The sequence below is a fragment of the Rhizobium sp. NXC24 genome (genome assembly GCF_002944315.1).
Lineage (GTDB): Bacteria > Pseudomonadota > Alphaproteobacteria > Rhizobiales > Rhizobiaceae > Rhizobium.
The window spans coordinates 3,444,249-3,501,042 of sequence record NZ_CP024311.1 but is presented as its reverse complement, the minus strand read 5'-3'; the positions used below and the strand labels follow the sequence as shown (position 1 = coordinate 3,501,042).

Annotated in this window: 57 protein-coding genes and 2 tRNA genes (1 of these 59 running past the window's edge); 40 read left to right on the top strand and 19 right to left on the bottom strand. The window is 60.1% G+C overall.

The annotated features are described in order from the left end of the window. Positions 1-168 precede the first annotated feature (168 nt). On the top strand, positions 169-600 hold the full coding sequence (locus NXC24_RS17225) for an OsmC family protein (RefSeq protein ID WP_104824404.1): 432 nt from the start codon (positions 169-171) through the stop codon (positions 598-600). 256 nt (positions 601-856) lie between these two features. Here the strand turns inward: NXC24_RS17225 and NXC24_RS17215 are convergent, their stop codons facing one another. Further along, entirely contained in the window at positions 857-1,207 is a 351-nt protein-coding gene (locus tag NXC24_RS17215) for a DoxX family protein (protein WP_104824403.1), read from the bottom strand. Positions 1,208-1,332: 125 nt separating this feature from the next. Between NXC24_RS17215 and NXC24_RS17210 the strand changes: the two genes are divergently transcribed. From NXC24_RS17210 to NXC24_RS17190, 5 genes are all read left to right on the top strand, one after another. Then, complete coding sequence (locus NXC24_RS17210) at positions 1,333-1,905, top strand: TetR/AcrR family transcriptional regulator (protein ID WP_104825221.1); 573 nt, start codon at positions 1,333-1,335, stop codon at positions 1,903-1,905. Positions 1,906-2,055: 150 nt separating this feature from the next. Further along, complete coding sequence (locus tag NXC24_RS17205; protein ID WP_104824402.1) at positions 2,056-2,535, top strand: hypothetical protein; 480 nt, start codon at positions 2,056-2,058, stop codon at positions 2,533-2,535. A gap of 132 nt (positions 2,536-2,667) precedes the next feature. Beyond that, the gene (locus NXC24_RS17200) at positions 2,668-3,276 is read left to right on the top strand and encodes a TetR family transcriptional regulator (RefSeq protein WP_104824401.1); all 609 of its coding nucleotides are present in this window, start codon (positions 2,668-2,670) and stop codon (positions 3,274-3,276) included. Between the two features lie 73 nt (positions 3,277-3,349). Next, on the top strand, positions 3,350-4,498 hold the full coding sequence (locus tag NXC24_RS17195; RefSeq protein WP_104824400.1) for an efflux RND transporter periplasmic adaptor subunit: 1,149 nt from the start codon (positions 3,350-3,352) through the stop codon (positions 4,496-4,498). Positions 4,499-4,518: 20 nt separating this feature from the next. After that, entirely contained in the window at positions 4,519-7,668 is a 3,150-nt protein-coding gene (locus tag NXC24_RS17190) for an efflux RND transporter permease subunit (RefSeq protein ID WP_199773489.1), read from the top strand. 57 nt (positions 7,669-7,725) lie between these two features. On the opposite strand, the gene NXC24_RS17185 is transcribed toward NXC24_RS17190, so the two are convergent. The 4 genes from NXC24_RS17185 to NXC24_RS17170 form a co-directional block, all read right to left on the bottom strand. Next, positions 7,726-8,529, bottom strand: coding sequence for a metallophosphoesterase family protein (locus NXC24_RS17185; protein ID WP_245463897.1), 804 nt, complete (start codon positions 8,527-8,529; stop codon positions 7,726-7,728). Between the two features lie 362 nt (positions 8,530-8,891). Further along, entirely contained in the window at positions 8,892-9,365 is a 474-nt protein-coding gene (locus tag NXC24_RS17180; protein ID WP_104824398.1) for a VOC family protein, read from the bottom strand. Positions 9,366-9,571: 206 nt separating this feature from the next. Continuing rightward, complete coding sequence (gene pdxA, locus NXC24_RS17175; RefSeq protein ID WP_104824397.1) at positions 9,572-10,588, bottom strand: 4-hydroxythreonine-4-phosphate dehydrogenase PdxA; 1,017 nt, start codon at positions 10,586-10,588, stop codon at positions 9,572-9,574. Next, the gene (locus NXC24_RS17170) at positions 10,585-11,778 is read right to left on the bottom strand and encodes a four-carbon acid sugar kinase family protein (protein WP_104824396.1); all 1,194 of its coding nucleotides are present in this window, start codon (positions 11,776-11,778) and stop codon (positions 10,585-10,587) included. Before NXC24_RS17170 ends, pdxA begins: the two co-directional genes overlap by 4 nt. A gap of 251 nt (positions 11,779-12,029) precedes the next feature. Between NXC24_RS17170 and NXC24_RS17165 the strand changes: the two genes are divergently transcribed. Then, positions 12,030-12,500 carry a cupin domain-containing protein gene (locus NXC24_RS17165; RefSeq protein WP_104824395.1) on the top strand — a complete coding sequence of 157 codons (471 nt, stop codon included), beginning with the start codon at positions 12,030-12,032 and terminating at the stop codon, positions 12,498-12,500. A gap of 268 nt (positions 12,501-12,768) precedes the next feature. Next, complete coding sequence (locus tag NXC24_RS17160; RefSeq protein ID WP_104824394.1) at positions 12,769-13,113, top strand: CAP-Gly domain protein; 345 nt, start codon at positions 12,769-12,771, stop codon at positions 13,111-13,113. A gap of 53 nt (positions 13,114-13,166) precedes the next feature. On the opposite strand, the gene NXC24_RS17155 is transcribed toward NXC24_RS17160, so the two are convergent. Both NXC24_RS17155 and NXC24_RS17150 read right to left on the bottom strand, forming a co-directional pair. After that, complete coding sequence (locus NXC24_RS17155; RefSeq protein ID WP_158704494.1) at positions 13,167-14,093, bottom strand: DUF2971 domain-containing protein; 927 nt, start codon at positions 14,091-14,093, stop codon at positions 13,167-13,169. 135 nt (positions 14,094-14,228) lie between these two features. After that, positions 14,229-14,303 (bottom strand) — tRNA-Thr (locus NXC24_RS17150). 154 nt (positions 14,304-14,457) lie between these two features. Between NXC24_RS17150 and NXC24_RS17145 the strand changes: the two genes are divergently transcribed. From NXC24_RS17145 to NXC24_RS17080, 13 genes are all read left to right on the top strand, one after another. Beyond that, on the top strand, positions 14,458-14,727 hold the full coding sequence (locus NXC24_RS17145; protein ID WP_245463896.1) for a hypothetical protein: 270 nt from the start codon (positions 14,458-14,460) through the stop codon (positions 14,725-14,727). 141 nt (positions 14,728-14,868) lie between these two features. Then, entirely contained in the window at positions 14,869-16,161 is a 1,293-nt protein-coding gene (gene murA / locus NXC24_RS17140; RefSeq protein ID WP_104824392.1) for a UDP-N-acetylglucosamine 1-carboxyvinyltransferase, read from the top strand. Between the two features lie 131 nt (positions 16,162-16,292). Continuing rightward, positions 16,293-16,736, top strand: coding sequence for a DUF2948 family protein (locus NXC24_RS17135; RefSeq protein ID WP_104824391.1), 444 nt, complete (start codon positions 16,293-16,295; stop codon positions 16,734-16,736). A 53-nt stretch (positions 16,737-16,789) separates the two neighbouring features. Continuing rightward, positions 16,790-18,088 (top strand): histidinol dehydrogenase, encoded by a 1,299-nt coding sequence (gene hisD / locus NXC24_RS17130; RefSeq protein ID WP_104824390.1) that lies wholly within the window; start codon positions 16,790-16,792, stop codon positions 18,086-18,088. 3 nt (positions 18,089-18,091) lie between these two features. Next, positions 18,092-18,565, top strand: a complete 474-nt coding sequence (locus tag NXC24_RS17125) for a UPF0262 family protein (RefSeq protein WP_104824389.1) — start codon at positions 18,092-18,094, stop codon at positions 18,563-18,565. A 5-nt stretch (positions 18,566-18,570) separates the two neighbouring features. After that, positions 18,571-19,038 carry a low molecular weight phosphatase family protein gene (locus NXC24_RS17120; RefSeq protein WP_104824388.1) on the top strand — a complete coding sequence of 156 codons (468 nt, stop codon included), beginning with the start codon at positions 18,571-18,573 and terminating at the stop codon, positions 19,036-19,038. A gap of 142 nt (positions 19,039-19,180) precedes the next feature. Beyond that, positions 19,181-19,399, top strand: a complete 219-nt coding sequence (infA, locus tag NXC24_RS17115; RefSeq protein ID WP_004117876.1) for a translation initiation factor IF-1 — start codon at positions 19,181-19,183, stop codon at positions 19,397-19,399. A 58-nt stretch (positions 19,400-19,457) separates the two neighbouring features. Beyond that, entirely contained in the window at positions 19,458-20,078 is a 621-nt protein-coding gene (locus NXC24_RS17110) for a Maf-like protein (protein ID WP_104824387.1), read from the top strand. A gap of 5 nt (positions 20,079-20,083) precedes the next feature. Then, a complete protein-coding gene (yacG, locus tag NXC24_RS17105) occupies positions 20,084-20,293 on the top strand; it encodes a DNA gyrase inhibitor YacG (RefSeq protein ID WP_104825218.1) in 210 nt (69 codons plus the stop codon). Positions 20,294-20,477: 184 nt separating this feature from the next. Continuing rightward, positions 20,478-20,553 (top strand) — tRNA-Phe (locus NXC24_RS17095). Between the two features lie 468 nt (positions 20,554-21,021). Continuing rightward, complete coding sequence (locus tag NXC24_RS17090; protein ID WP_104824385.1) at positions 21,022-22,968, top strand: PrkA family serine protein kinase; 1,947 nt, start codon at positions 21,022-21,024, stop codon at positions 22,966-22,968. An 18-nt stretch (positions 22,969-22,986) separates the two neighbouring features. Continuing rightward, positions 22,987-24,258: a YeaH/YhbH family protein gene (locus NXC24_RS17085; RefSeq protein WP_104824384.1), complete on the top strand. Its 1,272-nt coding sequence runs from the start codon at positions 22,987-22,989 to the stop codon at positions 24,256-24,258. Further along, a complete protein-coding gene (locus NXC24_RS17080) occupies positions 24,258-25,805 on the top strand; it encodes a SpoVR family protein (protein ID WP_104824383.1) in 1,548 nt (515 codons plus the stop codon). The genes NXC24_RS17085 and NXC24_RS17080 overlap by 1 nt, the downstream gene beginning before the upstream one ends. A 73-nt stretch (positions 25,806-25,878) precedes the next feature. Here NXC24_RS17080 and NXC24_RS17075 read toward each other — a convergent pair whose 3' ends face one another. From NXC24_RS17075 to NXC24_RS17055, 5 genes are all read right to left on the bottom strand, one after another. Next, on the bottom strand, positions 25,879-26,826 hold the full coding sequence (locus NXC24_RS17075; protein ID WP_104824382.1) for a DUF6030 family protein: 948 nt from the start codon (positions 26,824-26,826) through the stop codon (positions 25,879-25,881). A 135-nt stretch (positions 26,827-26,961) separates the two neighbouring features. Then, complete coding sequence (locus NXC24_RS17070) at positions 26,962-27,672, bottom strand: copper homeostasis protein CutC (protein WP_104824381.1); 711 nt, start codon at positions 27,670-27,672, stop codon at positions 26,962-26,964. After that, positions 27,662-28,588, bottom strand: a complete 927-nt coding sequence (locus NXC24_RS17065; protein WP_104824380.1) for an ROK family protein — start codon at positions 28,586-28,588, stop codon at positions 27,662-27,664. Before NXC24_RS17065 ends, NXC24_RS17070 begins: the two co-directional genes overlap by 11 nt. Before the next feature lie 93 nt (positions 28,589-28,681). Further along, on the bottom strand, positions 28,682-30,037 hold the full coding sequence (locus NXC24_RS17060; protein WP_104824379.1) for an ATP-binding protein: 1,356 nt from the start codon (positions 30,035-30,037) through the stop codon (positions 28,682-28,684). Next, positions 30,034-30,693, bottom strand: a complete 660-nt coding sequence (locus NXC24_RS17055) for a response regulator transcription factor (RefSeq protein ID WP_104824378.1) — start codon at positions 30,691-30,693, stop codon at positions 30,034-30,036. Before NXC24_RS17055 ends, NXC24_RS17060 begins: the two co-directional genes overlap by 4 nt. Positions 30,694-30,920: 227 nt before the next feature. Here NXC24_RS17055 and NXC24_RS17050 point away from each other — a divergent pair, with 227 nt between their 5' ends. The 9 genes from NXC24_RS17050 (at position 30,921) to NXC24_RS17010 (ending at position 40,725) form a co-directional block, all read left to right on the top strand. After that, on the top strand, positions 30,921-31,376 hold the full coding sequence (locus tag NXC24_RS17050) for an RbsD/FucU family protein (RefSeq protein ID WP_104824377.1): 456 nt from the start codon (positions 30,921-30,923) through the stop codon (positions 31,374-31,376). A 55-nt stretch (positions 31,377-31,431) separates the two neighbouring features. Then, entirely contained in the window at positions 31,432-32,385 is a 954-nt protein-coding gene (locus tag NXC24_RS17045; protein WP_104824376.1) for a sugar-binding transcriptional regulator, read from the top strand. Positions 32,386-32,530: 145 nt separating this feature from the next. After that, positions 32,531-33,847, top strand: coding sequence for a sugar ABC transporter substrate-binding protein (locus tag NXC24_RS17040; RefSeq protein WP_104824375.1), 1,317 nt, complete (start codon positions 32,531-32,533; stop codon positions 33,845-33,847). A gap of 146 nt (positions 33,848-33,993) precedes the next feature. Then, positions 33,994-34,866, top strand: a complete 873-nt coding sequence (locus NXC24_RS17035) for a sugar ABC transporter permease (RefSeq protein ID WP_104824374.1) — start codon at positions 33,994-33,996, stop codon at positions 34,864-34,866. A 1-nt stretch (position 34,867) separates the two neighbouring features. Continuing rightward, entirely contained in the window at positions 34,868-35,710 is an 843-nt protein-coding gene (locus tag NXC24_RS17030; protein WP_104824373.1) for a carbohydrate ABC transporter permease, read from the top strand. Between the two features lie 11 nt (positions 35,711-35,721). Then, positions 35,722-36,720, top strand: coding sequence for an ABC transporter ATP-binding protein (locus NXC24_RS17025; protein WP_104824372.1), 999 nt, complete (start codon positions 35,722-35,724; stop codon positions 36,718-36,720). Positions 36,721-36,866: 146 nt separating this feature from the next. Beyond that, positions 36,867-38,348, top strand: a complete 1,482-nt coding sequence (locus NXC24_RS17020) for a mannitol dehydrogenase family protein (protein WP_104824371.1) — start codon at positions 36,867-36,869, stop codon at positions 38,346-38,348. 98 nt (positions 38,349-38,446) lie between these two features. Further along, on the top strand, positions 38,447-39,121 hold the full coding sequence (locus tag NXC24_RS17015) for an HAD family hydrolase (RefSeq protein ID WP_104824370.1): 675 nt from the start codon (positions 38,447-38,449) through the stop codon (positions 39,119-39,121). A 20-nt stretch (positions 39,122-39,141) separates the two neighbouring features. After that, the gene (locus NXC24_RS17010) at positions 39,142-40,725 is read left to right on the top strand and encodes an FGGY-family carbohydrate kinase (RefSeq protein ID WP_104824369.1); all 1,584 of its coding nucleotides are present in this window, start codon (positions 39,142-39,144) and stop codon (positions 40,723-40,725) included. 48 nt (positions 40,726-40,773) lie between these two features. Here NXC24_RS17010 and NXC24_RS17005 read toward each other — a convergent pair whose 3' ends face one another. Next, the gene (locus tag NXC24_RS17005) at positions 40,774-41,625 is read right to left on the bottom strand and encodes a MurR/RpiR family transcriptional regulator (RefSeq protein WP_104824368.1); all 852 of its coding nucleotides are present in this window, start codon (positions 41,623-41,625) and stop codon (positions 40,774-40,776) included. A 255-nt stretch (positions 41,626-41,880) separates the two neighbouring features. Here NXC24_RS17005 and NXC24_RS17000 point away from each other — a divergent pair, with 255 nt between their 5' ends. Further along, a complete protein-coding gene (locus tag NXC24_RS17000; RefSeq protein WP_104824367.1) occupies positions 41,881-42,594 on the top strand; it encodes a sulfate transporter family protein in 714 nt (237 codons plus the stop codon). 28 nt (positions 42,595-42,622) lie between these two features. Here the strand turns inward: NXC24_RS17000 and nth are convergent, their stop codons facing one another. Then, positions 42,623-43,420 (bottom strand): endonuclease III, encoded by a 798-nt coding sequence (nth, locus tag NXC24_RS16995; protein ID WP_104825217.1) that lies wholly within the window; start codon positions 43,418-43,420, stop codon positions 42,623-42,625. Here nth and NXC24_RS16990 point away from each other — a divergent pair. Beyond that, positions 43,419-43,922, top strand: a complete 504-nt coding sequence (locus NXC24_RS16990) for a DUF2244 domain-containing protein (protein WP_104824366.1) — start codon at positions 43,419-43,421, stop codon at positions 43,920-43,922. The genes nth and NXC24_RS16990 overlap by 2 nt on opposite strands. A gap of 69 nt (positions 43,923-43,991) precedes the next feature. Further along, the gene (locus NXC24_RS16985) at positions 43,992-44,864 is read left to right on the top strand and encodes a bifunctional helix-turn-helix domain-containing protein/methylated-DNA--[protein]-cysteine S-methyltransferase (protein WP_104824365.1); all 873 of its coding nucleotides are present in this window, start codon (positions 43,992-43,994) and stop codon (positions 44,862-44,864) included. A gap of 37 nt (positions 44,865-44,901) precedes the next feature. Here the strand turns inward: NXC24_RS16985 and NXC24_RS16980 are convergent, their stop codons facing one another. Continuing rightward, positions 44,902-45,891: a sugar-binding transcriptional regulator gene (locus NXC24_RS16980; protein ID WP_104824364.1), complete on the bottom strand. Its 990-nt coding sequence runs from the start codon at positions 45,889-45,891 to the stop codon at positions 44,902-44,904. A 500-nt stretch (positions 45,892-46,391) separates the two neighbouring features. On the opposite strand from NXC24_RS16980, the gene tal reads away from it, so the two are divergent. Then, positions 46,392-47,357: a transaldolase gene (gene tal / locus NXC24_RS16970; protein WP_104824362.1), complete on the top strand. Its 966-nt coding sequence runs from the start codon at positions 46,392-46,394 to the stop codon at positions 47,355-47,357. Between the two features lie 98 nt (positions 47,358-47,455). Here tal and NXC24_RS16965 read toward each other — a convergent pair whose 3' ends face one another. From NXC24_RS16965 to NXC24_RS16950, 4 genes are all read right to left on the bottom strand, one after another. Further along, entirely contained in the window at positions 47,456-48,613 is a 1,158-nt protein-coding gene (locus NXC24_RS16965; RefSeq protein ID WP_104824361.1) for a CaiB/BaiF CoA-transferase family protein, read from the bottom strand. Position 48,614: 1 nt separating this feature from the next. Further along, complete coding sequence (locus NXC24_RS16960) at positions 48,615-49,160, bottom strand: MaoC family dehydratase (RefSeq protein WP_104824360.1); 546 nt, start codon at positions 49,158-49,160, stop codon at positions 48,615-48,617. 31 nt (positions 49,161-49,191) lie between these two features. Then, positions 49,192-50,028: an amidohydrolase gene (locus tag NXC24_RS16955; protein WP_104824359.1), complete on the bottom strand. Its 837-nt coding sequence runs from the start codon at positions 50,026-50,028 to the stop codon at positions 49,192-49,194. A 65-nt stretch (positions 50,029-50,093) separates the two neighbouring features. Continuing rightward, positions 50,094-50,885: an IclR family transcriptional regulator gene (locus NXC24_RS16950; protein ID WP_104824358.1), complete on the bottom strand. Its 792-nt coding sequence runs from the start codon at positions 50,883-50,885 to the stop codon at positions 50,094-50,096. A 176-nt stretch (positions 50,886-51,061) separates the two neighbouring features. On the opposite strand from NXC24_RS16950, the gene NXC24_RS16945 reads away from it, so the two are divergent. The 6 genes from NXC24_RS16945 to NXC24_RS16920 all read left to right on the top strand — a co-directional run. After that, a complete protein-coding gene (locus NXC24_RS16945; RefSeq protein WP_104824357.1) occupies positions 51,062-52,378 on the top strand; it encodes a sugar ABC transporter substrate-binding protein in 1,317 nt (438 codons plus the stop codon). Between the two features lie 180 nt (positions 52,379-52,558). Then, positions 52,559-53,452 carry a sugar ABC transporter permease gene (locus tag NXC24_RS16940; RefSeq protein WP_104824356.1) on the top strand — a complete coding sequence of 298 codons (894 nt, stop codon included), beginning with the start codon at positions 52,559-52,561 and terminating at the stop codon, positions 53,450-53,452. A gap of 2 nt (positions 53,453-53,454) precedes the next feature. After that, positions 53,455-54,321 carry a carbohydrate ABC transporter permease gene (locus NXC24_RS16935; RefSeq protein ID WP_104824355.1) on the top strand — a complete coding sequence of 289 codons (867 nt, stop codon included), beginning with the start codon at positions 53,455-53,457 and terminating at the stop codon, positions 54,319-54,321. A 5-nt stretch (positions 54,322-54,326) separates the two neighbouring features. Beyond that, on the top strand, positions 54,327-55,424 hold the full coding sequence (ugpC, locus tag NXC24_RS16930; protein WP_104824354.1) for a sn-glycerol-3-phosphate ABC transporter ATP-binding protein UgpC: 1,098 nt from the start codon (positions 54,327-54,329) through the stop codon (positions 55,422-55,424). A gap of 17 nt (positions 55,425-55,441) precedes the next feature. After that, complete coding sequence (locus tag NXC24_RS16925; protein WP_104824353.1) at positions 55,442-56,554, top strand: mandelate racemase/muconate lactonizing enzyme family protein; 1,113 nt, start codon at positions 55,442-55,444, stop codon at positions 56,552-56,554. 14 nt (positions 56,555-56,568) lie between these two features. After that, a protein-coding gene (locus NXC24_RS16920; protein WP_104824352.1) for an L-rhamnose mutarotase crosses the window boundary here: on the top strand, positions 56,569-56,794 show its 5' portion. Its footprint extends 104 nt past the window's final position; only the first 226 of its 330 coding nucleotides appear in the window; the start codon lies at positions 56,569-56,571; its stop codon lies beyond the right edge, outside the window.

The following is a 56,794-nucleotide window of genomic DNA, read 5'->3' as shown; positions in this document are numbered from 1 at the left end:
TCGGCGGATAGAGCATTATATTGTCGATTGAGGCAGCCCAGAGCATCCCGCTTTCAAGCGACTATGCGTTCCAGCGAACGCAGGTCGCTCTGGTGCTGCCTCCTACGGCCATTGCGGGGAGGGCAAGGGGCTCTTTCCCGGCGTTCAATCAACGACTAGGAGGACGGCATGCAGATCAATCGTACAGGTTCGGCCCAGTGGTCCGGCGGTCTGAAGGACGGCAAGGGTCAGATTTCGACCCAGAGCGGTGCGCTCAATCACTATCCCTACGGTTTTGCCAGCCGCTTCGAAGGCGTTCCCGGCACTAATCCGGAAGAGCTGATCGGTGCGGCCCATGCCGGCTGCTTCACCATGGCTCTGTCGCTGATCCTCAATGAAGCCGGTTTCACCGCCGAAAGCATGGAAACGACCGCCAAGGTCACGCTTGAAAGCGTCGAAGGCGGCTTTGCCATCACCGCCATTCACCTGACGCTGACCGGCAAAGTCCCCGGCGCCGACGAAGCCACATTCACCGAACTCGCCAACAAGGCCAAGGCCGGTTGCCCGGTTTCCAAGGCGCTTGCTTCCGTTCCGATCTCTCTGGAAGTGCACGCCGCCTGAGCAGTCCTTTCGATGGAGAGCGCCGTGCCGATGGTGCGGCGCTTTTTACATGCCAGGCGTTAGGGCACGGCATCGGACGGCATGAGCCGATGCGAACCGCAGCGCAACTCATGCTACGTACTCGCCGTGAGCGCGAGCAGTTTGCAGGTCGCCGATCGACATTTCGCCCTGGGCTGCGTCGGCATCGCTTTGCGCCATCGGCGCGATGTACGATCCCATCCTGTTTGCATCGTCAGGTTTCGTTGCAGCGAGATATTCAGACTTGACCGCTGACACTTGCCAGTGCCAGCAGCAACAGGAACACGAAAGGTGGCGGGAGCTCTCGATAGTTCCGGATACGGACAATGGCAGCGATCGCGGCGAGCATAATGCAAGCGCCCAACGCCGCCCCGATATATCGGGTGCCAGCTGTTATCAAGAGCACCGCCGTTGCAAGCTCGAAGGCGGCTGTGACCCAGCACCACCAGAAAGGAAATCCAAGTCGCACGAAACCCGCGCGGATTTTCGGATGTCCACTCGCATTGACGATAGCGCCGACGAGAAACGCCCCGGCGGCCAGCCAGACGAGGATTGTATCGAGCGATGTTGCGCCTGTGAAAATGTTCATTGGAACACCCGTTGATCTCTTCTGTATAGCGACGTCATTTAATCTAGCACTGCTAGTTTGTCAATCAATGTTCCTTTTGATAGTTTTGCATCAGGAAAATCGCGCGCATGAAGATTGAGGCACGGGTGGGTATCAGCGAACGCAAGACTCGAGAACGGGCCGAACGTGAACGGAGGATCGTCGTCGCTGCGAGGACGATCGCGGAACGCGACGGCTGGGCTTCCGTCACGATCCGGCGCCTCGCCGAGGAGATAGAATACAGTCAGCCAGTTCTCTATTCGCATTTTGAAAATCGCGACCAGATCGTCGGAGCGGTCGCGCTCGAAGGCTTCGGCGAATTGGCTGCGATGCTCGGCGCCGCGATCCGGCCATCATCCACATCAAAGGAGCGAGTGGAAGACATCGCAGTCGCCTATCTCGATTTCGCTTTCGCTCGCCCTGCGATGTACGAGGCGATGTTCGTTCTGCCGACTGGCCTCCGCTTCGCCAGATCCGACACGCCAGCTCAACTTCGCGATGGTTTCGGAGCCATGGCGACGGTGATCGCGCCGTTCTCCCGGGATGTGGATACGGCTACCGAAACTTTTTGGGCGGCACTTCACGGTCTGGCGGAGCTTGAACGTCACGGCAGGATAAGACCCGCTTTCCGGGCTCAACGTATCACGCTCATCATGCAGATGGTGACAAGTCAACTCTGAGAGCGGGCCCTGCGATTAATCTGATCCCGCATAAGAGGCTTGGAAAATGCGGGATAGTGCGCTCATATTCCGCCGTAAATGTACAATCCCGCATCCAGGGCCCGGACTATCCTTTTCACGGAAAATGCATTGCGAAAAGGGGATTGCAGAATGTCCGGACTCACGTTGATTCACGTCATTATCAGCCTGATCTCCATCGCTGCCGGCATCGTCGTCGCAGAGGGATTGATTTCCGTGAAGCGCCATGAGCGCTCCACGTTTGTCTACATGGTCACCATTCTGCTCACGAGTTTGACCGGATTCCTCTTTCCTTTCAACGGCATTACGCCCGGCATCGTATTCGGCATCATCACCGTTCTGCTTTTCATTCCGACGGCAATCGCCCGCTACAGGCAGCGGATGGCCGGTATCTGGCGGCTTGTTTTCATCGTCGGCAGCCTGCTGATGCTCTATCTCAATTGTGTTGTGCTGATCGTTCAGTCCTTCCAGAAAATTCCATTGCTCAATACGCTGGCACCCATGGGGAACGAGCCGCCGATCCTCGCCGTACAGACCGTATTGCTGCTCGCGTTCCTGATCGTCGGCTTCCTCAGCGTCCGCCGTTTCCAGCCGTCGCTTCTGCGTATCTAATTATCGCAATCTGACTCCATCGACAGCGTCTCAACCGCCTCGTTTCGCGGAGCGGCTTCTTGACATTTGAGCCTTGATGATTTACGAGTGACGAAAATTAAAAATCGTCACTCGTAAATCGGAAGCAACCCAATGCTCGATCCTTCTGCGGTTAGCGCCGATCTTGCACGTCAGGAGAACGTAACGCGGATTCTCGATTCCGCCGAAAAACTGTTTCGCCACTACGGCTACAGCAAGACGACGGTTGCCGATATCGCCCGTGATCTCGGTATGTCGACCGCGAATATCTATCGGTTCTTCGCGTCCAAGACGGAAATCCACCAGGCCCTGTGCGGCCGCATGCTCGCGCTGAGCTACAAGATGGCCTACGACATCCGTCACATGCCGATCAGCGCTTCCGAGCGGCTGCGCACTTATGTCCATGCCCAATACAAGTTGACGCTCGAGACGATGCTCGACGAACAGAAGGTGCATGAGATGGTCGTCGTCGCCATCGAGCGCGATTGGCATGTCATCGAAAAGCACATTGACCGGATCCATGACCTCATGGCTGAAATCATTGCCGAAGGCATCGCCGCCGGCGAGTTTTTCGAACAGGATCCAGTCGCCGCCTCGAAATGCTTCGGCGCGGCGACAATCATTTTGTGCCACCCGCAAATGGTCGCGCAATGTCTTGCGAAGACGAACCGGGCGGAACCGGACGATCTTATCGAATTTGCTATCAGAGCGCTAAAGAAATAGTAGTACGCGCATTGGATGATCCACGCGCCTTTGCATTGCATTTGACTAAAGCCGTTTGATCAAGGAGAGCGACATGGTTTCGCTGACGACCAACATACGATCCGCTGCCGGCGCTGCCGTCTTTGCTGCCGTTGCGCTCACGCTTTCGGGCTGCAACGAGAAGAAAGAAGAGACTGCGGAGGTGATCCGGCCGGTGAAAGTGGTCGAGATCGCCCAGGCGGATACGACGCGCAAGCTCGACTATTCCGGTGCGGTCAAGGCGCGGACGGATATGAACCTCGGCTTCCGGGTCAACGGCAAGATCGTCGAGCGCAAGGTGGATATCGGCGAGAAGGTCAAGCCCGGCGACGTGCTCGCCCGCATCGACTCCACCGATTACGCTTTAGCCGTGCGCCGCTCCCAGGCCGATCTCGATGCGGCCGAGAAGCAGGTGCAGACCACGGAGCTCGCCCGCAATCGCGCGCAGCAGCTCTTCGACAAGAACGTTTCGCCGAAATCGCAGCTCGAACAGGCCGAGCTTTCCTATGACCAGGCCGTATCGACGCGGGATTCAGCCGTGTCGGCCTTGGCGGAAGCGAAGAACCAGGTCGCCTATACCGATCTGACTTCGGACATGAACGGCATCGTGACGACCATCAATGCCGATGTCGGTCAGGTGGTCGGCTCCGGCACGCCCGTCATCACCGTTGCCGTCGACGGTGAGAAGGAAGCGCAGATCGCTGTCCCGGAAATGGATATTGCGCAATTCAAGGTCGGTAAGGACGTCAAGGCGCGCTTCTGGTCCGATGACGCGCTGGTGCTGGACGGCAAGGTGCGTGAGGTATCCGGAAGCGCCGACGCGCAGTCGCGTACCTTTGCGGTCCGCGTCAGCCTGCCCAACGATCCGCGCGTGCTGCTCGGCATGACCGCGACCATCGAGGCGCTGGCCGACAATACCCGGCCTTTCGTCTCCATTCCGCTGAGCGCGCTTGCGGAGAAGGACGGTCAGCAGATCGTCTGGTTGGTCGACCGCAGTGCCGGCACCGTGCACTCCCGCAGCGTCAAGGTTGCCGACTTTGCCGATGATGGCGTGCGTGTCGCCGATGGCCTCAAGGCCGGTGACGTCGTCGTTGCCGCCGGCACGCAATTCATGAGCGAGAACATGAAGGTCAAGGTGCCGACCGGGCAGCAGGCTTCGGCTGAGACACATGGCAGCGCCGCGGCTGCCGATATCGTGCGCTGAAAGGATCGAGGGGCGGGACAATGATTATCAACAGCACCTCCGACGAAAAGAAGCGCTTCAACCTGTCGCGTTGGGCGATCGGCCATCCGAGCATCGCGCGCTTCCTGTTCGCGCTGATCATCATCGCCGGCGCGCTTGGGCTCACGCACATGGGCCAGAAGGAAGATCCGGATTTCACCTTCCGCGTCATGGTCGTGCAGACCATCTGGCCTGGCGCCTCGCTGCAGGACATGGAAGACCAGGTGGTCAACAAGATCGAGCGCAAGCTGCAGGAAACCCCGCATCTCGATTGGGTCAAATCCTATACCCGCGCCGGCTTTGCCATCACCACCGTCCAGATCAAGGGCGACACGAACACCGAACAGGTGAAGGACGCCTTCTATCAGGTGCGCAAGAAGGTCGGCGATATCGCCAACACGCTGCCCTCCGGCCTGCTCGGCCCCTATTTCAACGATGAGTTCGGCGATACCTTCATCACCCTGCATTCGATCAGCGGTGCCGGCTACAGCTATCCTGAGTTGAAGAAATTCGCGATCCAAGCCCGTGATATGCTGCTCGAGACGCCCGGCGTCGAGAAGGCTGTGATCATCGGCGATCAGCCCGAGCAGATCTATATCGATGTCTCCTCCAAGGTGCTGGCCGAGCGCGGCCTGACGCTGACCGCCCTGCAGAACGCGATCGTCGGCCAGAACAATGTCGATCCGGCCGGCACCGTCGATACCAGCACGCGCTCGGTTCGCATCTCGGTCGAGGGGGACGTCAACAAGATCGAGGATATCAAGAATCTCCGGCTGACCGCCGGCGGCCAGGTGACGCGTCTCGGCGATATAGCGACGGTCAGCGCCGGGCTACAGGATCCTTACACGGCCAAGTTCCTCTATAACGGTCACGAGAGCGTCCAGCTCGGCGTCGTCATGGCCAATGGCAACAAGGTGACCGACGTCGGCAAGGCGGTGGAAGAGACCTACAAGCGTTTCGAGGCATCGCTGCCGGTCGGCGTGCAGGTCGACCAGATCTCCAACCAGCCGGAAGTGGTGACGGACGCCATCAGCGAGTTCATGCATGCGCTCGGCGAAGCGCTGGTGATCGTGCTGATCGTCTCCTTCCTGTCGATCGGCTGGCGCTCCGGCCTGGTGATCGCCATCGCCATTCCGCTGGTGCTGGCTGCGACCTTCGCGCTCATGTACGAGCTCGGCATCGACCTGCAGCGTATCTCGCTCGGCGCCCTCATCATCGCGCTCGGTCTCCTCGTCGACGACGCGATGATCGTGGTCGAATTGATGGAACGCAAGCTGGAGGAGGGGCTGGTCAAGCTCGATGCGGCAAGCTTTGCCTATTCCTCGACCGCCTTTCCGATGCTGACGGGTACGCTGATCACCACGGCGGGCTTCATCCCAGTCGGCTTCGCCGCGTCGACGGCCGGTGAATACGTTCGCACGCTCTTCTATGTCGTCGGTATCGCGCTGGTGATTTCCTGGTTCGTGGCGGTCTACTTCACGCCCTGGCTCGGCTATATGATCCTGAAGCAGCGGCATCATGCCGGCGAGCATCACGACGTCTTCGATACGCGCTTCTACCGCCGCCTGCGGTCGTCGGTGAGCTGGGCCGTGCGCCATCGCGTCATCGTGCTGCTTCTGACGCTCGCCGCTTTCGTCGGCAGCTTGTGGTCGTTCCAGTTCATTCCGCAGAACTTCTTCCCGCAGTCTTCGCGTCCGGAAATTCTGGTCGATCTCTGGCTGCCGGAAGGCACCAGCATCAAGGAAGTCGAACGCCAGGCGCAGAGGTTGCAGGCCCGCATGGCCGATGATCCCGACAAGCGGTTCATCGCCACCTATGTCGGCGAAGGTGCCCCGCGCTTCTTCCTGCCGCTCGATCAGCAGCTCACCAACCCGAACTATGCCCAGTTGCTGGTCATGGCCAAGGACGAGCCGGCGCGCGAGCGATTGATCGTCAAGCTGCGCAGCATGCTTGCCGCCGACTTCCCCTCGGTCCGCGCCAAGGTGGACCGCCTGTTCCTCGGTCCGCCGACCGGCTGGCCGGTGCAGTTGCGTGTCATGGGTCCGGACCGGCAGGAGGTTCGCCATATCGCCGATGATGTAAAAGCGCGCTTCGCGCAGAACCCGCTGCTCGGCGCTATCCATGACGACTGGCTGGAGCCGGTGCCGGCCATGAAGCTGGTGATCGATCAGGACCGCGCCCGTGCACTCGGCGTCACCTCGCAGCGTATCCGCCAGATGCTGCAGGCCTCGATGTCCGGCGTCACCCTCGACAATTATCGTGAGGGCGAGGAGACCGTCGGCATCGTTGCACGGGAGCCAGAGGCAAGCCGCCATCTGCTGACTTCGGTCAATTCCATCTATATCCCGACCGACTCCGGCGGTTTCGTGCCGTTGTCGCAGGTCGCAAAGGTCGTGCCCGTCATGGAGCAGAGCATCGAGTGGCGCCGCGACCGCCTGCCGACGATCACGGTTAGGGCGACGCTTCCCGACAATGTTCAGTCGAACGACGTGACGGCCAAACTCTACAACGACATGGCCGATCTCAGAAACAGCCTGCCGGCGGGCTACAAGATCGAGATTCAGGGCGGTGCCGAAGACAGCGCCGAAAGCCAGGCCTCGATCGCCGCCAAGGCACCGATCATGCTGGTCATCATCGTCGTGCTGCTGATGGCGCAGCTCCAGCACTTCGGCAAGGCGATGCTGGTGCTCTCCACCGGTCCGCTCGGCATCATCGGTGCAGCCGGTGCCCTGCTGATCAGCGGCGCGCCCTTCGGCTTCGTGGCGATCCTTGGCGTCATCGCGCTGCTTGGTATCATCATCCGCAATTCGATCATCCTCGTCGACCAGATCGATCAGGACATCGCGGCGGGCATGGACCGGAAGGAAGCGATCATTGGCTCGGCCGTCCGCCGTTTCCGGCCGATCATGCTGACGGCGTTGACGGCGGTTCTGGCGCTGATCCCGATCTCGCGCGGCGTTTTCTGGGGTCCACTTGCCTACGCCATGATGGGCGGCATCCTGGTTGCCACAGTGCTGACCATCTTCGTGCTGCCGGCGGGCTATGCGCTCTTTTTCGGCCGCGAGCCGAAGAAGAAAGGACAGCAGCCCGTCGAAGAGCAGGAGAGCAACGACGCCGTACATCATCTACCACCAGCTATGGCAGCGGAATAAAAAGCGCGGGCAGAGCGTGAAAGGGGCCCCGGCTTGTGCCGGGGCCCTTTTTTATTTTCAGCGGCGTGGCTCGAAGGTCTGTGTGAGGATCGAGCATTCGCCCGCCGCGATCTTGAGCACCGTCAGGCTTCCGCCCATGGCGGCGGCCGTGTCGATGCCAATGCGATGATTGCCAAAGTCGGGCCGCGCGGTCGGCGTATGGCCATGCACCACCAGCACCGGCAATTGCGGACCTTCGGAGAGGAAGGGGTCGCGGATCCAGATCAGGTCTTCGTCGGTCTGCTGTTCCAGCGGTATGGCAGGCCGGATGCCGGCATGGACGAAAAGGAGGGGACCGATGATGATGGCGATCGGCAGGGAGCGCAGCAATTCGACATGCGCCGGCGGCATGGCCTGAAGAACGGTTTCGCAGAGTTCTTCGATGCTCCTGCCTTCTTCGAGCAGCAGATATTCCACGTCGACGCCATAGGAGGCGAGTGTCTGTACGGCGCCGAACTCGAGCCAATGGCTGTTGGCGCGCGGATCGTCCAGGAATTTCAGGAAGACATCGTCGTGATTGCCGCAAAGGATATAGCGGTCAAAGCCCACAGGTGGCGGCTCGCACAGATGCTGCAGCACGTCGTTCGATCGCGGACCACGATCGACATAATCGCCGAGGAACATTAGGAGTTTCCGGCCGGGGATCGTGACGGCATCCGCAACGATATGCCTTTCCGCTTCGATCAACGCGTCGTAGCAGCCATGAATGTCGCTCAGCGCATAGATGGCGGTGTAGCCTTCCGCTGTCAGATCAATGCGGGATCGCGGTTCCATGGACTTCGCCGCTCTCCTGCCGAAAAGTTGATCGATTAGTCCGGTCATGGACATCCGCCTACACCAAACACGACGGCATAATCTTTTGAAAATATTTCAAGAATCCCGCCATTTTAGGGCGGTAGCGCAACGCTAGTCCAATGGATGGCCAGGTGCAAGACGCGCCGGAGGGCAGGACTTACGTCAAGGTTAAGAAAAACAAGGCGATACGAGTAGTCATGCCCTGGCGCGACCAACGCGATTCTTGGCGTTGGAGCGTTTTGCGACGGATGAATGTTTGTTCGCCGATGGCGCCATAGCGGTGCCGAACTGCATCCAGTTGCACGCCATCGAACGCCTGACGGCAGCCGATTTCTCCCGGGCGCAGCCATGGGCGGCGACCGGGAACTCCAAGTTGGAGACTTTGCCGACTAGCCCTCATAGGCCTTCTGCAGGCCGGCAATATCGAGCTTCACCATTTGCATCAATGCCTGCATGACGCGCGCGGCCTTGACGGGATCGGGATCGGACAGAAGTTTACTGAGCACGCTCGGCACGATCTGCCAGGAGACGCCATAGCGGTCCTTCAGCCAGCCGCATTGCTCGATTTCGCCGCCGTCGGCAAGACCGTCCCACAGCCAGTCGACCTCTGCCTGATCCTTGCAATCCACCGCCAGCGAGATCGCATGGGTATATTCGAAGCGTATGCCACCGTTCAGCGCCATGAAGCGCTGTCCCGCCAGCGTAAAGTCGACGACCAGCACGCTGTCGGCCTTGCCGGCCGGCGTATCGACTAGGTTCTTCTGCACGTGATCGATGCGTGAATCCGGAAATAGCGAGACATAGAATGTCGCGGCTTCCTCGGCCTCGCGCTCGAACCACAGGCATGGAGCAATCTTGGACAACGGCGTTTCTCCTCTTTCGGGTTGGGTTGACCAGAGGACGGATGGAAAGGGGAAATGCCGACAAGGGAGGAAAGATTTTTATGAGGGACTTTAATTTCCAGCGAGAGGCTAGCTGATTGTCATCCCCTCGCCCCGCTTGCGGGGATAGGGCTAGAGTGAGGGGCACAGGCACGACGTTGCGGCATCGGAGAGCGTGCCTGACAATCTCATCGATTGGCTGCCAACCGCTCCGCAAACTCGATCGCTTCGATCAGGCTGCGCTCATTGGCGATCCCCTTGCCGGCGATGTCGAAGGCCGTGCCGTGGTCGACGGAGGTGCGGACGATCGGCAAGCCGAGGGTGATGTTGACGCCGGAGAGGTCCATCCATTTCCCCGTCGCCGGGTCGATCTCGAAGCCCAGCAGCTTAACGGGGATATGCCCCTGATCGTGATACATGGCGACGACGGCGTCATATTGGCCGGCGCGCAGCTTGACGAAGACGGTATCGCCGGGGACCGGGCCGACGATATCCAGCCCATCTTCGACAGCCTTTGCGATCGTCGGCGCGGAAATGTCGATATCCTGCCGGCCGAAGAGGCCGCCTTCGCCGGCATGTGGATTGAGCGCCGCCACGGCAATTTTCGGCTTGGCGATGCCTAGCTGCTTGAGTGCCTTGTCGGTCAGGTCGATGACAAGGCGCAGCCGCTCGGGCGTCACGCGCTTCGGCACATCCTCCAGCGCGACATGGGTGGTGACGTGGCTGACGCGCATATTGCCATGGGCCAGCATCATCACTGAGCCGCGGGCGCCGGTGAGTTCGGCGAGCAGCTCGGTATGGCCGGCATAATGGAAGCCGGCCTTGTTCAGCGCTTCCTTGTTGAGCGGTGCAGTGACGATGCCGCCGACCTTGCCGGTCATGGCGAGCTGAACGCCCTTCTCGATCGCCTTGAAAGCCATGCGGCCGCCATCGGCAGAGAGCCGGCCCGGCAGAATCGGTTCGCCCTCCATATCGGCCTGAATGAAGCAGAGGTTCGGCCAGTCGTCTTCCATCCGGGCTTCCGGAATCTCTATATCGAGGCCGAGCTGCCGTTCGGCGAGCCGCAGGGCCGGGCCGCTGCCCATTATTGTAAGTTTAAGCTTACCTTCATCGAGCCTGCCTTTCAACCGGGCTGCGGCCTTGACGATAATTTCCGGGCCGATGCCGGCGGGGTCGCCCATGGTGATTGCCAGGTGCCGCCTCATGGTTCTTCTCCTCCGGCAATCAGCGCGTTTTCACTCAAGAGATCGCGCCATAGGGTGGGGCCTCCGAATGCGCCGGACTTGGAGATGACCGTGGTTCCCTGCCAAGGGCCGCCGACAATCGTGGAGCGGGGCAGGCCGGGTGCGGCCTGGCCGGTGATGCTGAGGGCGGTGACGTCGAGCGCCGCGCAAAGGTTCCGCAAGGTTTCGCCGCCGGCGACAATCAATGCGGCCGGCGCCGGCAATGCGTTGGCTATGCCGCCGAAAGTGGCCTCAATCCGCCTTGCCGCATCGTCGCGTTCGAGCCCGGTCGGCAGATCGAGACTGACCATGGCGACGCCGCTTTGCTGGATTTGTCTGTCGACCGCATCGGCGCTGGCGCCTTCCGCGAGCTTCAGCCAATTGGGGCCGCAGGCCTGGAGTTGCGCCAGCGTGATCGGCTGATCGGAGCCGAACAGGCCGAGCACCGGTCTTTGCAGCCTGCGCGAAACGGGGACAGTGGGCGCGGGCCGCTCTTCGCTCGCGTCCTTTTCGGGAGGAGGGCGGTGATGCGTTGCCAAATCGATATTGCGCGCCAGGGCGCGCGCCAGCCCACCGGTGCCGCTCCAAAGGACCGGTCCCTGTAGCTCAGATGATACCCATGCGATGACGGCGTCGAGGTCGTCATCCGAATGGGCGTCGAAAACATGGATGCCGTCCGGAATGGGGTCTCCGGCATCGACCTGGTGGTGACTGAGCGCCGTGTTGAAGGCCGGCAACCCCTCCGCTCTCAAATGAGCGACGAGATCGCCGCTGATATCGCGCCAGGCGTCCTTCCCGGCAAACAGCACCTGCCGCCCGCCGCGCGTGTGCCGCCCGTGATGCGGAAAGGCCGGCGCCAGAATGCAATGCCGCCAGTGGCCGAGCCGAAAGCAGGCCGCCAGTTCCGCCGCCCAAGGGCCGCGAAACAGGCTATCCACCTTCTTGAAGGCAAGATCGGCGCCCTCCAGCAGCGGCGCGATGCCGCCGACGATGGCCGCCGCTTCGGCCGCCGATTTCTCGCGCGTGCCGCTGTCGATCGCAAGGCAATCCGGCAGGCTTGCCGGAAGCGCATCTTCGCGCTGCACCTCGATCGGCCCATAGACGCCGACGAATTCCACAGCCGTGTCGAGCGCGCCGGTCAGATCGTCAGCGATGAGGCGGAGGGTGGGCATGAGCGATCATTGCCTCCGAAGGGCTCGGGATGCGGTGGAGATAAGCATGGAAATGACGTTCCAGTGTGCCGATTTGGGTGGGTGCAGTCTTTAAATTGTGGGGGAGTTGTCAAGTCGAAAGGGCCCGTAATCCGATTGGATGACCCGGGGAAACCTTGCTCGGAATGGTAGGCGGATTTATTCTGAACTGTTCGCGAGCCTGCCCCAGCGTGCAGCCGAGGCGGAAGGCCCGGCGACACAGGGAGGTTGTCATGAAAATCGCGTCGATACTTGCAATCGGCTGGATCGGATTTTGCGGAATCGCTTCCTTTGCCTGGGCAGAGCAGGCACACACACTGGTGGTTCCCAATGAAGTCAAGTGGGGCCCAGCCCCCAAAGTGCTTCCTGCCGGAGCACAAGCGGCGGTCTTGTTCGGCGATCCCATGAAGAAAGGCTTATTTGCCCTGCGGCTCAAAGTGCCAGCCGGCTATGCGATCCCACCGCACACGCATCCTGGCGATGAGGTTGTCACGATAATATCGGGGACGATCAATTTTGGAATGGGCAAGACCGCCGATCGGAGCGCCACCAAGCCACTGCCTGCGGGCAGTTTCTTCGCGTTGCCGCCCGGCACGGCGCATTTCGTTTACTTCAACGAGGAGACTGTCCTCCAGATCACTACCAATGGCCCCTGGGGGATCAAATATATCAATCCGGCGGACGATCCTCAAAAGTCGCAATAGCTGGTTGGAAGCTTGAAGGTTGCTGCCCTATCGCGGAGTAGGGCGGATGTCACACCAACGAATCGGTCCGCGCGCCGGTAGCCATTAGGCAATGAACGGCGCAATCTTCGGCCTTCACCGAGGCTTGTCGACGTTCGCTCCATCGCTGTTTGCGGCGCCGCAGATCCGGGTTGCGGCATTCGCCACGTTTACTCTCACGCTGATATGCGGCTATGCTGGCGTCCCGGCGATAGGGCACGGTGGTCCCTGTCGATCCAAGGAGAGCAGAGTGAGCTACGATTTCCATGTGGGCCAGAAGGTCGTCTGCATCAATGACACGTTCAAGCATGTCAGCATCGACCAGTTGATCCGCAAGGGAACGATCTACACGATCCGCTGGGTCGGCGAATACACCCATTATGTCGACGGCACCTTCATCGGCGTGAAGCTCGAAGAGATCCATCGCGGCAACGACGACGGCCCCGAAGGCTACGGCGCCGCCGACATGCCCTACCGCGCCACCCGCTTCCGCCCGCTGGTGAAGGACAAGATTGCCTCGCTCCGGAAACTGCTGGCGCCGACGCCGGATGCGCCGGTGGAGAAGGGGAGGGTTAAGAAGAGGGAGAAGGTTTGAGGGGGGCTTGCAATCCAACAGTGAGTTCGAAACCTGTTCATTTCGGGTTGGGGCTACCCAAGGTCCTCTGGTGCGCGAATGACCAACCCAAACGCATTTTCAGACCTGCTCGCAACCAGCAATTCCACATTGGGGTAGTTGGACGATAGGGCGGTAAGTTCTGCCCTATCGTCTGCGGACGTACGAAGACCAAATATTAGACCATCAAGTTCATTGCGGCCGAACGGAACATCCTCAAAAAGTTCTCCCGGACGTCTTCCCCCGCCGCTGTTTAAGCGCCACTCCTCCTCGTAAGCCCATTCGGTTGACTTCGTGTAGACCGCGCGATCAAGTATCCCAGCTCGATCTAGCGTTCCCACGCCTGCGAAAATATCTGCAAGTTGGATTTCGCTAACCAAGGGCGGTACCTGATCGACATATTCAATAGGCCGTGCCGCACCATATGGACTGTCAAACGCGGGTATTGATCTGAACCTGAGTATCACGCCCTTATGAGAGTCCGCGTAGTGCGCCCACATCAGGCTATTGTCTGGTCTGACCGTCAGGCAAAGGATTTTTAGGTCCTCTAGAAGCTTCGCGGCTTTGGCGTTCACCGTTGGTAACGCCTTTAGCATTCTCTCAAAACCCTCCTCAAAGGCGGGACCGAACTCACGAAACAGTTCATCCTTGCTCAATTTCACGCGAGGATCGCGAAGCAATTTAAAGAGCCTGCCAACCGGGTTTTGGGGATCAGGCTCCAATCGGCCTTGGTAGACATCCCATAGACGTTCTAAAGCCAACGGTTTTACGGACGCGAGGTCTGCCGTAATCTGCATGTTGAACTGAATGTCAAAGGGATCATTAAAAAGCGCAGGAGCAGACCAACGCAGCGTCCGGTTCCTGAGTACGATCTTTGCGGTGGTCGCCGTCATGTACTTGTAAAAGTACAAACGGTCATTGGTCCAGTTTTTAGAGATTACCAAAACTTTTTCGTAGTTCATCTCCAGCGTCAACCTAAGAATTTAAGAGAGGGTGCGACCGCTTACTTCCTGGAGGGCTTGACTCCAATTATGTAGATCACCAGTAATCTGGTCAGCCACGTCCCCAAATAGAGTGAGCATCTTCCTAGAAAAAACTGGTGCTGCTAGAGAGATTTGAACTCTCGGCCTCTCCCTTACCAAGGGAGTGCTCTACCCCTGAGCTATAGCAGCAAACCGTGGCGCGTTGTGTGCGCCGTATTGGGCGAGGCGGCTATTGCCATAGGTGAGAGGTAAGTGCAAGCCGCAAATTTCAAGTTCGGTGAAAGATCGCTGGAAAAATTATGTCGGTCTTTTGAAGCCGGGGGATTTCGGCTATGGGAAGGTCATGGGTGCGGATAAGACGAAAAGCGGTGATGAGCAGCTCTCGCAAGGCGGTTTGACGGCCGGCGGGGGGAAGGAAGGCGCAGGCGCGAAGCTTAACCTCGAGGCGGAGCGGCGGCGTGAGCGGGCGGCGCAGAAGCTGCGTGAAAATCTTGCCCGCCGCAAACAGCAGGTCCGGGCGCGCCGCGCCGGCCAGGCGGACGAGACGGATGGGCTTCCCGCCGCAAATTCGTCCGATGCAAAGGATGCCGCCGCAAAAATGGACGAATCGTAATGATTTGATGTTGGTCATCATCAAACAGCATCAAACGAATTGAAGCCTTAAACTATTTCGTCTAAACAGCGCTCTCTCCCCAAACGCGTGGAATTTGGCGCACGGAACTTCAGGAAAGGCGGGCCTCGCCCGTAGTCATATATGGATCGTATCAGGATTGTCGGCGGCAACGAGCTCAACGGTATCATTCCGATCTCCGGCGCCAAGAATGCGGCTCTGCCTCTGATGATCGCCTCGCTGCTGACAAGCGATACGCTGACGCTCGAAAACGTGCCGCATCTGGCCGATGTCGAGCTGCTGATGCGCATCCTCGGCAATCACGGCGTCGATGTCGCCGTCAACGGCCGACGCGAGCGCCAGGAAGACGGCTATTCCCGCACCATCCATTTCACCTGCCGCACCATCGCCGACACGACCGCTCCCTATGAGCTGGTCGCCAAGATGCGCGCCAGCTTCTGGGTCATCGGGCCGCTGCTTGCCCGCGAAGGCCAGGCGCGCGTGTCGCTGCCGGGCGGCTGCGCCATCGGCACGCGTCCGGTCGATCTCTTCATCGACGGCCTGACGGCGCTCGGCGCCACCATGGAAATCGACGGCGGTTACATCAACGCCACCGCGCCGAAGGGCGGCCTGATCGGCGCGCGCTATGTCTTCCCGAAGGTTTCGGTCGGCGCCACGCATGTGATGATGATGGCGGCGACGCTTGCCCGCGGCACGACGGTCATCGGCAATGCGGCCCGCGAGCCGGAAGTCGCCGATCTTGCCAATTGCCTCATCGCCATGGGCGCCAAGATTTCCGGTGCCGGCACCAGCACGATCACCATCGAAGGCGTCACCTCGCTCTCCGGCGCGCGCCATCGCGTCCTGCCGGATCGTATCGAGACCGGCACCTATGCCATGGCCGTCGCCATGGCCGGCGGCGATGTCCGCCTGGAAAACACCGACATGGCGCTGCTCGACACCGCGCTGGAAAGCCTGCGCCGCGCCGGCGCCGTTATCTCGGCGACCGAAAGCGGCATCCGCGTTCAGCGCAATGGCGGCGGCATCAAGCCGGTCGATATCGTCACCGATCCCTTCCCGGGTTTCCCGACCGACCTGCAGGCGCAGTTCATGGCGCTGATGACGCGCTCGACGGGCACCTCGCACATCACCGAGACGATCTTCGAAAACCGCTTCATGCATGTGCAGGAGCTCGCGCGCCTCGGCGCGAAGATCTCGCTCTCCGGCCAGACCGCCAAGATCGAAGGCGTCGAGCGTCTGAAGGGCGCGCCGGTCATGGCGACGGACCTGCGCGCCTCCGTCTCCCTCGTCATCGCCGGCCTTGCCGCCGAGGGCGAAACGCTGGTCTCGCGCATCTATCATCTCGATCGCGGCTTCGAGCGGCTGGAAGACAAGCTGACGCGCTGCGGTGCCATTGTCGAGCGCATCAGCGACTAATTCCGGCGGCCCATAGAAAGAGACAGGAGAAGCCTGTTTCTCCGGTTGCGTCTTGCCCGCCCGCATCCTATTTCCATCACTTGAGAAATGCCGGCATCGGCATTTCCGTGGCGATCGGGGATATCAGGCGAATGACCAATCTCAAGCTAATGGCGCTCGACAACGAAGATTTGGGCGTGATCTCCGCGCATATGCAGGACAGCGTCTTCAAGGTTTCCGACATGTCCTATGCGCCGCGGCTCGGGCAGTTTTCCGTTGCCGCCAACCGTTTCGTCTGGGAAGTGTCGGATCAGAAGGGCAAGCCGTTCGAGCGTCATCGCTCGGCGCTGGTGTTCAAGCGGGTGCTGGCGGTGCGCTCCAACGGCGTCGACCGGCGCCAGCGCGACGAGGTGCTGTCGCTGCTCGCCATCCGCTTCGATCAAAAGGGCGAAGGGCCGGATGGCACGATCGAGCTGACGCTCGCCGGCAAGGCGACGATCGCGCTCGATGTCGAATGTATCGAAGTTCAGCTTGCAGATATCGGCGGCGCGTGGGAAACGGCTAATAAGCCCAGTCATCCGGACGAGGCCAAGTAGGCGTACGAGTTTTCGCCGCGTGCGGCGGCCCCGAAGGAAGAGGATTATCAGCGTTGGCTATCTGGCTGGATCAGGCATCGGAAGGATTCGAACAGCAGTTCGCCGCTTTTCTGACGACCAAGCGGGAAGTATCCGAGGATGTGAACGCCGTCGTACGCGCCATCATCGATGATGTACGGGCGCGCGGAGATGCGGCTCTCGCCGATTATTCCAGGAAATTCGAGGGTATCGATTTCGCCGTCACGCCGATGCGTGTCAGCGAAGCGGAGATCGATGCGGCGGTTGCCGCCGTCCCCGCCGAAGTGCTGGGCGCGCTCAAAGTCGCCGCCACCCGCATCGAATCGCATCATCGCCGGCAATTGCCCAAGGATGATATTTATGAAGACGCTCTCGGCGTCGGTCTCGGCTCGCGCTGGACGGCGATCGAAGCCGTCGGCCTCTATGTGCCCGGCGGCACGGCGAGCTATCCGAGTTCGGTGTTGATGAATGCCGTGCCGGCCAAGGTCGCCGGCGTCGATCGCGTCGTCATCGCCGTGCCAACCATGAAGGGCGCGGTCAATCCGGCTGTTCTCGCGGCGGCCCGCATGGCCGGCGTCGAGGAGATTTACCGCGTCGGCGGGGCGCAGGCGATTGCGGCACTTGCCTACGGCACGGAAACGATCGCCCCCGTCGCTAAGATCACCGGCCCGGGCAATGCCTATGTTGCCGCCGCCAAGCGGCAGGTTTTCGGCACCGTCGGCATCGACATGATCGCCGGCCCTTCGGAAGTGCTCGTCATCGCCGACAAGCACAATGATCCGGATTGGCTCGCCGCCGATCTCCTGGCGCAGGCCGAGCATGACGAGGGCGCGCAGTCGATCCTGATCACCGATGACGCCGCGCTCGGCAAGGCCGTCGAAGGCGCCGTCGCGCGGCAGCTCAAGCAGCTCGGCCGGTCGCAGACGGCGACCGCGAGCTGGCGGGATTTCGGCGCCATCATCCTGGTTTCCGATCTGAAGCAGGCCGTTCCGCTCGCCAACCGTATCGCCGCCGAACATGTCGAGCTTGCCGTCGACGATCCGGATGCGCTGCTGGCCGGCATTCGCAATGCCGGCGCGATCTTCGTCGGGCGTCATACGCCGGAAGTGATCGGCGATTATGTCGGCGGCTCCAACCACGTGCTGCCGACGGCCCGCTCCGCGCGCTTCTCGTCCGGGCTTTCGGTGCTTGATTTCGTCAAGCGCACCTCGATCCTGAGGCTCGGTCCCGAGCAGTTGCGCACGCTTGGGCCTGCGGCGATCGCGCTCGCCAATTCCGAAGGGCTCGATGCCCATGCGCGATCCGTTGCGATCCGCCTCAATCTCGAAGGATAAGGCATGGCTGAAGGCGTCTTCCGGCTGAGCGACGTGATCCTGGACGACACGATCGGCCGTTCGACGCCCGATGTCGAGCACGAGCGCGCCGTCGCCATTTTCGATCTGATCGAGGAAAACAGTTTCGAGCCCGTCGGCCATGGCGGCGGGCCTTATCGGCTGAGCCTGTCTCTGGTCGACCAGAAGCTCGTCTTCGATATCCGCACGGAAGAGGGGGGCGTCGTCGCCACTCACATTCTGTCGCTGACGCCGTTCCGCAGGATCGTGAAGGACTACTTCATGATCTGCGAAAGCTATTACGAGGCTATCCGTTCCGCCACCCCCAGCCGCATCGAGGCGATCGACATGGGCCGCCGCGGCATTCACAATGAAGGCTCGCGGACGCTGATGGACCGGCTGAAGGGTAAGATCATCGTGGATTTCGATACGGCCCGGCGGCTTTTCACACTCGTCTGCGTGCTCTACTGGCGCGGGTGACGGCAATGGAACAGCCGAAGGCTATCGAACATAATGGGAAGCCGCCCGGTGCCATTCTGTTCATGTGCGGGCTCAACACCATCCGCTCGCCGATGGCCGAGGCGATCGCGCGCGGAATGCTGCCGCAGGGCACCTATGTCGCCTCGGCGGGCGTGCGCGCAGGCGAACGCAACCCGTTCGTGGATGTCGTCCTCGGCGAGATCGGTCTCTCGCTCGGGCGCCGGCAGCCGCAGACGCTGGAGGAGCTGGAGGATGATTTCTTCGACGTCATCATCACGCTGTCTCCCGAAGCACATCATGCGGCTCTCGAACTGACGCGCGCCAATGCCATCGATGTCATCTATTGGCCGACCATCGATCCCTCGGTCGCCGGCGGCACGCGCGAGCAGATTCTCAATGCGTATCGCGAGGTGAGAGACTATCTGCTCGGCCTGATCGAAAGCCGGCTGGTCGAGCATCGCGGCTCTCTTTAGAGTGTCTCGTTAAACAAATGCAGAAAGCCTTATCAACGAGGTTCACAAAACCGCGACGATTGTGTAGTTTCCGCGCAAAATTCCGGCGGCCTTACTTTTTGTCATGGAAGCCGGCATCAACCCCACAGGAAAAGAAGCTTTAATGCCGAAAGAAGAAGTCCTTGAATTTCCCGGTGTCGTCACCGAATTGCTGCCGAACGCGACCTTCCGTGTGAAGCTGGAAAATGAGCATGAGATCATCGCTCACACCGCCGGCCGCATGCGCAAGAACCGCATCCGGGTTCTCGCCGGCGACAAGGTGCTCGTGGAAATGACACCCTACGACCTGACCAAGGGCCGCATCACCTATCGTTTCAAGTAGTCCGCAGCTCGCATCCGAGCCGGCCCTCCGAAATGCCGCCTGTCACGGTCGAGGTTTTATGGCGCTGAAACACAAGCTGATACTGGCCTCCGGATCGCCGCGCCGCGTCGACCTCCTGCATCAGGCGGGAATTGAAGCGGCGCGCCTGATGCCCATGGATATCGACGAGGCTCCGAAGAAGTCGGAGCACCCGCGCTCGCTGGCGCGCCGGCTTTCGACGGAAAAAAGCGAGGCGGCGTTTGCGGCGGTAAAGGGCGACGTCGCCTGGCAGGGAAGCTATATCCTCGCCGCCGATACGGTCGTCGCCGTCGGCCGGCGAATCCTGCCGAAAGCGGAATTCGTCGAAGAGGCGTCTTCTGCGCTGCATCTGCTCTCCGGCCGCAGCCATGTCGTCTATACCGGCATCTGCCTGATCACGCCGGACCGCAAGCTGCGCCAGAAGGTGGTCGAGACCAAAGTCCGCTTCAAGCGGCTGTCCGGCAAGGATATCGATATGTATCTCGCCTCCGGCCAATGGCGCGGCAAGGCGGGTGCCTATGGCATACAGGGGCTCGCCGGCTCCTTCGTGCAGAAGCTGATCGGCTCCTACACGAATGTCGTTGGATTGCCACTTTATGAAACCATGCTGCTTCTCGCGGGCGAAGGATTCGACGTCTACGCGGAATGGCAGGAAGGATGATCGTCATGGCGGACGACGACAAGATCAAGGTGGGGGCAAAGATCGAGCCGCTGCGCAAGACACGGGCTTGCGCGGAATGCGGGCGACCTTCGGTGCGCGAGCATTATCCCTTCTGCTCTGATCGCTGCCGCTCACTCGATCTGTCGCGGTGGTTGAACGGCGCCTATGCCATTCCCGTTGCCGAGGACGAGACCAAGGCGTCCGACGAGGAATAGGTGCTTCGCCATTTCCACGAAGCCTTTCATTTTATTCGCGAATTGCCAAAAATCCATTTCCTGTCAAAAAAGAGTCATTTGCGGCTGGACATGGGCGAACAAGATGCTATAACCCCGCTCGCTTCCGGGGCGAACCAACCGCCCAGGGTCTTCCAAGACCTTCCGATCAGCGCGAAGCAAGGATGCCCAGGTAGCTCAGTTGGTAGAGCAGCGGATTGAAAATCCGCGTGTCACTGGTTCGATTCCGGTCCTGGGCACCATTCTTATCTTCACAATATCATCGGATCTGCGGCAGCCGTATCGGCTATCAGCAAAGCGGCGTGGCCGATATGCAGCACGGCAATCCCTGGTGTTATCCACGTCCTGCAAGTGGCCGGTGGGGGAGCTTAGATTCCTCGCACTTTTCCGACCCTGAATTTTCCCTTTGTTTCAAGCGGAATATCGCGGCTTCAGGCCATCAGAAAGGGCGAGCCTGGCTCGCGCTTTTGCAGGGGCTGTCAAGCGCGTCTAATGGTGGAGAATCGGACAAACTTCGCAACTTTAGAGGTATTCATTATTAATTCCGGTGAAAGAACCTTTCAAGATATTGATGGCTAATGCAATCAAGCGTACGAATTATTGAAGGGTCACCTATTGATTCGAAGCGACTATTACCGCACCTTAGATACTAGCGGGAAGTGATCCCGTTAAGTCCGGCGTTTATTGCAATAGCAAGCTATCGAGGCGCCATGTTAAACAACGATGTGCTATTCAACACGTTCGCCCGTTCTTTCGAAGCACGGCGCGAAGTCGAGATGTCATTCTCCGAATACCTGGAAGCGAGCCGGGATGATCCGCTCATGTACGCGAATGCGTCGGAGCGCCTGCTGGCCGCGATGGGTGAACCACTGCTGATCGATACGGCCAAGGATACCCGCCTCGGGCGTATCTTCATGAACCGAACCATCCGAACCTATCCGGCTTTCTCCGGCTTCTTCGGTATGGAAGAGACGATCGAACGTATCGTCGCCTTCTTCCGCCATGCGGCGCAGGGGTTGGAGGAGCGCAAGCAGATCCTCTATCTGCTCGGGCCTGTCGGCGGCGGTAAATCCTCGCTCGCCGAGCGGCTGAAGTCGCTGATGGAGGTCCACCCCATCTATGTGCTGAAAGCCGGCAACGAGCTCAGTCCAGTGTTCGAAAGCCCGCTCAGCGTCTTCGATCCCGTGACCATGGGGCCGATGGTCGAGGAGCGCTACGGCATTCCGCGCCGGCGCCTGACCGGGCTGATGAGCCCGTGGTGCCTGAAGCGGCTGGAAGAGTTCGAGGGCGACATTTCGCGGTTCCGCGTGGTCAGGATACAGCCGTCAAGGCTGCGACAAATCGCCGTCGCCAAGACCGAACCGGGTGATGAAAACAACCAGGACATCTCCTCGCTGGTCGGCAAGGTCGATATCCGCAAGCTCGAGAGCCTGGCGCAGAACGATCCCGACGCCTACAGCTATTCCGGTGCGCTCAATCGCGCCAACCAGGGCATTCTCGAATTCGTTGAGATGTTCAAGGCGCCGATCAAGATGTTGCATCCGCTGCTGACGGCGACGCAGGAAGGCAATTACATCGGCACCGAGAATATCGGCGCCATTCCCTTCTCGGGCATCATTCTCGCCCACTCGAACGAGTCGGAATGGCAGACCTTCAAGGCCAACAAGAACAATGAGGCGTTCATCGACCGTATCTGCGTCGTGAAGGTGCCTTATTGCTTGCGGGTCACCGAAGAACAGAAGATCTACGAGAAGCTGATCGAGGAATCCGAGCTTAGCGACGCGCCCTGTGCGCCGTCGACGCTGGAAACGCTTGCTCGCTTCACGGTTCTGACGAGGCTTGCCAAGCACGAGAACTCGACGGCCTTCTCCAAGCTTCGGGTCTATGACGGCGAAAGCCTGAAGGAGACAGATCCGAGGGCGCGCAGCGTGCAGGAGTATCGCGATGCGGCCGGTGTCGACGAGGGCATGGACGGGGCTTCGACCCGCTTCGCCTTCAAGGTGCTGGCGGCGACCTTCAACTACGATACGACCGAGATCGGTGCCGATCCGGTGCATCTGATGTATATGCTGGAGCAGGCGATCCGTCGCGAGCAACTGCCGCTCGAAACCGAAAAGCTCTACATCGAATTCATCAAGAGCGAGCTCGGGCCGCGCTACGCGGAATTTATTGGACATGAGATTCAAAAGGCCTATCTGGAATCTTATGCGGATTACGGCCAGAATCTCTTTGACCGTTATGTCGATTACGCCGATGCCTGGATCGAGGATGTGGATTTCAAGGATCCGGATACCGGCCAGCTTTTGGACCGAGAGCTTCTCAACCAGGAACTGACCAAGATCGAAAAGCCGGCGGGTATCGCCAATCCGAAGGACTTCCGCAACGAGATCGTCAAGTTCTGCTTGCGGGCGCGGGCAAGCCACGGCGGAAAGAATCCGTCCTGGACGAGTTACGAGAAGATTCGCGAAGTCATCGAAAAGCGGATGTTCTCCCAGGTCGAGGACCTCCTGCCGGTGATCTCGTTCGGATCCAAGAAGGATGGCGAGACGGAAAAGAAACATGGCGAATTCGTCGAACGCATGATGGCGCGGGGCTATACCGAGCGTCAGGTTCGGCGGCTTGTGGAATGGTACATGCGTGTGAAACAGGCAGGATGAGCCACCAAGGAAGAAGGAATGCACATTGTTGACCGGCGCCTGAATCCAGGCGGCAAAAGTCTAGAAAATCGTCAACGGTTTTTGCGAAGAGCAAAAGCGCTGGTGCAGAGAGCGGTCTATGAATCCTCTCAAAATCGCGACATTCAGGATATTCTGAAGGGCGGTGAGATCAGCATTCCCCTTGATGGAACCGAGGAGCCCCGGTTCCATCGCGGCCCAGAGGGCCTGCATGAGCATATCCTTCCCGGCAACAAGGACTTCCTTGAAGGCGATATCCTTCCGCGGCCAGAGAGCGGTGGCGGAAGGGGGCGGGCCGGCGGCGAGGGCAGTGGCGAAGACGCCTTCCGCTTCATCCTGACCCGCGAGGAGTTCCTCGATCTTTTCCTCGACGATCTTGAACTTCCCGATCTTGCCAAGAAGCGGCTGACGACCACCGATCAGCCCAATCCGGTACGATCGGGCTATTCGGTAACGGGATCGCCGGCCAATCTTGCCATCAACCGCACCATGCGGCTGGCGATGATGCGGCGCGTGGCGCTGCACCGTCCGAAGCCCGAGACCGTCGCCGAACTCATCGCGGAGGCGGCCGAATGCAAGGATGAGGAACGCCGCGCCGCGCTCGAGGCTGAGATCAAGGTGCTGGAATCGAAAGTCCGGCGTATTCCCTATATCGACCCAATCGATATCCGCTACCGCCGTTTCGAGAACGAGCCGAAGCCGGTGGCACAGGCCGTCATGTTCTGCCTGATGGATGTTTCCGGCTCGATGTCGGAGCACATGAAGGATCTGGCCAAGCGCTTCTACATGCTGCTCTACATCTTCCTGACGCGGCAGTATCGCCGCGTCGAGATCGTCTTCATCCGCCATACGGACGTGGCCGAAGAGGTGGATGAGGAGACCTTCTTCCGCAGTCCGGCGACCGGCGGCACGCAGGTGTCGAGCGCTCTCGAAGCCATGCGGCGGATCGTTCACGATCGTTTCCCGCCATCGGACTGGAACATCTACGCGGCGCAGGCATCGGATGGCGACAACGCCTATTCGGACAATGCGACGGCGGCGGCGCTTCTCACCAGTGCCATCCTGCCGGTTAGCCAGTATTTCGCCTATCTGGAGGTGGGGGAGGCGCGCAGCGTCGCGATCTCTTCCGGCTCGGCGCTTTGGTCGCTCTATGAGCGCATTCAGGTGGGGTGGCCCGTGCTGTCGATGCGCCGCGTTAGCGATCGCAGCCAGATCTACCCCGTCTTCCATGATCTCTTTCAGCGCCGGGCGGCGGAAACCAGGAGCGGATAATGGCAAAGGCATCGATGGAGCGGCTTTTTGACGGTGCGGACTGGGACTTCGCCACCATCCAGCGGATCCACAATGCCTGCGAGCGCATCGCCCTCGACGAGCTCGGCCTCGACGTTTATCCCAACCAGATCGAGATCATCACCGCCGAACAGATGCTCGACGTCTATTCCTCGATCGGCATGCCGCTGTTCTACAAGCATTGGTCCTTCGGCAAGCATTTTGCTCATCACGAGGCTTTTTATCGCAAGGGTCTGCGCGGGCTTGCCTATGAGATCGTCATCAACAGTTCGCCTTGCATCTCCTATCTGATGGAGGAAAATACGGCGACGATGCAGGCGCTGGTGGTCGCCCACGCCGCCTTCGGGCACAATCATTTCTTCAAGAACAATTACCTCTTCAAGCTCTGGACGGATGCGGAGGGTATTCTCGATTACCTCAACTTCGCCAAGGGCTATATTGCCCGCTGCGAGGAGCGCTATGGCCATGCCGCCGTGGAGCGGACGCTGGATGCCGCGCATGCGCTGATGTCGCATGGTGTCCACCGTTATGCCGGCAAGAAGACGCTCGATCTTCGCGATGAGGAAAGGCGCGAGCGCGAGCGGCGCGAATATGACGAACGGATCTTCAACGATCTCTGGCGGACGGTTCCGGTCGTAAAGGGCAAGAAGGCGCCTGACCTCGATTTGGAGCACCGGCGTTCGCTCACCGGCCTGCCGCAGGAAAATATCCTCTATTTCCTGGAGAAGATGGCGCCGCGGATGAAGCCGTGGCAGCGGGAGATCCTGCGCATCGTCCGGCATGTGGCGCAATATTTCTATCCGCAAAGCCAGACCAAGGTCATGAATGAGGGCACGGCGACCTACGTGCATTACCGCATCATGACTCGGCTGCACGAACTCGGCGGCATCGGCGACGGCGATTTCCTCGAATTCCTGAAATCGCATACCAATGTCGTCTTCCAGCCTTCCTTCAACGATCCGCGCTTTTCCGGTTTCAATCCCTATGCGATCGGTTTTGCGATGATGCAGGACATCGAGCGGATCGTGACCAAGCCGAAGGACGAGGACCGGCAATGGTTCCCCGATATCGCCGGGTGTGGGGACACTATGGGAGTACTGCGCGACCTCTGGGCGAATTACCGCGACGAGAGCTTCGTATCGCAGTTCCTCAGCCCGCATCTGATGCGCAAGATGCGCATGTTCCACCTCACGGACGATCCGGAAGAGGAGGAGGGATTGCTGGTGGCGGCTATCCATGACGAACGCGGTTACAAGCGCATCCGGCGCGAACTGGCGCGGCAATATGATGTCGGCTGGATCGATCCGCATATCGAGATTGTCGATGTCGATCTTGCCGGCGACCGGCGGCTCATGCTCAAGCATACGGTGCTGAACGGCGGCCTGCTGGAGGATATTGATGCCAAACGCGTGCTGCAGCACCTTGCCGATCTTTGGAGCTATGACGTGCTGCTGCAGGAGGTCGACCGCTCCGGCTCGGTCCTGCGCGACCACCTCGTCCATCCGCGTCCGTCGGCCATTGCGGCCTGACGGCGCAGATTCACCGGCCATCAAGATTGGCGATATTTGACCACCATCGTTGCGCGGTGAGAACAGCGACCCTTCATCGCGAACGCCATGTAAAATTTTCGCGAGCGGTTTGATATGTGACGGGTGGCGGCGACCGCAGCGTCCATCGCGCCTTGTCGAAGACGATGGCGGTGCGGATCTGTTCCGGCGTTTTCCTCTGGAGGCTTAGCTGAAGATTGAAGCTTCTGTCGTTCCGGAATTCCCGGAAGAAGCTGAGCTTTGTGCCGAAAGCTTCCAGCGTCACGTCCTGCAGCTTGCCGATCGCTTCGAGCGCCGGCTGGAAATCGAGCCAGCGGGTTTCGGTCAGCAGCAGGACGACGGCGTCGATAAATGTCTCGCCGATCGCCCTGCCATCCGCATTGTCGGGCATGATCACCTTGATACGGATATTGTCGAGCTCTCCGGTCGACGCACCACGGACGATGATGAAGAACGACGCAGCATTGCGGTCACCGTTGCCGCCTTTCTGAATCTCGTAGCTGCATTCGAAGGTTCCAGCGTCAAGCGCGCTCTGCCTCCATTCGCCAACGGACAGGCCCGATTTCGAAAGGTCGGCGCAAAGCGTCTCGCCCTTTATTCGCCAGCTTCGCACGAAGGCGCCGCGCAGGGCATCGACGGGCGGGTCGAATAAGTGGGAGCGCCGGGCTGGTTTTGGCGTTGCCGCTTTTTTGACGCGCGTGGCCTGCTTCTGTGCTGGCGCGGTTGTCGTGACCCCGGGATTGGCTGTCGCACTCTTTGTGCCAGGGGTTTCGGCTGGTTTCGGATTGGCGGCGGCGGTTTGTGGGGCGGCGGCTGTTACGACCGGAGGTGAGGCTGGCTGGGCCGACCCGCTGAACAGATCGAGATGATAACGAGCATCGAGCGCCCTTAGATTGCGCATATCGTTAGCAAGCAACGCGGTCGCCAAAATGATCGAGCCGATGACGATCGTCGCAATCCAGAAGACAGCTCTGCTTTTCTTGCGAGGTGGCGCCACCGACATGGTTTAGATCTACAGCTACTCCAGAGGAAACCTGCTTAACTGCAATGGGTTGGCATTCCGCAGCCGATCCATAGCTACAGAATATGCGTTTATGAACGATTGATCACTCTACCGTTTTTTGTCAAATCGCAGCCTTCAGGCGAAATGTGCCTTGAGCGCCAGAACGGTCGCTGCGTCGGTGCGGCGCACCATAGGTGTGGAAAATCCGAAGGCGAGCAGGTGTTCATCCGTTTCCGGGGCAGCAACGGCGCAGGAAGCGTGGATTTCGGTGATCGCAAGGCGCGGCCAGAGCTTGTCGACAGTTCCAATATTGACGCCCGAACCGGGCATGATGGAGATGCGGCCGGCGGCAACGGCGATCGCCTGTTCCAAAGCGGGGGGCCCTTCCGCGGCCGTTTTCGCGCGGCCCGAGGTCAGAATGCGCTCGAAGCCGAGGGAAATGGCGAGCTCCACTGCCTCCTCGATATCGGGAACGAGATCGAAGGCGCGATGCAATGTCTTGCCGAGGCTTCCCACATGATCGGCGAGCGCGCGGAGCGTATCGCTGTCGAGGCGGCCGTCCGGCAGGGAGGCGCCGAGCACGACACCCGGCAGACCGGCGTGGCGGGCGGCGTCTATGTCGCTCTTCATGATGTCTTGTTCATCGGCCGAATAGACGAAGCTGCCGGCGCGCGGGCGGATCATGGCATAGGCGGGAATGGGCGCACGCGCCGCAGCCGCCATCAGCCCGGCGCTCGGCGTGAGACCGCCGACGGCCAGCGCGCTGCAAAGCTCGATGCGATCGGCGCCACCGGCGATGGCGGCATTGAGCCCGGCAATATCCTCGACGCAGACCTCAAGCAACATGGCTGCGCTCTTCGGCAAATTTCAGTCCAAGCAAGGCCGCGCCGATCAGGCCGGGCTCGACCTTGCATTCGCTCGGCACGACGAGCGGGCGGTCGAACTTGCGGAGAATGCGGGCGCGCACCGCCGTGTCCAGCCGCGCCAGCAGGGGTTCGACATTGGAAAGGCCGCCGCCGACCGGAACGATGGTTGCGCCGGTGATGTTGACGGTCAGCGCCAGGGGCGAGGCGACGAGATCGACCAAGACATCGATCGTCCGCTCGGCCTTGGCATCGCCCTCAAGCCATTGGCCGATGATCTCTTCGCTGGAAAATTCCAACCCATGCAGGGTCCTGTGCAACCGCTCGACGCCACGAGCGCCGCCAATGGTGTCGACACATCCCTTCTGGCCGCAGCCACAGGGATAGGCGGGGATGACCGCCGGCGGACTGCCGGCAAAGGAAGCGATGATCGGACCGTGCCCCCACTCGCCAGCAAAGCCGCCGGCGGCATTGACGAGGCGGCCATCCGCCACCAGGCCGCCGCCGACGCCGGTGCCGAGAATGGCGCCGAAGACGATGCGATGGCCGCGTCCCGCGCCGGACATTGCTTCCGCCATGGCGAAGCAATCGGCATCGTTGGCGATCAGCACGGGATAGCCGAGTTCCGCTTCCAGTTCGGCGGCAAGGCGCCGGCCGTTGATGCAGGGAATGTTGGCACAGGTGAGTGCCTGCGTATCGGGGTCCACAACGCCGGCAATGGAAAAGGAAATGCAATCCGGCGTCTCGCCGGCCTCGGCGATGACAGCGCGCAAAGCTTGGACGAATTCGCCGAAGTCGTACTTCGGCGTCGGGCGGCGGGCGAGCGGCGTGATGTCCATCATGGAATGGGCGATGCCGCCTTTGATGGCGGAGCCCCCGATATCGAAAGAAACGATCATGAATATTGGCCTGCAGGGAACGTCTTGCGCTTGCTCGCACCCTTTGCCGGTCTTTGCAAGGCCATTCCGCGCGGTGCTCCGGTCTCGGCGTGATCAGGCTTCGGGTGGGATGATCCTGGCCTCGAAACCGTCCACCTTATCGGTAGCGGGGGAGAAAAGATCGAGGCGGCCGCCGATCTGCTCGACGATGCGCTCGGCGATGGCAAGGCCGAGGCCGGAGCCGGAAGCTTTCGTATTGCCGCGCCAGAAACGTTTTTTCAGATCGGCCAGTTCTTCTTGCGACAGCACATTGCCGCCATTCAGGATATGGATCGTTCCTGCCTGGCCGATCCTGACGGTCACCTCGTCATCGGTCGGACCATGAATCAAGGCGTTTTCGATGAGGTTACGGATGGCGATGGCGAAGGCGTCGATATCGACGTTGCGGATCAGCTTCCCGTCGGCCTCGTTCTCCAGGAGAATGCGGCCCGCCGTACCCGTATCCCGGTCGTAGTCGCCGATGACTGTTTCGATGATGGCGATCAGATCGGCGGGCTTGTCGCCAGTGCCAATGCCGGCCTGGGCGCGGGAGAGCTGCAGCAGCTTTTCCGCCAGGCGGCCGAGATTGGAGAGCGAGGTCTCGATTCGTCCGGCGCGTTCGGCGAGAGGCCCTTTCGGCAGTTCGGCGATCAGCCGCTGCGTCTGCGCGAGCGCGCCGGCGATCGGCGTGCGCAGTTCGTGGGCGCTGTTGGCGGTGAATTCACGTTCGGCCTCGAGAGCCGAGCGCAGGCGGCCGAGGAGCAGATTGACGGAACGGCCTATCGGCTGCAGCTCGCGGGGCAACGGGTCGCTCTCCAACGGGGCCATGTTGCCGCCATCCTTGGTGGCGATTTCCAACCGCAACCGGTCGATCGGCCGAAGCGAGCGGCCGACGATGAACCAGATGGCGACGACGCTGCCGGGGATGAGGGCAAGCAGCGGCCAGAGCAGGGCGACGCCGCTCTCCCGCGAGGCTTCCCGGCGATTCTTGAAGGCGTCGGCGACATGCAGGAAGAGTGTGCCGTTCAAAGAGGATTCTGTGTAGATTCGGTATTTCGGCGTGTTGTGGAAACCGATCTTCAATGGCACGTCGTAGGGTATCTTCGGTGCATCATGGGAATGCAGGATGAGCTTGCCCGTCGCGTCGAGCACCTGGTAGGTCAGGTATTCCCGGTTCAGTCCCCTCTCCATATTTTCGAGGGTTTGCGGATCGGCGGAGGGATCGCGATCGGCAAGATCGTCGACCACCAGAGGCATCAGGCGTTGGGCGGTTTCCTGCAATGCGCCATCGAAGGTCTCGGCGAGCTCCTTGTTGACCACATAGACGCCGATGCCGACGGCGATCAGCCAAAAGAGGACGACCGTGCCGGTCAGCGCCGCGATCAGGCGGCGGGTGATGCTGGTGCGGTTGAGACTTTTGCGCTGCGTCATCTTTCACCCAGGCAATAGCCGACGCCGCGGGCCGTGCGGATGCGGTCCTTGCCGATCTTCTTGCGCAGGCGGCTGACATAGACCTCCACCGTGTTGCTTTCGATTTCCGAACCGAAAGCATAAAGCGCTTCTTCTATCTGGTCCTTCGAGACGATGGCGCCCGGTCGCGCAACCAGCAGATCGAGGACCGCCCATTCCCGGCCGGTCAGCACGACATCCTTGCCGGAGAGCGTAATGCGCCGTTGCGGCAGGTCGATTTCGAGATCGGCTAAACGAACGGTGGGCTGCGGACTGCCGCTGTAACGGCGGGCCACCGCCATGATGCGGGCTGTAAGCTCGCCGAGATTGAAAGGCTTGACGAGATAATCGTCGGCACCGCTGTTCAGGCCCTCGATACGGTCGGAAATCTGGTCGCGCGCAGTCAGAATGATGACCGGCGTCTCGTCCGGTTTGCGGCGCAGTTTCTTGAGGAAGTCGATGCCGATGCCGTCGGGAAGCTGCAAATCAAGCAGGATGAGGCCATAGTGCACGGCGCTGGTAACCTCTTGCGCATCGGCGAGGTTTTTCACCCAGTCTATGGCATGCGGGGACGCGGCAATATGGTCGCGAACCGCGCCGCCGATCATATCGTCGTCCTCGACCAGAAGAATTCTCACCTGTCCCTCGCAACAATGCCCGTGCTTCAGTTAATGCCGCCGAACCTATCTGGTCAATAAAGGCCGAAATAAGCCACAATGAGAAGCGCAGTTCTCATCCCTCACGTTCTGCTGATAACGTTCGTGGCGGCTATGGACAGAGATCGGCGCCGCGATTACTTCTTTGCTCCCGATGAAGAGCGCGGCTTCGGAACTGCCGCTGATCGAAGAGCTGAGGAGAGCCGTTCATGCTGAAGGGAATTTCGCCGCTGTTGAATGCGGATGTGCTGCATGCGTTGAAATCGATGGGGCATGGCGACATGCTCGCGATCGTCGACACGAATTTTCCGGCCGATGCAATCGCGCGTCAGACCAGGCTGGGGCAGCTTCTGCGAATCGACAATGTATCGGCCGCCGAAGCCGTCGCGGCGGTGCTGTCGCTGATGCCGCTCGATACGTTCATCACCGACGCGGCGACGCGCATGGAAGTGGTCGGCGCGGCCGATGAAGTACCGCAGGTTCAGAAGGAAGTGCAGGCGGCGATCGATCGCGCCGAAGGCAAGCACTGGCCTCTGACGCCGGTCGAGCGTTTCGCCTTCTATGAGCGGACAAAAACTGCTTACTGCGTGATCCAGACCGGCGAGCGCCGGTTCTATGGTTGTTTCACCTTGACCAAGGGCGTCATTCCGCCGGAAACTGAGTAACGTACCGCGCTGCTGCCATATCGGGTAAAGGGTGCTGCTTTCGCAGAGGAATGTGATGGTCAGGAAGTTGGATTCCCAGGGGCGGCTTGACGATGCGGCGCGAGCCGGCTGGCTGTATTACGTTGCCGGGCGGACGCAGGACGAGATCGCCATCGCCATGGGAATCTCCCGGCAATCGGCACAGCGGCTGGTGTCGCTCGCGGTCGCCGAAAGGCTGATCAAGGTGCGGCTGGACCATCCGATTGCCGCCTGCCTCGAATATGCGGTGGCGCTGCGGGAAAAATTCAAGCTGAGGCATGTCGAAGTGGTGCCGAGCGATCCCGACGGGACATCCTCCACGGTCGGTATCGCCGAAGCGGGTGCTGCCGAGATCGAGCGCTGGCTGAAGCGCAGCGATCCGATCGTGCTGGCGATCGGCACCGGCCGCACGCTGAAGGCCGCGGTCGACCAGCTGCCGGTCATGGAATGCCCGCAGCACCGGGTCGTATCGCTGACCGGCAATATCGGTCCGGATGGCTCGGCCGCCTATTACAACGTTATCTTCAGCATGGCCGATGCGATCAAGGCGCGGCACTATCCCATGCCGCTGCCCGTGCTGGTCTCCTCGGCCGAGGAGCGCGAGCTTCTGCATGCGCAGGCGCTGGTGCGCTCGACGCTCGATATCAGCGCGCAGGCCGATGTGACTTTCGTCGGCGTCGGCGAGATGGGCATCGAGGCGCCGCTCTGTCTCGACGGCTTTCTCGAGAAGGACGAGATGCTGGCGCTGATGAAGCGCGGAGCGGCCGGCGAAATCTGCGGCTGGGTATTCGATGGCGACGGCAAGTTGATGTCAGATGCCATCAACGACCGGGTGGCCAGCGCACCGCTTCCGCCGCGCGAAGCCTCTTCCGTCATCGGAATAGCCAAGGGCAAACGGAAGTTCGAAGCCATCAAAGCGGCCGTTACCGGCCATCAGATCAATGGTTTGATCACCGATGAAGCGGTTGCTGAGTTTCTGCTCAAAGCCTGAGCAAAAAATAACCACATAAAATCAAATGGATGAGCTGCTTGTTCGGCAATGCAGCAATGAATTCGCATTGACATTTTGTCGCAACAGGTGAGTAATTGCTCACGAGCAAAGCGAATGCTCAAATTTGATCTTCTGGGAGGAAGATATGAAATTGAAAACTTTCCTGCTGAGCGCATGCTCCGCACTGATGTTTGCTGGAATGGCGTCCGCCGAAACCCTCACGATCGCCACCGTGAACAATGGCGATATGGTTCGTATGCAGAAGCTTACGGACGATTTCAAAGCCAAAAACCCCGACATTGACCTGCAGTGGGTCACGCTCGAAGAAAACGTATTGCGCCAGAAGGTTACGACGGACATCGCTACCAAGGGCGGCCAATACGACGTGCTGACGATCGGCACCTACGAAGTGCCGATCTGGAGCAAGCTCGGCTGGCTCGCGCCGCTCGATAAGCTTGCTGCCGACAAGAACTACGACGTGGATGACCTTCTCCCGGCTATCCGCAGCGGCCTGACGGTAGACGGGAAGCTCTATGCTGCGCCGTTCTACGGTGAAAGCTCGATGGTGATGTACCGCAAGGACCTGTTCGACAAGGCCGGCTTGAAGATGCCGGATGCGCCGACTTGGGATTTCATAGCCGACGCAGCCCGCAAGATTACCGACAAGGACCATGAAGTCTACGGCATCTGCCTTCGCGGCAAGGCCGGCTGGGGCGAAAACATGGCATTCCTGACGGCGATGTCGAACTCGTTCGGCGCTCGCTGGTTCGACGAGAAATGGAAGGCACAGTTCGATCAGCCGGAATGGAAGGACACGCTGGACTTCTACGTCAAGCTGATGAAGGACGCTGGCCCTCCGGGCGCTTCGTCCAACGGCTTCAACGAAAACCTCTCGCTGTTCCAGACCGGCAAGTGCGGTATGTGGATCGATGCGACCGTCGCAGCTTCGTTCGTTGCCGACCCGAAGCAATCGAAGGTTGCCGACAAGGTTGGCTTCGCTCTGGCGCCGGACAAGGGCCTCGGCAAGCGCGGCAACTGGCTCTGGGCATGGAGCTTGGCGGTCCCTGCCTCTTCGAAGAAGACCGAAGCTGCCGAGAAGTTCATCTCCTGGGCAACCAGCAAGGATTACACCAACCTCGTTGCCCAGAAGGAAGGCTGGCTGAATGCACCTCCCGGTACCCGTGCCTCGCTCTATGCGAATGCGGACTATCAGAAGGCAGCACCTTTTGCGAAGATGACGCTGGACTCGATCAATGCGGCTGATCCGGCCCACCCGACCGTCAAGCCGGTCCCGTATGTCGGCGTCCAGTTTGTCGCTATTCCTGAGTTCCAGGGTATCGGCACCGCCGTCGGCCAGCAGTTCTCTGCTGCCCTTGCAGGTCAGATCCCCGTCGATCAGGCGCTCAAGGCCGCACAGCAACTGACCAGCCGTGAAATGACCAAGGCTGGTTATCCGAAATAAGAAACCTCCCAAGGGTATGGAGGAGAGCGGCTCGTAGCGCTCTCCTCCCTTAGGTCGCCGAGTGCCCGAATTGCTCTTCGGCGGCCTCTTTTATTTTAGCCGGTCCGCGGCCACTCTCCCTGCTAAAAGATAGGTCGGTACTTGCCATGGCAACGCTACACACCCGTTCTACCGCACGCGTCATGATGGCGCCCTCGGTTTTGCTTCTCTTCGCGTGGATGATCGTCCCCCTGGTCATGACGATCTATTTCTCGACGCTGAACTACAATCTCATGTCTCCCGGTGCGCATGACTTCATCGGGTTCTTGAATTACGAATATTTCGTCACCGATCCGGCCTTCTGGAATTCGCTGCTGGTAACGATCCTGCTCGTGGTCGGCGCGTTGATCATCACGGTGGTCGGCGGCATCGCTCTCGCGCTCCTTCTCGATCAGCCGATCTTCGGCCAAGGCATCGTGCGCATGCTGGTGCTCGCGCCCTTCTTCGTCATGCCGACGGTCGCCGCCCTTATTTGGAAACATATGTTCATGAACCCGGTGAACGGGCTTCTGGCGTATCTTTTCAAGCTCGTCGGGCTCGATCCGCTGACCTGGCTGGAGACGATTCCGCTGTTTTCGATCATCATCATCGTTGCCTGGCAGTGGTTGCCCTTCGCAACGCTCATCCTGCTGACTGCTTTGCAGTCGCTCGACGAAGAGCAGAAGGAAGCCGCCGAAATGGATGGTGCCGGCGCGGTGTCGAAGTTCATCTACATCATCCTGCCGCATCTGGCGCGTGCGATCACGGTCGTCATTCTCATCGAGACGATCTTCCTGCTTTCGGCCTTCGCCGAAATCCTGGTCACCACCAATGGCGGCCCGGGCACGGCAACGACCAACCTCACTTACCTGGTCTATTCGCAGCTCGTTCTGCAGCAAGACGTCGGCGGCGCGTCGGCGGGCGGCATCATTGCCGTCATCCTCGCCAATATCGTCGCGATCTTCCTGATGCGCGCAGTCGGCAAGAATCTGGAGGCTTAAGATGGCTCGTACTGTCTCAACCAAACATAAGGTGGTCGTATCCGTCGCCGCCTGGGTGGTCGCGATCCTGATCTTCTTCCCGATCCTCTGGACGTTCCTGACGAGCTTCAAGACGGAGGGCGACGCCATCGCCTCGCCTCCGCAATTCCTCTTCTTCCATTGGACGCTGGAGAATTATTTCGAGGTGCAATCGCGCTCGAACTATTTCCTCCACTTCGGCAACTCGGTGCTCATCGCCTTCGGTTCGACGATCCTTGGTCTGATCGTCGCCGTTCCGGCGGCCTGGGCCATGGCCTTTTCGCCGACCAAGCGCACCAAGGACGTGCTGATGTGGATGCTGTCCACCAAGATGATGCCGCCCGTCGGCGCCTTCATCCCGATCTATTTGCTGTTCCAGGCATTCGGTCTGCTCAACAATCAGTTCGCCAGCCGTCTCGGCATGGTCGTCGTACTGATGCTGATCAACCTGCCGATCATCGTGTGGATGCTCTATACCTACTTCAAGGAAATCCCCGGCGAGATCCTCGAAGCGGCCCGCATGGACGGCGCGTCGCTGGCCAAGGAGATCATCTATGTGCTGACGCCGATGGCGATCCCGGGCCTTGCCTCGACGATGCTTCTCAACATCATCCTCGCATGGAACGAGGCCTTCTGGACGCTGAATCTCTCCGCCGTGGACGCGGCGCCGCTCAGCACCTTCATCGCCTCCTATTCCAGCCCGGAAGGCTTGTTCTACGCCAAACTTTCGGCGGCATCGACCATGGCGATCGCCCCAATCCTGATCCTCGGCTGGTTTTCGCAAAAACAACTCGTTCGCGGCCTCACCTTTGGCGCGGTTAAGTAAGGAAGAGAAACATGGGTAGCATTGTCCTTAAGAAGGTTTCTAAGGTCTTCGGCGAAGCCAAGGTCATCCCTTCCATCGACCTCGAAATCAATAACGGCGAGTTCGTCGTGTTCGTCGGTCCCTCCGGTTGCGGCAAGTCTACGCTGCTGCGTCTGATCGCCGGCCTCGAGGATGTCTCAAGCGGCCAGATTATGATCGACGGCAAGGACGGCACCAATCTGGCGCCGGCCCAGCGCGGCCTCGCCATGGTGTTCCAATCCTACGCGCTCTATCCGCACATGAGCGTTCGCAAGAATATCGCCTTTCCGCTCAAGATGGCGAACCTGGCACAGGCGGAGATCGACAAGAAAGTGGCGGATGCGGCACGTGTTCTGAACCTGACGGACTATCTGGAACGCAAGCCGCGCCAGCTCTCAGGTGGCCAGCGCCAGCGCGTCGCCATCGGCCGTGCCATCGTACGTCAGCCCGCAGCCTTTCTGTTCGACGAGCCCTTGTCGAACCTCGATGCGGCATTGCGCGTCAACATGCGCCTCGAAATCAGCGAACTGCACAATCAGCTCAAGACGACAATGATCTACGTGACCCACGATCAGGTGGAGGCCATGACCATGGCCGACAAGATCGTCGTCCTGAACCGCGGCAATGTCGAACAGGTCGGTTCGCCGCTCGAGCTCTATCGTAACCCGCAGAACATCTTCGTTGCCGGCTTCATCGGCTCGCCGAAGATGAACTTCGTCACGGGCGCCTATGCCCAGAACCTCGGCGCCCACACGATCGGCGTCCGTCCGGAACACGTACTGCTGTCGACCACCGAGGGGGACTGGCAGGGCAGGGTGAACGTCGCCGAACATCTCGGCTCCGACACCTTCCTGCATATCGATGCCGATGGCATCGGCACCATCACGGCCCGCGGAACCGGCGATTTCCCGGCACGCGCCGGCGATACCGTTTATCTGACTCCCGACAAATCCCGCATCCACCGGTTCAACGATAGGGGGCAGTCGATCTAAATCGCGCGCCCTCGCCATGTCCGGCCTCACGCGGCATGGCGAATACTATTAGACCTGGGCCACATCAGATGGGCCCAGGCCATCCTAGCCGGATAAGGCATTCCCAATCCATCCGGAGCAGAAGACCTTTCAGAAGGACTTGAGACATGACGTGCAAATTATCGCTCGCAACCCTTCAGGAGGCGGCTGCAACGGCTGCCATCCCGGCCTATGATCCAAAGTCGCTGTCGGCGGGCATCGTTCATTTCGGCGTGGGCAATTTCCATCGCGCCCATCAGGCGGTCTACCTCGACGACCTTTTCAATGTCGGCCAGAACCACGATTGGGCGATCATCGGCGCCGGCGTCCTGCCTTCGGACGCCGCCATGCGCGAGAAGCTCGCGGCTCAGAATTTCCTGACGACGGTGGTCGAACAGGACAATAATCGCACCGCTGCGCGCGTAACCGCGCCGATGATCGACATTCTGCCGGTCGGCGACGCTGCGGTCATCATCGCCAAGCTTGCCGATCCTTCGATCCGCATCGTCTCGATGACGATCACCGAAGGCGGCTATTTCATCGACGCATCCGGCAAGTTCAATCCCGCCCATCCGGCCATCGTTGCCGACGGTCAGAATGCGGATGCGCCGAAGACGGTGTTCGGCCTGATCGTCGCCGGCCTCAAGGCCCGCCGTGCCGCCGGTCTGCAACCCTTTACCGTCATGTCCTGCGACAACATTCCCCACAATGGCGGTGTCACCAAAGCCGCCGTCGTCGGCACGGCGAAGCTTTCGGATCCCGCTTTTGCCGACTGGATCGCCGCCAACGTCGCCTTCCCGAACGGCATGGTCGACCGCATTACGCCCGCAACCGGCGCACGCGAGATCGATCTGCTCAAGGAATTCTTCGATATCGAGGACAACTGGCCGGTCTATTGCGAAGAGTTCAAGCAGTGGGTGCTGGAGGACAATTTTCCGGCAGGCCGTCCGGCGCTGGAAAAGGTCGGCGTTACTTTCGTGCCGGATGTTACGCCCTACGAGCATATGAAAATCCGCATCCTGAACGGCGGCCATGCGGCAATCGCCTATCCGGCGGCGCTGATGGACGTACATTTCGTGCACGAGGCCATGGAAGAGCCCTTGATCCGCGCTTACCTCGCCAAGCTCGAGAACGAAGAGATCATTCCCGTCATCCCGCCGGTGCCGAACACGGTGCTTGCCGATTATTTCAAGCTGATCGAGCGGCGCTTCTCCAATCCGAAGATTGCCGACACCATTCCGCGCTTGGCACAGGACGGTTCGAACCGGCAGCCGAAGTTCATCCTGCCGTCGACGGCCGATCGTTTGCGCCGCAAAGAGGATGTCGTGGGCCTGGCGCTGGTTTCGGCGCTGTGGTGCCGCTATTTCGCCGGCACCACCGACAGCGGCAAGGACATCGTTTTCAACGATGCCAGCGCCGACCGGCTACATGCCGCCGCGCTGAAGGCCAAGGACGACCCGGGCGCCTTCCTCGTCTTCGATGATATTTTCGGCGACGTCGCCAAATCGGATCTTTTCCGCAAGCGCTTTGCCCATGCATTAAAAACGCTGTGGGAAAAGGGGACCCGCGTTACCCTGCAGCTATACCTCGATAACAAACTCGCGGAATAACTGTCTATCGGCCGGGGCGTCCAAGTCCCGGCCGAATTTTTATGGCCAGGCCTGCGTTTGAAGAGGCGCGGCTCAACAGGGTTCGGGTTGGATCTGCGATGACTGGTGCGGAGAAGGGACTCGTAATCTTCGACTGCGATGGTGTGCTCGTCGACAGTGAACCGCTGTCCGTCAGCGTGCTCCTCCAGGCTATGCGTGATGTCGGCGTCGATATGAGCGAGGAGGACATCTACAGCCGCTTTCTCGGCAAGAGCCTCGCCACGCTCGTCGATACGCTGGAGACGGAGTTCGACGTCTTCATCGATCAGGATTTTCTCGATCGTATCCGCAATGACCTTTATGAACGCTTCCGGAACGAACTGAAGCCCATCGGCGGCATTGCCGAGACGCTGGACGCGCTGACCGTTCCGCGTTGCGTCGCCTCTTCCAGCCAGATAGAGCGCATCCGGTTGTCGCTCGGCGTTACCGGCCTGCTGGAGCGGCTGGAGCCGAATATTTTCAGCGCCAGCATGGTCAAGCGCGGCAAGCCGGCACCCGATCTCTTCCTCTATGCCGCCAAGCAGATGCAGGTCGCGCCGCAGGACTGTATCGTCATCGAAGACAGTCCGGCCGGGATCACGGCAGCGAGGGCGGCCGGCATGACGGTGTTCGCTTTCATCGGCGGCTCGCATGCTCATTCGCCGAGTTACCGGGCAGAACTGGAGCGGCTTTCCCCAGAAGTCGTGTTTGACGCAATGTCGGATTTGATACACCTTGTCCGCAATAAGCCATAAATGGACGGGGCCCATACTGAATGCGTGATCATGTGGTTGCGGTCGATATCGGCACTGGCAGCGCGCGCGCCGGCGTGTTCACATCCCGCGGTGCTCTGCTGGGTAAGGGCGAACATCCGATCATCATGAACCGCCCGCGTGAAAATCACGCCGAGCACGATTCTGAAAACATCTGGGCCGCTGTCTGCACAGCGGTGCGCGCCGCCGTTGCGGCCTCCGGCGTCGATATCTCCGTCATCGGCGCCATCGGCTTCGATGCCACCTGTTCGCTGGTGGTGCGCGACGCGGATGGCCAGCCGCTCACGATCTCGACCGGGGGCGAGGACCGGTTCGACACCATCGTCTGGCTCGATCACCGGGCGCTTGCCGAAGCGGATTTCTGCACGGCGACCAAGCATCAGGTTCTCGAACATACCGGTCACTTCATGTCGCCGGAAATGGAGATGCCGAAGCTGATGTGGCTGAAGCAAAATCTGCCGCAGAGCTGGGCAAGGGCCGGGTATTTCTTCGACCTCGCCGATTTCATGACCTGGAAGGCCACTGGTTCGCTTGCGCGCTCGCGCTGCACGCTGACGGCGAAATGGAATTATCTCGCGCACCGCGAACCCGGCTGGCAGACGGATTTCCTCAATGTGATCGGTCTTGGCGATCTGCGCGAACGCGGCAACCTGCCGGAAGAGACAACTCCGGTTGGGGAAAGCGTCGGCACGCTGACAGCGCAAGCGGCGGAGGCTTTGGGGCTCGACCGAGAATGTCATGTCGGCGCCGGCATGATCGATGCCTATGCGGGCGCGCTCGGCACGCTCGGCGGCCATGCCGGCGACCTCAACGCGCTGGAACACCAATTGGCGCTGATTGCCGGAACGTCGAGTTGCATCGTCTCTTTCTCGCGCGAACGCAAGCGCAGCACCGGCATGTGGGGCCCCTATTACGAAGCCGTGTTTCCGGACACCTGGCTGGTCGAAGCCGGGCAATCGGCGACCGGTGCGCTGCTCGATCATATCGTCGGCATGCATGCGGCCGGCGGCGAACCGACGGCGGCGCTGCACGACCGTATCGTGAGGCGCATCGCGGAGCTTCGCGCCGTCGAGGGCGATGCCTTTGGCGAGCGCATCCATGTGCTTCCGGATTTTCACGGCAACCGCTCGCCGCTTGCCGATCCGCATGCGGTCGGCGTCGTCAGCGGCCTGACGCTGGATGCATCCTTCGACGGCCTCTGCCGCCTCTATTGGCGCACCTGCGTCGGCGTCGCGCTCGGTCTCCGCCATATCCTCGAGAAAATGCATGACTACGGGTACGTGCCGGATACGCTGCATGTCGCCGGCGGCCACGTGAAGAATGCGGTTCTGATGGAACTTTATTCCGACATCACCGGCTGCAAGGTGGTCGTGCCGAAGATGAACGAGGCGGTGCTCTTGGGAACGGCGATCGCCGCTTCCGTCTCCTGCGGTCTTTACGACAGCCTCGCAACGGCCGGCGCGGCCATGTATCCCGGCGGTCACGAGCGCATGCCGGACAAGGGCAAGAAGACGCTTTATGATCGCGATTATCGGCGCTTTCTCGCGATGTATCGCCATCGCGCCGAGCTGGAGTCCATGGAATAAAAAACGCCGGAAGGACTTTCTGGCGTCCAAGCCATCGCTTGTCGACCATTATCGAAGGGGCGCGTGGGCAAACATGCCTTCCAGCTCTTCGATCCTGTGGATGCGGCTCTCCGCCTCTTCGCCGGCCGCATGAATGACGGCAACGGCCAGGAATTCCAACAGCGCCATCATTGCCGACAGGTTTTCGTGGTTGCCGGCGCGCAGCGGCGGCAGTGACAGCGTCATATTGGCGAATTCATGCGCCCATTCGGTATATTGGCTGGTGATCAGCAGCACCTTGTAGCCAGAGCGGCGGGCGGAGCGCGCAAGCAACCGCGAGGCGACGAAGCGAGGCGAATCGACGATCACCACCAATGCGTCGTTCGACTGATGGCCGAGCAGCTCGATATAGCTGCCATTGGAGCCGTCGAGGAACTGCACATGATCGCGTGCGAATGCGAGACGGTCGCAGAGATGGCGCCCGAGACTTGCGAGACTAAGATGCGCGGTGACGAAAACCTCGCTGGACGACAGGATCGTCGCGACCGCATCCAGCCAGTGCGGCTGGCTGGTGAGATTGTAGATATGCTGCAGCATCTCGACCTGCTCGGCGATCTGGCCGGCAATCGGGCGTCCCTCGTTGGCGTCCTTCTGCAACTGTTCCAGAACGTTCGGCAGTTGCAGCGTCACCGGGGTCACATTTTCCCGCAGGTGCACCTTGATGCCATCCAGGCCCTGATAGCCGAGCGACCGCAGAAAACGCCCGACAGTCATCGGGCTCAATTCCAGCCTGTCGGCGACGGAAGAGGCGGTTTCAAAGGGCAACTCGTTCAAGTGTTCGGAGAAATACTTGGCGATTCGACGCTCGGCGGGAGTGCCTGTTTTGATATATTGTCTAAGCTTCTGGCCAAGGTCTTCCAAATGTTGCGCCTCGCTGACGGTCTATCCTAAGCGTGATCGCGCCGAATGCGGAAACAATCGGAGTGCTTGCAGATTTTGGATGACCGCTAATCATGTTAGGTTGTTGTTTTTCATATGAAACCCACAATATATTAGTGCGTACTTGATTACAACAATTCAAATGGGTGAGGGTTATTACGCGGCCGGCGGGAATATATTGATATATCTGCAATTACTACTTACATATCCGGCCACGACTAACGGGATATCGGACGAATGATCATCCATGCCGCGCGTCTTTCCGTCGCCAATCTCTTTGCAGCCGAGACGCGCAAGGTTTTTTGGAAAGTCCTCGGGCTCACATTGCTGGCGCTTATCGCTCTCTGGTTTGCGCTGCGCAGCAGCTTCATCGCCTTCGTATTGCCGTGGTTACAAAGCGTCATGCCGCCCGTACCGGATTGGACGAGCTGGCTCACCTTTCTTCTCGCCGTTCTGGCGGGCCTTGTTTTGGCGCTAGGCTTGGCGTTGCTGATCTCACCGGTTACGGCACTGATCGCAGGGCTCTTTCTCGACGATGTCGCTGAGGTGGTGGAGAAGAGGGATTATCCGGCCGATGCGCCGGGAAAAGCGCTGCCATTTGTGCCGGCGATGAAGAGTTCGCTGAAATTCCTCGGCATCGTTGTCGTGGGCAACATCATCGCGCTGCTTCTGCTTTTCATTCCCGGCGTCAATCTCGTCGCCTTCTTCCTGGTCAACGGCTATTTGCTTGGCCGGGAGTTCTTCGAATTTGCCGCCATGCGCTTCCGGCCGCCGGAAGAGGCACGACGGTTTCGCAGCAAATATGCCTTCACCGTTTTCCTTGCCGGTCTGGTGATCGCCGCCTTCCTCGCCATTCCCCTGGTCAACCTTTTGACGCCGCTGTTTGCCGCGGGGATGATGGTGCACTTGCACAAGCTTCTTTCCCAGAAGGAAGCGGCTCGTCGCGGCTGAAAATTGCAGATATAGGACGATTGCAGCTCTAATCGGCGGCGCCGACCAGTTGCGGCGGTAGCTCTACTAATGGCGCTGGGATGTCCCAGGTCTTTTCCGGCGAGCGACAGAGATCGGCGATGACGCAGCGTTCGCATTCCGGCTTGCGCGCTTTGCAGACATAGCGCCCGTGCAGGATCAGCCAGTGATGCGCGTGGTAGAGGTATTTGTCAGGGATTACCTTCATCAGCCGCTGTTCGACCTCGTCCGGCGTCTTGCCAGGCGCAAGCCGCAGGCGATTGGCGATGCGGAAAATATGGGTGTCGACGGCGAGCGTTGCCTGGCCGAAGGCCATGGAGAGCACGACATTGGCGGTCTTGCGGCCGACGCCGGGCAGCGTCATCAGCTCTTCGCGCGTCTGCGGCACCTCGCCGTCGAAATCCCGGATCAATTTCTCCGACAATGCCACGACGTTCTTCGCCTTGTTGCGGTAGAGGCCGATCGTCTTGATGTAGTCGCGGATGCGATCTTCGCCGAGATCGAGCATCTTCTGTGGCGTATCGGCGACGGCAAAGAGAGCGCGGGTCGCCTTGTTGACGCCGACATCGGTTGCCTGCGCCGACAGCGCCACGGCAACCACCAGCGTGAAGGGATTGACATGCTCCAGTTCCCCCTTCGGCTCAGGCCGCTGGATGGAGAAACGACGAAAGATCTCGTCCAGATTTGCCTTGGAATAGGGGCTTTTAAAAGCCGGCTTGCGGCTTGCGGCCGCATTTGACTTTTTCATGGTTTGCGCGCTGGATTTGGTCTTGGGGTTTGCCATGAACGACCTATACTCAAGTCCTATGACCGAACGCAACGCCGATACTGACATCGATAGCAACAAGCCGGTCTTCGCCGCCGAATTGTTTCCTCACCGCTCCCTGGGGCGACGGGGATTCAAGGTGATGGTGACTCTGGCGGGAGCGTTCTGCCTGATCTATGGCATCTTGTTCGTCATCCGCGGCGCATGGCCTATCGGCGTCTTCTTCGGGGCGGATTTCACCCTGCTCTATGGCGCCTTCTGGCTGAATTACCGCTCTGGCAGGGTGCGGGAGGAGGTGACGGTGTCGCGCACCGACGTTTCGATCCGCAAATTCTCGCCCTCGGGCCGCATGGTCGAACACCGTTTCAATCCGTTCTGGACACGTTTCCTTGTCCGCCGGCACAGTGAAATCGGTGTTGTCTCGATGCATGTCCGCGATCGAAGCCATCACACCGATGTCGGCTCTTTTCTCAATCCGGAGGACCGGGAGAGCTTTGCGAAGGCTTTCAAACGCGCCCTCGCCACGGTGACGCAGCGGATATAGGCATCCAGGCAAGAAACGGGTGGTTTTACCCTTCTCTTCGTGGTGTTCTCCTTTTTAAGGAGAAAGATTATGAATGCTATCGCACAGTTGAAGACAGACATCACCCCGGAAGGGCCGGACTACGACACCGTCCGCCGGGTGATCGAGCTCATCACCGAGGACTATCGCGATCAGCCGTCATTGGAAACGATCGCCGAACGACTCGGACAATCGCCCACTCAATTGCAGAAGACCTTTACCCGTTGGGCCGGACTGTCGCCCAAGGCTTTCCTGCAGGCCGTGACGCTCGACCATGCCAAGCGGCTGCTGCGCGAGGAAGACCTGCCCTTGCTGGAAACCTCGTTCGAAGTGGGGCTTTCCGGGCCAAGCCGGCTGCACGATCTCTTCGTCACGCATGAGGCGATGTCACCCGGCGAATGGAAGGCGAAGGGCGGCGGGCTTATCATCCGCTACGGGTTCCATATCTCGCCCTTCGGCTTGGCGCTGATCATGGTCACAGACCGCGGTCTTGCCGGCCTTGCCTTTAGCGATTCCGGCGACGAGAAGGCTTGCCTGGAGGATATGACCTGCCGTTGGCCGAATGCGCAATATGCCGAGGACCTGCAGGCGACCATGCCTTATGCGGCGCGGATTTTCGAGCCATCGAAATGGTCGAGCGAACAGCCGCTGCGCGTCGTGCTGATCGGCACGGATTTCCAGGTGCGGGTCTGGGAAAGCCTGTTGAAGATCCCGATGGGCCGGGCAGTTACCTATTCCGATATCGCCAAAGACATCGGCCAGCCGACGGCGATGCGCGCGGTCGGCGCCGCCGTCGGCCGCAACCCCGTTTCTTTCGTCGTTCCCTGTCACCGCGCGCTCGGCAAGAACGGCGATCTCACCGGCTATCATTGGGGCCTGACGCGCAAGCGGGCTATGTTGGGCTGGGAAGCGGGGAAGGCTTGAGGGGCTCTGCCTTCTCCCGCCGGGGTGAGGGCAGGAGTCAAGCTGCCTTTGCCATCGCCATCTGCAACAGTTCCTTTGCGGCGCCTTCGTCCGTAATCAGGGTATTGCACCCGATGCGCTTGATAGTGGCGCGGATTGCAAGGGCGCGGTGTGCGCCGCCGGAAGACAGGACGATGTGCTTGGCCTTCTTTAGGGTGTCGAGATCGACCGACATGACGCGCTTGTTGATCGGATGATCGACGGAATTGCCCTCGGCATCGAGGAAATTGAACATGGTATCGCAGACGCAGCCCGCCTCGATCAACTGATCCAGCACCTGCTTCGAGATGAAGCCTTCCGACAGCGAGGTGGAACGGGGGCCGATATCGCCGCAACTGACGATGGCGAGATCGAGGCTTTCGGCCAGGCGGTAGATCGCCTCCAGACCGCATTTTTCAATCAGATTGCGCTTGGTCTCAATGGAATCGACCAAAAGCGGTGCCAGGAACATGTAGCATTCCGCGCCGAGTTGGCTCGCCAAACGCCAGGTATAGTCGATGGGATTGGTCTGCTGGACAGCGACGATGCCACCGAGCAGCGAAACCACTTTGCAATTGTCGCGGCGTGGCGGGCGAAAGCTTGCGAGCGAAGCCGTCATCGTCCGGCCCCAGCCGACGCCGATCGTATAATTGTCGGGAATCGCCTCGGTCAGGAACTGGCCGAGCGCCAGGCCAACGCTTTTTGCCTGCGCGTCGACGTCTCCGCCTGCAGGCGAGGGAACGACGATCGCCTCGTCCAGCCCATAGGCACGCTCCAGCTTGATCGCGAGTTCGACGCAATCGTCGATGCCTTCATTGATCCAGATCTGCACTTCGCTGCGGCGCATCGCCTCGTCCAGCAGACGGATCACAGTGGTGCGGCTGATGCCGAGCTGCTCGGCAACATCCTTCTGCGTCAGACCCTGATTGTAATAGAGCCAGGCAGCGCGCAGCCTCAGAGACGCCGTCTCGGAATAGGCGGTGTGTGTCCCACGTCTGAGTTTGGCCACAGGTCCTCCGGCAAGATTTCTGCACGCCCTTTTTGTTTTAATGATCGCAAACGACAAAGGTTGCGGCGATCGTGCATGACAGGGGCGAGCAAGATCAGCTTCTATTGCCGATATTCTATGGCTTGAAACTTATGTCAATTGAAATGCACAAATGTCCTTGACTTTTCGCTGCGAGATTGATGATAGTCGCCGTGAGGAAGTCGGTCTTTGTCCAGTCGAGGAGGGCAATGTGCGAGTGCTGCGCCGTGGATGCGTCTGGCCAAGCAGGGAGCCATATAGGGCGCTCGGTTTTGGCGGAAAGCCTGTCTTCGGCAATTGCTTCTTCGCGGCTTTGACCGTTCACCGGAAATGGAACTTTCGCGCTTTTTCTCCCGTTACCGAGGCATAGGAGAAGGAACGGCGCAATCCGCTTGCAGTCTTCGTGTCGTCCATCGAACCGGACGGAATTCGCCGGTCAATATCTCTCAATTCAATGGGCCAATTCAACAAGGATACGTATCATGACATCCAAGCTTGACCAACTTCGCGCTATGACGACGGTCGTGGCCGATACCGGCGATATCGAGGCGGTTGCCCGCCTGAAGCCGGTCGACTGCACGACCAATCCGACCATCGTCCTGAAGGCGCTCGGCACGCCGATGTTTGCCGACGCGATCAAGGAAGCCGTCGCCTGGGGCAAGAAGCAGGGTGGTACGCCGGACGCCGTTGCCGCTGCCGTCGCCGACCGCCTGGCAATCTCCGTTGGCGCCGCTCTCTCCGGCCTCGTTCCCGGCCGCGTCTCGACGGAAGTCGACGCCGATCTCTCCTTCAACACCGAAGGTTCGATCGCCAAGGCCCGCTCCATCATCGCTGCCTACAAGGAACGCGGCATCGGCCATGACCGCATCCTGATCAAACTCGCATCCACCTGGGAAGGCATCCGCGCCGCCGAAGTCCTGCAGAAGGAAGGCATCGACTGCAACCTGACGCTGCTCTTCAGCAAGGCCCAGGCCGTTGCCTGCGCCGACGCCAAGGTTTTCCTGATCTCGCCCTTCGTCGGCCGCATCCTCGACTGGTACAAGAAGTCGACCGGCAAGGAGTTCACGCCAGAAGAAGATCCGGGCGTTATTTCTGTTCGCGAGATCTACAATTACTACAAGGCCAATGACATCAAGACGATCGTCATGGGCGCCTCCTTCCGCAGCGCCGGCGAAATCGAAGCGCTGGCCGGCTGCGATCGCCTGACGATCAGCCCCAACCTGCTTGACGAACTCGCCAAGGATGAAGGCAAGCTGGAGCGCAAGCTCTCGCCGGAAAACAAGACTTCCGTCTCCAAGATCGCCGTCGATGAACGGACCTTCCGCTGGATGATGAACGAAGATGCGATGGCAACCGAAAAGCTCGCCGAAGGCATTCGCGCCTTCGCCAAGGATCTGGTCGCCCTTCGCACCATGGTCGGCAAGGAACTGCAGCTCGCCGCTGCCTAATGCGAGGTTGCTTCTCTTTTTGAAGAGGGCCGTTGTTTAAGAGGGTGCCGCAGAGATGCGGCGCCCTTTTTTTGTTTCGGATGATAGGGCGGAAAAGCCTACCCAATAAATTCCGCCCTGATCTGCTCCGATTGACCACCGATCGTCGGCGCCGCAAAGCTGTTCTTGCTCCTGACACCGTCGACGCGGATCGGGTTTGCCGTTGTGCGAACGGAGGTGCCGTCGTCGCGGGTTACCGTCTGCAGCATGTCGAGCTGGCGGAAGGCAGCGCTTTGCAGCAGTTTCGGCCAGTCCAGCACCTCCGCGGCCCAGATATCGGCGGGCTCCAGGATGGCGAGCCATTCCCTCACCGTCTTCTCGTGCAGGCGGGCAGCGATCAGGCTCTTGATCTCGTCGCGGCGGGAGAAGGCCTCGTCCGGCGTATAATCGGCAAGCGCCGGAAGCTCGAAGAGCGGCGCCAGATTCGCGAGCGGCATCATGGCCAGCGCCAACCAGCCATCGGCGCAATGATAGACGCCGTAAGGAGCCGAGAGATAGGCGTGGGCATTGCGCACGGAGGATTTCTTCGGCAGGCGGCCGCCGTCGTTCAGATGGGTGGTCAGTACCTCGAACTGGAAATCGATCATCGCTTCCAGCAGGCTGGTTTCGACATGGACGCCCTGACCGGTGACGCCGCGCCGCACGAGGCCGGCGAGAATGCCCTGGACGATGAGATTGCCGGCCAGCATGTCGGCGACCGCGAGGCCGAAGGGCACCGGACCGTCATCGGCTTCACCGTTCAGCCACATGGCGCCGGAGCGGGCCTGGGCAAGCAGGTCTTGACCGGGGAAATGCCGCCATTCGTTATCGGGCCCGTAGCCGGTGATGCTGCCATAGACGATGCGGGGATTGATCTTCGCGACCGTGACGTAGTCGAGACCCAGGCGGTCGATGACCCCGGGGCGGAAATTCTGGATGATGACGTCGGCCTTTGCGATCAGCACGCGCAGGTCCTGCAGGTCACCTTCGTCCTTCATATTGATGGCAACGCTTTCCTTGCCGCGATTGATCGCGTGGAAGAGCGTCGAGTCGCCGCCAATCTCGGTGTCGCTGAGATAAAGCCGGCGGCAGAGATCGCCTCCATCGGGACGCTCGATCTTGATCACCCGCGCGCCGAGATCGCCAAGCCGCAGCGCGGCCATCGGCCCAGCCAGGAATTGGCTCATATCGAGCACCGTGATGCCGTCGAGCAGGCCGCCATTATTGCCTTCGATCATCTCAGCCCTTCAACTCCGGAGCGTCCGCGGGCCGGCCGTCCTTGTAGCGCACCGTCTGGATATGCTCGCAATAGAGCACCAGCTCGCCTTCGCCCTTGAAGACTTCGTAGGAAGAGCGGATCAGGCCGAGATCCTTATATTTCGGCTGTTTATCGAGATTGGTGCGGATGGTGTAGATCGTGTCGCCGATGAAGGTGGGCTTGATGAAGCGCAGCCTGTCATAGCCATAGGAAAAGGCGTTGATGCAGTTGGTGGCGACGAGGCCGAGGCCGGCGGAGAAGACGAAGGCGCCGGCGACGAGGCGCTTGCCGAACAGACCTTCCGTCTCCGCAAAGATCTGGTCGCTGACATAGGGATGCATATCGAGAACAAGGGCGTTGAACTGCTGGGATTCGCCTTCGGAGATCGTCCGCCGCAGCGAGCGGATCTTGTGGCCGATCTCGAAGTCTTCATAGAACCAGTTTTCCGAGTTCCAGACGGGAATATCGGCATGATCCGCCGGCATGGTCTTGGGGTGGGTGCTGGAAATGCCGACGGTGGCGGTCATGGCATTGGCTTTCGGTGGAAACGCGCCGGTCTCAGAGAGACCAGAGGCGCTTGGCGTTAAGATGATAGAGCCGATTGCGTTCGTCGGCGCTTACGCCTTGCATCAAGGCATGGGTGGCGGCGACCCAGGTGGAGAGATTGCCGGCGAGCGTGCAGACCGGCCAATCGCTGCCCCAGATGACGCGATCCCAGCCGAAGCTTGTGATGCAGTGTTCGACGAAGGGACGCAGTGTTTCTGGCGACCAGTTATCGGGATCGGTATAGGCAACGACACCGGAGATCTTCACGGTAACATTCGGCCGTTTGGCAACCTCACTGATCCCAGACGACCAGCTTTCGCTCAATCCATCCTTTACTGCCGGCACGCCGCAATGATCGAGCACGAAGCGGATGTCGGGATTGAGGTCGATTAGCGCGATCGCCTGGGAAATCTGATGCGGGAGGACGCATAGATCGAAGGTGAGCCGTGTATTGTTGAGCCGCTTCAAATTTTCGCGGAAAAGTGCGCCTTCGGAAACGTCGTCGGGAACGACATGCAGCACCCGGCGGAAGCCTTTTACGAAGGGGTCGGCGAGCACGCGTTCGAGATAGGCGGGAAAGCCGGCATTTTCCGGACGGCAGGCGGCGATCGCGCCGCGCAGCAGGCTGCCGGGCTCACGGCTCAGACCTTTGACATAGTCGGTCTCGCGTTCGATATCCTCTTCGGCGACATCGACTTCCATGTGAAGCGTGTCGGTGATGCCGAGGCGCTTCGCTTCGCGCGCATAGTCCTCACAGAGGCTGTCGCGATTGAGCGCACCGGCGCCAGCTAGCCAGGGATAGGCGAGCTTTTTTCGGTCGACAATATGCAAGTGGCTGTCGAAAAGCATGGTGTTCCTCCCATACCTGCTTGCTCAACATATACTCACATAAGAATAGTTTATTCAAATAAAAATTATAACTCCGCCTTGTCGACCGTGCCGGCGACGGTTTCGGAGATATCCTTGGCCGCTTCCCGCACATATTCGACGACCTGTTCGCGTGTCGGTGCCTTCTGGTTCACGGGCTCGATATAGGGGCAGGTCAGCGCTGCCAGTGCATTGCCGTCCATCGCCAGGATTGGTGCAGAAATATTGTGAACGCCACTCGTCTGCAGACTGTTCATGGTTTCGAAGCCCTTCTCGCGGATTGCCGAGAGCTTTTCCTCGAGATCGGCCGGCGGCTCCTCCGCGTCCTGTTCCTGGCGCCTCTGCTCATTGATCATCATCTGGCGCTGTTTTTCATCCTTGAATGCCAGAAGAATGTGGCCGGAGCCGGTATTATACAAATTGATCTGGGCGCCGACGCGGATCGAGATGCCCCAATAGGTCGGCGAATCCTGCTGGGCGATGACGACGACCGAGCCGCGGTCGAAAATCGCCAGATGGCAGGCTTGCTCGGCGCGGTTGGAGAATTCGCGCATCAGCGGCGTGGCGAAGGAAACAAGCCGGCGCACCGGCGCGTGGTAGTGCGCCAGGCCGAAGAGCTTGAGGGTCAGATAGAAGCGATCGCCGTCCTGACGCTGTACATAGCCACGCCGGACCAGGCGATCGAGCATACGGTAGAATTCGTTCGGGCTTTTGCCGAGCGCCTTGGCGATTTCGGCCTGCGTCAGGCCGCCGTCGATCCGCGCCAGCAGCTCCAGGATATCGAGGCCTTTGTCCAGCGCCGGCGCGCGGTATCGATCGCTATCGTCTTCTACACTCATAGGGCCTCATCAGAGAAATATGATTCACCATTCATATATGAATGAAAGCGATTTGCAAGCGCCTGTGATCCCGCTTGACGGTCAGTGAATAAGGTGTTTACATATAAATCATTGATCCATATTTGGATCGTGAGGCGATCGGGCGGAGTGTCCGGTCCTTTAGGGAGGAAAATTCAATGAGGAATTTGAAGGCCGGTCTTGCCGCCGGCGTATTGGCATTGCTCGCGAGCTCCGCGGCCTTTGCCGCCGACCTGCCCGGCAAGTTCCCGGGCGTGACGATCGACGCCAAGCTGATCGGTGGCCAGCAATACGAGCCGCTTTATGGGCGCATTTCCGAGTGGGAGAAGGAGACCGGCGCCAAGGTCAACATCCTCTCCAAGAAGAACCACTTCGAGCTCGACAAGGAAATCAAGTCGGACATGGCGTCGGGCGATATTTCCTGGTGCGTCGGCTCGAACCACTCGTCCTTCGCCCCTCAGTATCCCGACCTCTATACTGACCTCGGCAAGCTGCTGCCGAAGGAAGAGATCGCCAAGTTCGTCGATTCGACCATCGAGGCATCGACCATCGACGGCCGGCTAGTCATGCTGCCGCGCGCTCAGTTCGACGTTTCGGCACTCTACTATCAGAAGAGCCTCTACAACGATGAGGCCAAGAAGACGGCGTTCAAGACCAAGTACGGCTACGACCTGGCGCCGCCGAAGACCTGGAAGGAAGTGTCAGACCAGGCAACCTTCTTCGCCAATCCGCCGAACTTCTTCGGCACGCAGTTCCCCGGCAAGGAAGAGGCGATCAACGGCCGCTTCTATGAAATGCTGGTCGCCGAAGGCGGCGAATATCTCGATAAGGACGGCAAACCGGCCTTCAATTCCGAAGCCGGCGTGCGCGCGCTCGACTGGTTCGTGAACATGTACAAGGCGAAGGCCGTTCCGGCCGGCACGACCAACTATCTTTGGGACGATCTCGGCGCCGGTTTTGCGTCGGGCACCGTCGCGCTCGATCTCGATTGGCCGGGCTGGGCGACCTACTTCAACGATCCGAAGTCCTCGAAGATCGCCGGCAATGTCGGCGTCGTCGTGCAGCCTGTCGGTTCGGCCGGCAAGCACACCGGCTGGTCCGGCCATCACGGCTTCTCCGTGACGGAAGCGTGCAAGAACAAGGATGCCGCCGCCTCGCTCGTCTGGTTCCTTACCAACGACGATTCGCAGAAGCTCGAAGCCGCCAACGGCACGCTGCCGACCCGCAAGGCCGTCTGGGAATGGGACATCCAACAGGCTGCATCCGATCCTTACAAGAAGGAAGTGCTCAGCACTTTCCAGGAATCGATGAAGTATGCCTTCCCGGTTCCGCGCACGCCGCAATGGATCGAGATTTCCAACGTCGTCTATCCTGAGCTTCAGGCCGCCATCCTCGGCGACAAGACCTCCAAGGAAGCGCTCGACACGGCCGCACAAAAGGCAACCGACGTCCTGAAGGACGCCGGCGCACTCTGATCGCCGCAATCAAACTCCCGCATCCGACAGAGGGTGCGGGAGTTGTTTGAAAAATAGTATGACCTGCGCCTTTAGGGGCCGGTCTGTCCGGCCGGCTGTGACGCCGGCCTCTCGGCCCCATGCAATCGCATTCCACGCAGTCCGGGCCATGCTGCTGAGGAATGCCGACAGGTGCAAACCATGTATAAGAAAATATCTCCACCGGTCCTGCTGCTTCTTCCGGCGATCATCGTGCTTGTGGCGGTGGTGCTGTTTCCGTTGCTTCTGTCCTTCTATTCCAGCTTCACGCCGTTCCGCCTGACGCGCCCGGCGACGCTCTTCACCTTCATCGGCTTGCGGAATTATACCCGCATTCTCACCGATCCGGTTTTCCTGGCGGCCTTCGTGCGCACCGTGGTGCTGCTGACCATCGCGCTCAATCTGGAAATGCTGCTCGGCCTCTGCCTGGCGCTTCTGGTCAACAAGGCAACTTACGGCAAGCGTGTGCTGCGCACGCTGATGATGTTTCCGATGATGTTTTCGCCGGTGCTCGTCGGCTTCCAGTTCAAATTCATGTTCAACGACAATGTCGGCATCATCAACAATGCCCTGCAATCCCTGGGCATAACCAATAGTGCCATCCCCTGGCTGATCGACGGCAATCTGGCGCTGCTGTCGATCGTCATCGCCGAAATCTGGTCGTCGACGTCGGTTTTCGCCATCCTCATCCTCGCTGGCCTGCTCGCCATGCCGCAGGAGCCGGTGGAGGCCGCGAAAGTGGACGGCTGCACGAGCTGGCAGACCTTTCGTTACGTCACCTGGCCGTTCCTGATGCCGTTCGCCTTTATCGCCATGACGATCCGCTCGCTCGACGTTGCCCGCGCCTACGACATCGTCAAGATCATGACGGATGGCGGCCCGGCGCGCCGCACCGAGCTGATCTGGACGCTGGTCGGGCGCACGGCCTATGCCGATGCGCAGATGGGGCTCGCCAACGCCATGGCCTATGTCTCGATCATCCTGTCGATCGCCTTCACAGTCTATTTCTTCCGTAAGCTGGCGCTTGCCCGCACCCAGATCGGAGCGGAGTGGTAATCATGGATCGCAACGCTGAACAACGCATGCGCCGCCGCATCGGAAAAGTCGCCTATCTCATCGGCCTTTTCATCGCGATGCTCATCATCTGCCTGCCGGGCTTCTGGATCATCCTCAGCTCGCTGCGGCCCACGGTCGAGATCATGGCGAAGCCGCCGGTTTGGATCCCGCAGGAGCTGTCGCTCGATGCCTATCGCGCCATGTTTGGTGGGGCGGGACAGGGCGGCATCCCCGTTTGGGATTATTTCCGTAATTCGCTGGTGATTTCCGTCACCTCTACCGTCATTGCGCTGATCATCGGCATGTCCGGCGGCTATGCCTTCGCGCGCTTCCGCTTCACCGGCAAATCCGCGGTGTTCCTCGGCCTGATGCTGACGCGCTCCGTGCCGGGCGTCGCGCTATCGCTGCCGCTCTTCATGGTCTATGCACGGCTCGGCATCATCGACACGCATTTCGGCCTGATCCTCACCTATGTCGCGCTGAATGTGCCTTTCACCATCTGGCTGATCGACGGTTTCTTCCGGCAGGTGCCGAAGGACCTCGCCGAAGCCGCGCAGATCGACGGCTGCACGCGCTGGCAAGCCTTCTGGCAGGTGGAATTTCCGCTCGCCGGCCCCGGCATCGCATCCGCCGGCATCTTCGCCTTTCTCACCTGCTGGAACGAATATGCATTGGCCTCGCAGCTCACGCGCTCCGTCGATTCCAAGACACTCCCGGTCGGGCTGCTCGACTATACGGCGGAATTCACCATCGACTGGCGCGGCATGTGCGCTCTCGCGGTGGTGATGATCGTTCCGGCGCTCGCTCTCACCTTCATTATTCAGAAGCATCTGGTGTCCGGTCTGACATTCGGTGCGGTCAAAGGTTGAACCCCATGGCTCAGGTTACGCTCAAAAAACTCGTCAAGCGCTATGGCGCCCTGGAAATCGTGCACGGGATTGACCTTGATATCAGGGACAAGGAATTCATCGCCCTTGTCGGGCCTTCCGGCTGCGGCAAGTCGACGACGCTGCGCATGATCGCGGGCCTCGAGGACGTCTCCGAGGGCGCCATCATGATCGGCGATATCATCGTCAACGACCTGCCACCGCGAGATCGCAACATCTCCATGGTGTTCCAGTCCTACGCGCTCTATCCGCACATGACCGTGCGCGAGAATATGGGCTTCTCGCTGAAGATCGCCAAGCAGCCGCAGGCGGAAATCGACCAGCGCGTCAACGAGGCGGCCGCGATCCTTAGCCTGGAAGCGTTGATGGACCGTCGCCCGGCACAGCTTTCCGGCGGCCAGCGCCAGCGCGTTGCCATGGGCCGCGCCATCGTCCGCCAGCCGGAAGTCTTCCTCTTCGACGAGCCGCTGTCGAACCTCGACGCCAAGCTGCGTACGCAGATGCGCACCGAGATCAAGAAGCTGCATGCCAAGGTGCAGTCGACGGTGATCTACGTCACCCATGACCAGGTGGAAGCGATGACGCTTGCCGACCGCATCGTCATCATGCGCGATGGCTACATCGAGCAGGTCGGCACGCCGGATGAAGTGTTCAAGCGGCCGGCCACGCGCTTCGTCGCCGGCTTCATCGGCTCGCCGCCGATGAATATCGAGGAGGCAACGGTTTCGGCCGGCGCGCTGGTGTTCAAGAATGGCGACAAGCTGCCGCTGCCGGGGCAATTTGCGGATCGGGTCAGAGATGGCGAAAAGGTTGCCTTCGGCCTACGCCCGGACGATATTTTCCCGAGCGGCCATGGCCTTCATTCCGGCGCCGAGGCCGCGGTGCATGAGGTGACGTTGCCCGTCGCCATCACCGAGCCTCTCGGCAATGAAACCCTGGTCTTCGTCGAATTCGCCGGTCGCGAATGGGTGTCGCGTATGCTCAATCCGCGCGGATTAAAGAGCGGCGAACAATTGAAAATGAGCTTCGACCTCAGCCAGGCGCATCTCTTTTCCACCGAGACCGGCAAGAGCCTGGCGATCTGAGCGGGGGAGGCAAGCACATGGCCCGCATCGAGAAAATTGAGCTGCGCATGGTCGACCTGCCGCCGAAGGTGAAGCGGACGGATGCGATCCAGAGCTTTGTCAGCCAGGAGACGCCGATCGTCACCATCACCGATTCCGACGGCGCCGTCGGTACCGGCTACAGTTACACGATCGGCACCGGCGGCTCCTCCGTCATGCGGCTGCTGTCGGACCATCTCGTGCCGCTGCTGATCGGCGAGGATGCCGATTGCATCGAGGCGATCTGGCACAAAATGGAATTCGCGACCCATGCGACGACCATCGGCGCCATTACCGCGCTGGCGCTCGCCGCCATCGACACGGCGCTTTGGGATCTGCGCGCCAAGAAGCAGAAGCTGCCGCTCTGGAAGCTTGCCGGCGGCGCCAAGGATCGTTGCCCGCTCTACACGACCGAGGGAGGCTGGCTGCACATCGAGAAGGAGGCTTTGGTCGAGGATGCCTTGCAGGCGAAGGCCAAGGGTTTCTCCGGCTCGAAGGTGAAGATCGGCAAGCCGCATGGCTCGGAAGATTACGACCGGCTTTCCGCCATGCGTCTGGCGCTTGGGATGGGTTTCGAGATCATGACCGACTGTAATCAGGGCTTTACGGTCGATGAGGTCATCCGCCGTGCTGCAAGGTTGAGAGAACTCGATCTCGCTTGGATCGAGGAGCCGCTGCCATCAGACGATCTCGATGGCCATATTCGCCTGACGCGCTCGACGCCGACGCCGATTGCGGTCGGCGAATCCATGTATTCGATCCGGCATTTCCGCGAATATATGCAGAAGGGCGCCTGCTCGATCGTCCAGGTCGACGTTGCCCGTATCGGCGGCATCACGCCTTGGCTGAAGGTGGCACATGCGGCGGAAGCCTTCGATATTCCGGTCTGCCCGCATTTCCTGATGGAGCTGCATGTCAGCCTCGTCTGCGCCGTGCCGAACGGGAAATATGTCGAATATATCCCGCAGCTCGACGACCTCACCACCAAGGGCATGGAGATCATCGACGGCAGGGCAATCGCACCCTCCGAGCCCGGTATCGGTATCGCCTGGGATTGGGAAGCGGTGAAGGCACGCTCGATCGGCGAATTCACACGGGAAATCCACGGCTGAAGGAGGAATATGCCATGCAGCGGATGGGGATGGTGATCGGCCTGGAGCCGTCGAAGATCGAGGAATACAAGCGCCTGCATGCGGCCGTCTGGCCCGAGATCCTGGCGCTGATCTCCGAGTGCAACATCACCAACTATTCGATCTTCCTGAAGGAGCCGGAAAATCTGCTTTTCGGCTATTGGGAATATGTCGGCACGGATTTCGAGGCTGACATGGCCAAGATGGCCGCAAGCCCGAAAA

Coding starts and splice junctions, on each gene's coding strand:
- NXC24_RS17225 (WP_104824404.1), top strand. CDS start 169: ATGCAGATCAATCGTACAGGTTCGGCCCAGTGGTCCGGCGGTCTGAAG.
- NXC24_RS17215 (WP_104824403.1), bottom strand. CDS start 1,207: ATGAACATTTTCACAGGCGCAACATCGCTCGATACAATCCTCGTCTGG.
- NXC24_RS17205 (WP_104824402.1), top strand. CDS start 2,056: ATGTCCGGACTCACGTTGATTCACGTCATTATCAGCCTGATCTCCATC.
- NXC24_RS17200 (WP_104824401.1), top strand. CDS start 2,668: ATGCTCGATCCTTCTGCGGTTAGCGCCGATCTTGCACGTCAGGAGAAC.
- NXC24_RS17195 (WP_104824400.1), top strand. CDS start 3,350: ATGGTTTCGCTGACGACCAACATACGATCCGCTGCCGGCGCTGCCGTC.
- NXC24_RS17190 (WP_199773489.1), top strand. CDS start 4,519: ATGATTATCAACAGCACCTCCGACGAAAAGAAGCGCTTCAACCTGTCG.
- NXC24_RS17185 (WP_245463897.1), bottom strand. CDS start 8,529: ATGACCGGACTAATCGATCAACTTTTCGGCAGGAGAGCGGCGAAGTCC.
- pdxA (WP_104824397.1), bottom strand. CDS start 10,588: ATGAGGCGGCACCTGGCAATCACCATGGGCGACCCCGCCGGCATCGGC.
- NXC24_RS17170 (WP_104824396.1), bottom strand. CDS start 11,778: ATGCCCACCCTCCGCCTCATCGCTGACGATCTGACCGGCGCGCTCGAC.
- NXC24_RS17165 (WP_104824395.1), top strand. CDS start 12,030: ATGAAAATCGCGTCGATACTTGCAATCGGCTGGATCGGATTTTGCGGA.
- NXC24_RS17155 (WP_158704494.1), bottom strand. CDS start 14,093: ATGAACTACGAAAAAGTTTTGGTAATCTCTAAAAACTGGACCAATGAC.
- NXC24_RS17145 (WP_245463896.1), top strand. CDS start 14,458: ATGGGTGCGGATAAGACGAAAAGCGGTGATGAGCAGCTCTCGCAAGGC.
- murA (WP_104824392.1), top strand. CDS start 14,869: ATGGATCGTATCAGGATTGTCGGCGGCAACGAGCTCAACGGTATCATT.
- NXC24_RS17135 (WP_104824391.1), top strand. CDS start 16,293: ATGACCAATCTCAAGCTAATGGCGCTCGACAACGAAGATTTGGGCGTG.
- NXC24_RS17125 (WP_104824389.1), top strand. CDS start 18,092: ATGGCTGAAGGCGTCTTCCGGCTGAGCGACGTGATCCTGGACGACACG.
- NXC24_RS17120 (WP_104824388.1), top strand. CDS start 18,571: ATGGAACAGCCGAAGGCTATCGAACATAATGGGAAGCCGCCCGGTGCC.
- infA (WP_004117876.1), top strand. CDS start 19,181: ATGCCGAAAGAAGAAGTCCTTGAATTTCCCGGTGTCGTCACCGAATTG.
- NXC24_RS17110 (WP_104824387.1), top strand. CDS start 19,458: ATGGCGCTGAAACACAAGCTGATACTGGCCTCCGGATCGCCGCGCCGC.
- yacG (WP_104825218.1), top strand. CDS start 20,084: ATGGCGGACGACGACAAGATCAAGGTGGGGGCAAAGATCGAGCCGCTG.
- NXC24_RS17090 (WP_104824385.1), top strand. CDS start 21,022: ATGTTAAACAACGATGTGCTATTCAACACGTTCGCCCGTTCTTTCGAA.
- NXC24_RS17085 (WP_104824384.1), top strand. CDS start 22,987: ATGCACATTGTTGACCGGCGCCTGAATCCAGGCGGCAAAAGTCTAGAA.
- NXC24_RS17080 (WP_104824383.1), top strand. CDS start 24,258: ATGGCAAAGGCATCGATGGAGCGGCTTTTTGACGGTGCGGACTGGGAC.
- NXC24_RS17075 (WP_104824382.1), bottom strand. CDS start 26,826: ATGTCGGTGGCGCCACCTCGCAAGAAAAGCAGAGCTGTCTTCTGGATT.
- NXC24_RS17070 (WP_104824381.1), bottom strand. CDS start 27,672: ATGTTGCTTGAGGTCTGCGTCGAGGATATTGCCGGGCTCAATGCCGCC.
- NXC24_RS17065 (WP_104824380.1), bottom strand. CDS start 28,588: ATGATCGTTTCTTTCGATATCGGGGGCTCCGCCATCAAAGGCGGCATC.
- NXC24_RS17060 (WP_104824379.1), bottom strand. CDS start 30,037: ATGACGCAGCGCAAAAGTCTCAACCGCACCAGCATCACCCGCCGCCTG.
- NXC24_RS17050 (WP_104824377.1), top strand. CDS start 30,921: ATGCTGAAGGGAATTTCGCCGCTGTTGAATGCGGATGTGCTGCATGCG.
- NXC24_RS17045 (WP_104824376.1), top strand. CDS start 31,432: ATGGTCAGGAAGTTGGATTCCCAGGGGCGGCTTGACGATGCGGCGCGA.
- NXC24_RS17040 (WP_104824375.1), top strand. CDS start 32,531: ATGAAATTGAAAACTTTCCTGCTGAGCGCATGCTCCGCACTGATGTTT.
- NXC24_RS17035 (WP_104824374.1), top strand. CDS start 33,994: ATGGCAACGCTACACACCCGTTCTACCGCACGCGTCATGATGGCGCCC.
- NXC24_RS17030 (WP_104824373.1), top strand. CDS start 34,868: ATGGCTCGTACTGTCTCAACCAAACATAAGGTGGTCGTATCCGTCGCC.
- NXC24_RS17025 (WP_104824372.1), top strand. CDS start 35,722: ATGGGTAGCATTGTCCTTAAGAAGGTTTCTAAGGTCTTCGGCGAAGCC.
- NXC24_RS17020 (WP_104824371.1), top strand. CDS start 36,867: ATGACGTGCAAATTATCGCTCGCAACCCTTCAGGAGGCGGCTGCAACG.
- NXC24_RS17015 (WP_104824370.1), top strand. CDS start 38,447: ATGACTGGTGCGGAGAAGGGACTCGTAATCTTCGACTGCGATGGTGTG.
- NXC24_RS17010 (WP_104824369.1), top strand. CDS start 39,142: ATGCGTGATCATGTGGTTGCGGTCGATATCGGCACTGGCAGCGCGCGC.
- NXC24_RS17000 (WP_104824367.1), top strand. CDS start 41,881: ATGATCATCCATGCCGCGCGTCTTTCCGTCGCCAATCTCTTTGCAGCC.
- NXC24_RS16990 (WP_104824366.1), top strand. CDS start 43,419: ATGACCGAACGCAACGCCGATACTGACATCGATAGCAACAAGCCGGTC.
- NXC24_RS16985 (WP_104824365.1), top strand. CDS start 43,992: ATGAATGCTATCGCACAGTTGAAGACAGACATCACCCCGGAAGGGCCG.
- tal (WP_104824362.1), top strand. CDS start 46,392: ATGACATCCAAGCTTGACCAACTTCGCGCTATGACGACGGTCGTGGCC.
- NXC24_RS16965 (WP_104824361.1), bottom strand. CDS start 48,613: ATGATCGAAGGCAATAATGGCGGCCTGCTCGACGGCATCACGGTGCTC.
- NXC24_RS16960 (WP_104824360.1), bottom strand. CDS start 49,160: ATGACCGCCACCGTCGGCATTTCCAGCACCCACCCCAAGACCATGCCG.
- NXC24_RS16955 (WP_104824359.1), bottom strand. CDS start 50,028: ATGCTTTTCGACAGCCACTTGCATATTGTCGACCGAAAAAAGCTCGCC.
- NXC24_RS16950 (WP_104824358.1), bottom strand. CDS start 50,885: ATGAGTGTAGAAGACGATAGCGATCGATACCGCGCGCCGGCGCTGGAC.
- NXC24_RS16945 (WP_104824357.1), top strand. CDS start 51,062: ATGAGGAATTTGAAGGCCGGTCTTGCCGCCGGCGTATTGGCATTGCTC.
- NXC24_RS16940 (WP_104824356.1), top strand. CDS start 52,559: ATGTATAAGAAAATATCTCCACCGGTCCTGCTGCTTCTTCCGGCGATC.
- NXC24_RS16935 (WP_104824355.1), top strand. CDS start 53,455: ATGGATCGCAACGCTGAACAACGCATGCGCCGCCGCATCGGAAAAGTC.
- ugpC (WP_104824354.1), top strand. CDS start 54,327: ATGGCTCAGGTTACGCTCAAAAAACTCGTCAAGCGCTATGGCGCCCTG.
- NXC24_RS16925 (WP_104824353.1), top strand. CDS start 55,442: ATGGCCCGCATCGAGAAAATTGAGCTGCGCATGGTCGACCTGCCGCCG.